The sequence below is a fragment of the Nocardia araoensis NBRC 100135 genome (assembly GCF_000308435.1).
GTDB lineage: Bacteria > Actinomycetota > Actinomycetes > Mycobacteriales > Mycobacteriaceae > Nocardia > Nocardia araoensis.
In genome coordinates, this window is record NZ_BAFR01000011.1 from 1 (window position 1) to 48,392 (window position 48,392).

49 protein-coding genes and 1 pseudogene are annotated in these 48,392 nt (G+C 69.0%); 26 read left to right on the forward strand and 24 right to left on the reverse strand.

Annotated features, from left to right (window positions below; all coding sequences use genetic code 11):
• From ON21_RS02110 to kstR, 4 genes are all read right to left on the reverse strand, one after another.
• On the reverse strand, positions 1-279 hold a 279-nt coding region (locus ON21_RS02110), incomplete at its 3' end, for an ATP-binding cassette domain-containing protein (protein WP_039794743.1).
• Positions 280-283: 4 nt separating this feature from the next.
• Positions 284-1,165: a metal ABC transporter solute-binding protein, Zn/Mn family gene (locus ON21_RS02115; RefSeq protein WP_039794744.1), complete on the reverse strand. Its 882-nt coding sequence runs from the start codon at positions 1,163-1,165 to the stop codon at positions 284-286.
• A 160-nt stretch (positions 1,166-1,325) separates the two neighbouring features.
• Complete coding sequence (otsB, locus tag ON21_RS02120; RefSeq protein WP_039794745.1) at positions 1,326-3,899, reverse strand: trehalose-phosphatase; 2,574 nt, start codon at positions 3,897-3,899, stop codon at positions 1,326-1,328.
• A gap of 227 nt (positions 3,900-4,126) precedes the next feature.
• Positions 4,127-4,777: a cholesterol catabolism transcriptional regulator KstR gene (kstR, locus tag ON21_RS02125; RefSeq protein ID WP_039794748.1), complete on the reverse strand. Its 651-nt coding sequence runs from the start codon at positions 4,775-4,777 to the stop codon at positions 4,127-4,129.
• Positions 4,778-4,922: 145 nt separating this feature from the next.
• Here kstR and ON21_RS02130 point away from each other — a divergent pair, with 145 nt between their 5' ends.
• From ON21_RS02130 to ON21_RS02160, 7 genes are all read left to right on the forward strand, one after another.
• A complete protein-coding gene (locus ON21_RS02130; RefSeq protein ID WP_039794749.1) occupies positions 4,923-7,076 on the forward strand; it encodes an acyl-CoA dehydrogenase family protein in 2,154 nt (717 codons plus the stop codon).
• Between the two features lie 25 nt (positions 7,077-7,101).
• A complete protein-coding gene (locus ON21_RS02135) occupies positions 7,102-8,166 on the forward strand; it encodes an acyl-CoA dehydrogenase family protein (protein ID WP_039794750.1) in 1,065 nt (354 codons plus the stop codon).
• Positions 8,151-9,311 (forward strand): acyl-CoA dehydrogenase family protein, encoded by a 1,161-nt coding sequence (locus ON21_RS02140; RefSeq protein ID WP_039794752.1) that lies wholly within the window; start codon positions 8,151-8,153, stop codon positions 9,309-9,311. The genes ON21_RS02135 and ON21_RS02140 overlap by 16 nt, the downstream gene beginning before the upstream one ends.
• A gap of 18 nt (positions 9,312-9,329) precedes the next feature.
• Positions 9,330-10,265, forward strand: a complete 936-nt coding sequence (locus tag ON21_RS02145; protein WP_039794753.1) for a bifunctional MaoC family dehydratase N-terminal/OB-fold nucleic acid binding domain-containing protein — start codon at positions 9,330-9,332, stop codon at positions 10,263-10,265.
• Positions 10,262-10,681, forward strand: a complete 420-nt coding sequence (locus ON21_RS02150) for a MaoC family dehydratase (RefSeq protein ID WP_051020202.1) — start codon at positions 10,262-10,264, stop codon at positions 10,679-10,681. Before ON21_RS02145 ends, ON21_RS02150 begins: the two co-directional genes overlap by 4 nt.
• Complete coding sequence (locus ON21_RS02155; protein ID WP_039794754.1) at positions 10,674-11,852, forward strand: lipid-transfer protein; 1,179 nt, start codon at positions 10,674-10,676, stop codon at positions 11,850-11,852. The genes ON21_RS02150 and ON21_RS02155 overlap by 8 nt, the downstream gene beginning before the upstream one ends.
• A gap of 86 nt (positions 11,853-11,938) precedes the next feature.
• Positions 11,939-12,397 carry an NUDIX hydrolase gene (locus tag ON21_RS02160; RefSeq protein ID WP_245562428.1) on the forward strand — a complete coding sequence of 153 codons (459 nt, stop codon included), beginning with the start codon at positions 11,939-11,941 and terminating at the stop codon, positions 12,395-12,397.
• On the opposite strand, the gene ON21_RS02165 is transcribed toward ON21_RS02160, so the two are convergent.
• Entirely contained in the window at positions 12,398-12,967 is a 570-nt protein-coding gene (locus ON21_RS02165) for a TetR/AcrR family transcriptional regulator (protein WP_039794810.1), read from the reverse strand. It abuts the gene before it with no gap.
• A 63-nt stretch (positions 12,968-13,030) separates the two neighbouring features.
• Between ON21_RS02165 and zapE the strand changes: the two genes are divergently transcribed.
• The 9 genes from zapE to ON21_RS38060 all read left to right on the forward strand — a co-directional run bounded on the left by zapE (position 13,031) and on the right by ON21_RS38060 (position 21,366).
• On the forward strand, positions 13,031-14,041 hold the full coding sequence (gene zapE / locus ON21_RS02170) for a cell division protein ZapE (RefSeq protein ID WP_039794758.1): 1,011 nt from the start codon (positions 13,031-13,033) through the stop codon (positions 14,039-14,041).
• Positions 14,042-14,220: 179 nt separating this feature from the next.
• Positions 14,221-15,138: a DUF4129 domain-containing protein gene (locus ON21_RS02175; RefSeq protein ID WP_039794759.1), complete on the forward strand. Its 918-nt coding sequence runs from the start codon at positions 14,221-14,223 to the stop codon at positions 15,136-15,138.
• A gap of 34 nt (positions 15,139-15,172) precedes the next feature.
• Complete coding sequence (locus ON21_RS02180; protein ID WP_039794761.1) at positions 15,173-15,661, forward strand: hypothetical protein; 489 nt, start codon at positions 15,173-15,175, stop codon at positions 15,659-15,661.
• Positions 15,662-15,690: 29 nt separating this feature from the next.
• The gene (locus ON21_RS02185) at positions 15,691-16,653 is read left to right on the forward strand and encodes an AAA family ATPase (RefSeq protein WP_039794762.1); all 963 of its coding nucleotides are present in this window, start codon (positions 15,691-15,693) and stop codon (positions 16,651-16,653) included.
• Positions 16,650-17,924: a DUF58 domain-containing protein gene (locus ON21_RS02190; RefSeq protein WP_039794763.1), complete on the forward strand. Its 1,275-nt coding sequence runs from the start codon at positions 16,650-16,652 to the stop codon at positions 17,922-17,924. The genes ON21_RS02185 and ON21_RS02190 overlap by 4 nt, the downstream gene beginning before the upstream one ends.
• A complete protein-coding gene (locus ON21_RS02195) occupies positions 17,921-18,382 on the forward strand; it encodes a hypothetical protein (RefSeq protein ID WP_039794764.1) in 462 nt (153 codons plus the stop codon). The genes ON21_RS02190 and ON21_RS02195 overlap by 4 nt, the downstream gene beginning before the upstream one ends.
• 287 nt (positions 18,383-18,669) lie before the next feature.
• Positions 18,670-20,193 (forward strand): PucR family transcriptional regulator, encoded by a 1,524-nt coding sequence (locus ON21_RS02200; RefSeq protein ID WP_039794765.1) that lies wholly within the window; start codon positions 18,670-18,672, stop codon positions 20,191-20,193.
• A 122-nt stretch (positions 20,194-20,315) separates the two neighbouring features.
• Entirely contained in the window at positions 20,316-20,885 is a 570-nt protein-coding gene (locus ON21_RS02205; protein WP_039794767.1) for a CBS domain-containing protein, read from the forward strand.
• A 25-nt stretch (positions 20,886-20,910) separates the two neighbouring features.
• A complete protein-coding gene (locus ON21_RS38060; protein WP_157170686.1) occupies positions 20,911-21,366 on the forward strand; it encodes a TraR/DksA family transcriptional regulator in 456 nt (151 codons plus the stop codon).
• A gap of 121 nt (positions 21,367-21,487) precedes the next feature.
• On the opposite strand, the gene chsH3 is transcribed toward ON21_RS38060, so the two are convergent.
• Together chsH3 and kstD are read right to left on the reverse strand one after the other, a co-directional pair.
• A complete protein-coding gene (gene chsH3, locus ON21_RS02215) occupies positions 21,488-22,354 on the reverse strand; it encodes an enoyl-CoA hydratase ChsH3 (protein ID WP_039794769.1) in 867 nt (288 codons plus the stop codon).
• 272 nt (positions 22,355-22,626) lie between these two features.
• Positions 22,627-24,336 (reverse strand): 3-oxosteroid 1-dehydrogenase, encoded by a 1,710-nt coding sequence (kstD, locus tag ON21_RS02220; protein WP_174372113.1) that lies wholly within the window; start codon positions 24,334-24,336, stop codon positions 22,627-22,629.
• A 105-nt stretch (positions 24,337-24,441) separates the two neighbouring features.
• Between kstD and ON21_RS02225 the strand changes: the two genes are divergently transcribed.
• From ON21_RS02225 to dmpG, 4 genes are read left to right on the forward strand one after another with little or no spacing between them, the layout of a single operon-like run.
• Positions 24,442-26,067, forward strand: a complete 1,626-nt coding sequence (locus tag ON21_RS02225; protein WP_039794770.1) for an FAD-binding protein — start codon at positions 24,442-24,444, stop codon at positions 26,065-26,067.
• A gap of 1 nt (position 26,068) precedes the next feature.
• Positions 26,069-26,854, forward strand: coding sequence for a 2-keto-4-pentenoate hydratase (locus tag ON21_RS02230; protein ID WP_039794771.1), 786 nt, complete (start codon positions 26,069-26,071; stop codon positions 26,852-26,854).
• Between the two features lie 10 nt (positions 26,855-26,864).
• Positions 26,865-27,773 (forward strand): acetaldehyde dehydrogenase (acetylating), encoded by a 909-nt coding sequence (locus ON21_RS02235; protein WP_039794772.1) that lies wholly within the window; start codon positions 26,865-26,867, stop codon positions 27,771-27,773.
• A gap of 12 nt (positions 27,774-27,785) precedes the next feature.
• Positions 27,786-28,823: a 4-hydroxy-2-oxovalerate aldolase gene (dmpG, locus tag ON21_RS02240; RefSeq protein ID WP_039794773.1), complete on the forward strand. Its 1,038-nt coding sequence runs from the start codon at positions 27,786-27,788 to the stop codon at positions 28,821-28,823.
• Positions 28,824-29,053: 230 nt separating this feature from the next.
• Here the strand turns inward: dmpG and ON21_RS02245 are convergent, their stop codons facing one another.
• From ON21_RS02245 to ON21_RS02255, 3 genes are all read right to left on the reverse strand, one after another.
• On the reverse strand, positions 29,054-30,223 hold the full coding sequence (locus ON21_RS02245) for an alpha/beta hydrolase family protein (RefSeq protein WP_051020208.1): 1,170 nt from the start codon (positions 30,221-30,223) through the stop codon (positions 29,054-29,056).
• Between the two features lie 137 nt (positions 30,224-30,360).
• Positions 30,361-31,206 (reverse strand): ATP-grasp domain-containing protein, encoded by an 846-nt coding sequence (locus ON21_RS02250; RefSeq protein ID WP_051020210.1) that lies wholly within the window; start codon positions 31,204-31,206, stop codon positions 30,361-30,363.
• A 90-nt stretch (positions 31,207-31,296) separates the two neighbouring features.
• Positions 31,297-31,869, reverse strand: coding sequence for a YdeI/OmpD-associated family protein (locus tag ON21_RS02255; RefSeq protein ID WP_083880358.1), 573 nt, complete (start codon positions 31,867-31,869; stop codon positions 31,297-31,299).
• A gap of 246 nt (positions 31,870-32,115) precedes the next feature.
• Here ON21_RS02255 and ON21_RS02260 point away from each other — a divergent pair.
• Positions 32,116-32,974: pseudogene (locus ON21_RS02260) on the forward strand (3-hydroxyacyl-CoA dehydrogenase).
• A 35-nt stretch (positions 32,975-33,009) separates the two neighbouring features.
• Here ON21_RS02260 and ON21_RS02265 read toward each other — a convergent pair.
• From ON21_RS02265 to hsaA, 6 genes are all read right to left on the reverse strand, one after another.
• Positions 33,010-33,417 (reverse strand): type II toxin-antitoxin system VapC family toxin, encoded by a 408-nt coding sequence (locus ON21_RS02265; protein ID WP_039794775.1) that lies wholly within the window; start codon positions 33,415-33,417, stop codon positions 33,010-33,012.
• Complete coding sequence (locus tag ON21_RS02270) at positions 33,414-33,689, reverse strand: type II toxin-antitoxin system Phd/YefM family antitoxin (protein WP_039794777.1); 276 nt, start codon at positions 33,687-33,689, stop codon at positions 33,414-33,416. Before ON21_RS02270 ends, ON21_RS02265 begins: the two co-directional genes overlap by 4 nt.
• Before the next feature lie 61 nt (positions 33,690-33,750).
• Positions 33,751-34,323: a 3-hydroxy-9,10-secoandrosta-1,3,5(10)-triene-9,17-dione monooxygenase reductase subunit gene (gene hsaB / locus ON21_RS02275; RefSeq protein WP_039794778.1), complete on the reverse strand. Its 573-nt coding sequence runs from the start codon at positions 34,321-34,323 to the stop codon at positions 33,751-33,753.
• A gap of 20 nt (positions 34,324-34,343) precedes the next feature.
• Positions 34,344-35,249, reverse strand: a complete 906-nt coding sequence (gene hsaC, locus ON21_RS02280; protein WP_039794781.1) for an iron-dependent extradiol dioxygenase HsaC — start codon at positions 35,247-35,249, stop codon at positions 34,344-34,346.
• On the reverse strand, positions 35,249-36,127 hold the full coding sequence (gene hsaD, locus ON21_RS02285; RefSeq protein ID WP_039794783.1) for a 4,5:9,10-diseco-3-hydroxy-5,9,17-trioxoandrosta-1(10),2-diene-4-oate hydrolase: 879 nt from the start codon (positions 36,125-36,127) through the stop codon (positions 35,249-35,251). Before hsaD ends, hsaC begins: the two co-directional genes overlap by 1 nt.
• Before the next feature lie 11 nt (positions 36,128-36,138).
• Positions 36,139-37,302, reverse strand: a complete 1,164-nt coding sequence (hsaA, locus tag ON21_RS02290; RefSeq protein ID WP_039794786.1) for a 3-hydroxy-9,10-secoandrosta-1,3,5(10)-triene-9,17-dione monooxygenase oxygenase subunit — start codon at positions 37,300-37,302, stop codon at positions 36,139-36,141.
• Between the two features lie 198 nt (positions 37,303-37,500).
• Here hsaA and ON21_RS02295 point away from each other — a divergent pair, with 198 nt between their 5' ends.
• From ON21_RS02295 to ON21_RS02305, 3 genes are all read left to right on the forward strand, one after another.
• Positions 37,501-38,700, forward strand: coding sequence for a 3-ketosteroid-9-alpha-monooxygenase, oxygenase component (locus ON21_RS02295; RefSeq protein WP_039794788.1), 1,200 nt, complete (start codon positions 37,501-37,503; stop codon positions 38,698-38,700).
• Entirely contained in the window at positions 38,700-39,032 is a 333-nt protein-coding gene (locus tag ON21_RS02300; RefSeq protein ID WP_051020212.1) for a hypothetical protein, read from the forward strand. The genes ON21_RS02295 and ON21_RS02300 overlap by 1 nt, the downstream gene beginning before the upstream one ends.
• 119 nt (positions 39,033-39,151) lie before the next feature.
• Complete coding sequence (locus ON21_RS02305; RefSeq protein WP_245562430.1) at positions 39,152-40,021, forward strand: MBL fold metallo-hydrolase; 870 nt, start codon at positions 39,152-39,154, stop codon at positions 40,019-40,021.
• A gap of 6 nt (positions 40,022-40,027) precedes the next feature.
• On the opposite strand, the gene ON21_RS02310 is transcribed toward ON21_RS02305, so the two are convergent.
• A complete protein-coding gene (locus tag ON21_RS02310) occupies positions 40,028-40,438 on the reverse strand; it encodes a cupin domain-containing protein (protein WP_039794793.1) in 411 nt (136 codons plus the stop codon).
• Positions 40,439-40,469: 31 nt separating this feature from the next.
• A complete protein-coding gene (locus ON21_RS02315) occupies positions 40,470-41,519 on the reverse strand; it encodes a saccharopine dehydrogenase NADP-binding domain-containing protein (RefSeq protein ID WP_039794794.1) in 1,050 nt (349 codons plus the stop codon).
• A 96-nt stretch (positions 41,520-41,615) separates the two neighbouring features.
• Between ON21_RS02315 and ON21_RS02320 the strand changes: the two genes are divergently transcribed.
• Positions 41,616-42,533, forward strand: a complete 918-nt coding sequence (locus tag ON21_RS02320; protein WP_039794796.1) for an AraC family transcriptional regulator — start codon at positions 41,616-41,618, stop codon at positions 42,531-42,533.
• Positions 42,534-42,676: 143 nt separating this feature from the next.
• Here the strand turns inward: ON21_RS02320 and ON21_RS02325 are convergent, their stop codons facing one another.
• The 4 genes from ON21_RS02325 to ON21_RS02340 all read right to left on the reverse strand — a co-directional run bounded on the left by ON21_RS02325 (position 42,677) and on the right by ON21_RS02340 (position 45,833).
• Positions 42,677-43,429: a DUF427 domain-containing protein gene (locus ON21_RS02325; protein WP_039794799.1), complete on the reverse strand. Its 753-nt coding sequence runs from the start codon at positions 43,427-43,429 to the stop codon at positions 42,677-42,679.
• Positions 43,430-43,520: 91 nt separating this feature from the next.
• On the reverse strand, positions 43,521-44,762 hold the full coding sequence (locus ON21_RS02330) for an MFS transporter (protein WP_039794800.1): 1,242 nt from the start codon (positions 44,760-44,762) through the stop codon (positions 43,521-43,523).
• The gene (locus ON21_RS02335; protein ID WP_039794801.1) at positions 44,762-45,217 is read right to left on the reverse strand and encodes a MarR family winged helix-turn-helix transcriptional regulator; all 456 of its coding nucleotides are present in this window, start codon (positions 45,215-45,217) and stop codon (positions 44,762-44,764) included. Before ON21_RS02335 ends, ON21_RS02330 begins: the two co-directional genes overlap by 1 nt.
• Positions 45,218-45,344: 127 nt before the next feature.
• Entirely contained in the window at positions 45,345-45,833 is a 489-nt protein-coding gene (locus tag ON21_RS02340; protein ID WP_039794802.1) for a cupin domain-containing protein, read from the reverse strand.
• Between the two features lie 77 nt (positions 45,834-45,910).
• Here ON21_RS02340 and ON21_RS02345 point away from each other — a divergent pair, with 77 nt between their 5' ends.
• Positions 45,911-46,504 (forward strand): TetR/AcrR family transcriptional regulator, encoded by a 594-nt coding sequence (locus ON21_RS02345; RefSeq protein WP_218004030.1) that lies wholly within the window; start codon positions 45,911-45,913, stop codon positions 46,502-46,504.
• A 10-nt stretch (positions 46,505-46,514) separates the two neighbouring features.
• Here ON21_RS02345 and ON21_RS02350 read toward each other — a convergent pair whose 3' ends face one another.
• Both ON21_RS02350 and ON21_RS02355 read right to left on the reverse strand, forming a co-directional pair.
• Positions 46,515-47,912, reverse strand: a complete 1,398-nt coding sequence (locus ON21_RS02350) for an FAD-binding oxidoreductase (RefSeq protein WP_039794805.1) — start codon at positions 47,910-47,912, stop codon at positions 46,515-46,517.
• A gap of 218 nt (positions 47,913-48,130) precedes the next feature.
• The coding region (locus tag ON21_RS02355; RefSeq protein ID WP_169332661.1) for an acyl-CoA dehydrogenase family protein at positions 48,131-48,392 on the reverse strand (262 nt) is incomplete at its 5' end.

Below are 48,392 nucleotides of genomic sequence, written 5' to 3' on the forward strand. Positions count from 1 at the left end.
GCCCGCGCGCGCGGGCGAGCCCGCGATCCGAGCCGTGCCCGAACTCAAGCCGACCTGGCCGAGCAGCACCTTCAGCAGCGAGGTCTTGCCCGAACCGTTCGGCCCCAGGACCGCGACGAATTCACCCGGCGCGACGGTGAGGTCCAGCCCTGCCCAGAGGGTTCGCTCCCCGTACGACAAGCGGGCGGCTTCGAGTCGCACCGCGGCCGAGTCGTCGCCGATGTTCGATCGCCGTTCCACCCCGTCGGCGTGCTCGGTCAGCGCGGCTCCCTTGTTCATCTGCTCAGCCCAGCGCGGCGGCCAGCGCCTGCGCGTTCTTCGTCTGCCACTGAATGTAATCCACGCCGTCGGGCAGGGTCTCGGTCACCTCGACGACGGTGACGCCCGCGCTCTGCGCGGTGCCGCGCAGGTCCTTGGTGATCTTGTCCTCGGTCTGCACGTTGTAGATCAGGGCGCGGACCCGCTTGCCGTTGAGGAGGTCCTGGGTCGCCGCCACGGCCGCGGGGGCCGGGTCGGTCTCCTGTTCGATGGCTTCCTGGAACTCGTGCGGAGTCAGGTCATCGGCTCCGGCGGCGGCCACGAGGTAGTGCGCCAGGGGTTCGGTTTGCAGCACCGGCGTCTTCGGGTGCTCGGCGGCGAGCTTGCCGGTGATGGCGGTGACCGCGGCGAGACGGTTCTTGAACGTCGCGGCGCGCCCGGCGTAGGCGGCGGCCTTGTCCGGGTCCAATTCGCCGAGCTGGGCGGCGATCCGGTCGGCGACCACGTCGACGGTGCGCACGTCGTACCAGACGTGCTCGTTGTCGTCGCTCTGGTCGGCCCGCAGGGCGAACGCGTCCACGGTGCGTTTGTTGGTGCCCGCCACCGCCTTCTCGGCGAACTCGTCGTAGCCGCCGCCGTTGTAGACCACCAGGTCGGCGTCGCTGAGCGCGGCCGATTCGACGGCGGAGGTCTCGTGCGAGTGCGGGTCGGCGGACGGATCGGTGATCAGCGCACGGACGGCCGCGTCGGGCCCCGCGACGGCGGCGGCGATATCGCCCCAGACGTCGGTGGAGGCGACGACCGATGGCCGACCGTCGTCGTCGGAGCTGCCGCAGGCGGTCAGCGTCAGGGCGGAGGCGACCCCCACGGCGATGCCTGCGCAACTGATGGCGAATCGAGTTCTCACGTGGGGGTACTCCTGGCCGTGCTCTAGATCATAATGGAAATCGTTCCCGTTAACTGTAGCAGGGGCCGTCAAACGATCGGGTGCGATGCCGGCGCAAAAGCCGAATGCGAAGGGCCCGTGAACGATTCCTCGTTCGCGGGCCCTCAGCTCGTACGCGCGGTCAGACCAGCGCGGCCTCCACCGGCTGTCCGAGCAGCTGCGCGCAGCGCAACAGGCCCAGATGGCTGTAGGCCTGCGGATGGTTGCCGAGCGAACGTTCGGCCACCGGGTCGTACTCCTCGCTGAGCAGCCCGGTCGGGCCCGCCACGTCGACCAGCTGGGCGAACAGCGCCTCGGCGTCGGAGCGCTTGCCGATCAGCAGGTACGCCTCGACCAGCCAGGCCGCGCACAGGTGGAATCCGCCCTCGCCGCCGGGCAGGCCGTCGTCGTGGTGGTAGCGGTACACCGTCGAGCCGCTGCGCAGCTCGGCCTCGGTCGCCACGACCGTCGCCGCGAAGCGCGGGTCGGACGGGTCGATCAGGCCGCTCAACCCGATGTGCAGCGTCGCCGCGTCCAGGTCGGTGCCGTCGTAGGCCGCGGTGTAGGACTGCACCTCGTCGTTCCAGCCCTTGGCCTTCACCTCGTCGGCGATGGTGTCGCGCAGCAGCGGCCAGGCCGGATCGGCCTCGCGATCGAACTTCTGCGCCAGCGTCAGCGCCCGGTCGACGGTCAGCCAGCCCATCACCTTCGAGTACACGTGGTGGCGGGGGTTGCCGCGGATCTCCCAGATGCCGTGGTCGGGCTCTTGCCAGCGTCGCTGCACCGCCGAGACCATGGCGCAGACCAGCTCCCAGTCGGCGTCGGGCAGCACGTCGGCCGGATCGGTGACGCCGCGCAGTTCCCTGGCGTGCGCCAGGGTGGCGATGAGGTCCACGATCGGACCGAAGACGTCCAGCTGCACCTGCATGTTGGCCGCGTTGCCGACGCGCACCGGGCGGGAGCCTGCGTAGCCGGGTAGCTGGTCGATCGAGGCCTCCGGCGGCAGTGTCTCGCCGTACAGCGTGTACAGCGGGTGCAGCCGCTCGGGGCCGGGCAGCGTCTCCAGCACACGGTGCACCCAGCCGAGGTAGTTCTCGGCCTCGTCGAGCGAGCCGAGCGAGACCAGCGACTGCGCGGTCAGCGCCGCGTCGCGCAGCCAGCAGTAGCGGTAGTCCCAGTTGCGCACGCCGCCGATGTCCTCGGGCAGCGAGGTCGTGGCGGCCGCCAGGATCGAGCCGGACGGCGCGTGCACCAGTCCGCGCAGGGTGAGCGCGGAGCGTTTCATCAGGTCGGGCTTGAGCGGCGGCAGCGTGAGCGTCCCGGCCCAGTCCGACCAGTACCGCTCCGCCTCCCGTCGCCGCTCCGTCTCGCTGGTCGGGGAGGGGTCGAGATCGGTGGTGCCGCAGCGCAATTCGAGCACGATCGGACCCTTGGACGGGTCCACCACGGCCCGTGCCGACTCGTGGGTGCCGTCGGAGACGATCTCCCACCGCACGCCGGGGGAGCGCAGCACGATCGGGTCGTTGGTGCCGTACACCCGAAGCCCGCCCTCCTGCGCCTCGAGGTTCACCGGCACCTGGCCGAACTCCGGACGGGGCGCGAAGGTGACCACGGCCTTCGCGTCGCCGGTGATCACCCGGGTGAGGTCGGTGCGGGTCGGGGCCACGTCGTGCGGCAGATAGTCGGTGACTTGCAGCTTGGCCCAACGAGTTTCGACGGTCATCGTGCCGTCGACGTAGCGCTGCGAGAGCGGCAGCCCGGGCCGCTCGGGCTCGATGGTGAAGTGGCCGCCCTGCGGGCCGCCGAGCAGGTGCGCGAACACCGCGGCCGAGTCGGGCTCCGGGTGGCAGAACCAGGTCACCGTGGCGTCCGGAGTGAGCAGGGCGACCGAGCGCGGGCTGGCCAGCATGGTCAGCCGCTCGATGCGCGGCGCGCTCGCGCCCGCCAGCCAGGTCCGGCGCTCCTCCAGCAGGTAGGCCAGCGCGCAGGCCACGGCCTCGGTGCTGTCCACCCGGAACTTGGCCAGGCTCTCGCCTTCGCCGACCTTGATGCCGACGTCCGGGCCCGACAGCACGCGGAACGCCTTCTCGTCGGTGACGTCGTCACCGAAGAACACCGCGGCCGAGGCCCCCGCCTGATGCCGAACGGTGTCCAGTGCGGTGCCCTTGTCGGTCTGCACCACGGCCAGCTCGATGACGGCCTTGCCCTCGGTGACCTGCACGCCGAACCAGCACGCCGGACCGAGCCGGACCTGCGACAGCGCGCGATGGCCGATCTCCGGGCTGGCGTTGCGCACGTGCAACGCGACACTGGCCGGTTTGATCTCGACGGTGACGCCGGGGTTGTCCGCGGCGATCTGGTTCAGCGCGGTCTGCACCTCTCGGAGCAGATGCTTGGCGTCGTTGTCGATCGCGTGCACGAAGCCCACGTCGAATTCCGAGCCGTGGCTGCCGATCAGTTGCACCTCGACCGGCAGGCGGGACAGCGCCGCGAGATCTCGCAGCGCGCGGCCGGAGATCACGGCGGCAGTGGTCCCGGTCAGGCCGGCGAGGGCTCGTAACGCGCTCACCGATTCCCGATGGGGAAAGGCTTTGGTCGGGTCGGACACGATGGGCGCGAGTGTCCCGTCGTAGTCCGATGCGACCAGCAGCCGTGGCACGCGCGCGACCGTCGACAGTGCACGGCGAAGTTCCAGTGGCAGATCCTGTGCGCTCACGCATCCAACCTAGTGATCGGAGGAGTTGTTTCAGGGGGCGGGCAAAACAATACTGTGTTGAATTTGCCGCACAGAAGCGCGCCGGTTCGCGTGCGCACGATAACGCACGACCTGAACCGGTGTCCGGTAGATCTGCCCAGCTAACGGCAACGGTATCCGAGCGGGTGAGCTTCGTCGCAGCCCAGCGGGCCTTTCCAGGCCCGGTTGGTGGCCGGGCGCCGAAGAGCTTACTGGTTGCGTTCGCCCAGCAGGAGGTCGACGGTCAATTCCAGGCGTTCGGTGACGTCGGTGGCCGAGGCGCGCCGGGTCAGCCAGGCGACCAGATTCGACAGCCACACGTCGCTGATCACTCGGGCGATGGCCAGCTGACGTTCGGTGGGCTCGCCGTCGTTCATCGCGCGGGCGAACACGCGGTCCATCACCTTGCCGACGCGGTCCACCTCGGCGGCGGCCGAGGCGTCGGCGAACATGAACGCCCTGGTCATGGCCTCGGTGAGCAGCGGGTCGCGCTGCATCATCCGGGTGATCTGGGTGAGCAGCAGGTGCATGCGCTCCTGCGGAGACTGTCCGGCAAGCGGCTTGCGTTTGCCCTCGATCTGCTCGAACTCGCGCGACAACGCCGAGACCAGCAGGTGCACCTTCGACGGGAAGTAGCGGTACAGCGTGCCGACCGCGACATCGGCGCGCTCGGCCACCGCGCGCATCTGCACCGCGTCGTAGCCGCCCTTGGACGCGAGCGCCAAGGTCGCGTCCAGGATCCGCTTGCGCCGCTCGCGCTGCGCCGCCGAGCTCAGCTCGTCCTCGCTGAGCGTGGTGACCGTGGCGGCGGGCCGTCCCGCGCTCGGGTCGGCTGGCTGCGATCGGGACGGACTGGCCATTGATGAAAGTCCTTTCCGGAAACGTCGTTTCGTCGGCTGCGTGCGCGGTGTGGCTGCCGCGGCGATGGTCTCTTGACTTCCGCCCGGCTAGGATATTAGAACATGTTCTAGGTGTGGGAGTCACGCCGGAAAGGCGGTATGGAGTGTGACCATCGCCACCACTGACGAGCATAAAGCCGTTCAGGAGTCGATGCGCGGATGGGCCGCCTCGGTCCGTCCGATTGCAACAATGCGGGCCGGCGCGGCCGACTTCTGGCGCGCCTACTGGCCCGCGCTGGCCGAGATCGGGATCTTCCGCGTCGCGGTGGCCGAGGACGTGGGCGGCGCGGGCGGGTCGGTCTCCGATCTGGCCGTGCTGGTGGAGCAGGCGGCGCACGATCTGGTCGGCGGCCCGGTCCTGGCGACGGCTCTGGCCAATCTGATCACCGCCGGACAGCTCGACGAGGACCTGCCGTGCGGTGTCGCGCTCGACTTCGTCGTCGGTTCGACGGTGAGCGTACCCGCCGCAAGCGACGGTGTGTTGCTCACGGGTACCTGGGATTCCGTCCTCGGCGCCGCTCCCGGCACCGCCGTGCTGCTGCCGATCGACCACCCACAAGGGCAGCGGTGGTGCCTGGTCCCGCCCGACGCCGGCGGTCTGCGGGTGGAAGCGCTCGCGCCGCTGGATCCGAGCACGCCGCTGGCGCGGGTGCACTGCGCCGACCTGCGCGTGCCCAACGAACGCGTGTTCGTCGCGCCGCACGCGGCAGCGGACCTGCTCGTGGCGCTGGTCGCCGCCGAGCTGTCCGGGCTCGCGGGCTGGTGCCTGGAGACCGCGGTCGAATACGCCAAGGTGCGCGAGCAGTTCGGCCGCAAGATCGGTTCGTTCCAAGCGATCAAGCACATCTGCGCGTGGATGCTGTGCCGCACCGAACTCATCCGCGCCGTGGCGGCCGATACCGCGGCGGCCGTGGACGACGGCGGCGCCGAACTGCCGATCGCCGCCGCCATCGCGGCCGCCATCGCCCTGGACGCCGCGGTCGAGACGGCCAAGGACTGCATCCAGGTGCTCGGCGGCATCGGCTTCACCTGGGAGCACGACGCGCATCTGTATCTGCGCCGGGCGACGGCCTTGCGTCAACTGCTCGGCGGTTCGGCGCGCTGGCGGGCTCGGGTCACCGAGCTGACCCGCCGTGGCCTGCGGCGTACCACCGGCGCCGACCGGGTCTTCGCCGAGGAGGGCGTGGCCGCCGTGGACGGCGACAGCGCGCACGAACTGGCCGCCGAGGTCGCCCGGATCGCGGCGCTGCCCGCCGAGCGGCAGCGCGCCGCGCTGGTCGACGCGGGCCTGGTCATGCCGCATTGGCCGCGGCCGTACGGGCGCGCAGCGGACCCGATGACCGGCCTGGTGATCTCCGAGGAGCTGCGCCGCGCCGGCCTCACCGCGCCGGACCTGGCCATCGGCGGCTGGGCGATCCCCACCCTGTTGCAGCACGGCACGCCGGAACAGATCGAACGTTTCGCCTGGCCGACCCTGCGCGGCGAGGTGGTCTGGTGCCAGCTGTTCAGCGAACCCGAGGCGGGTTCCGACCTGGCGGCGTTGCGCACCACCGCGAAAAAGACCGACGGCGGCTGGGTGCTGCGCGGTCAAAAGGTGTGGACTTCACTGGGCGACAAGGCGAATTGGGCGATCTGCCTGGCGCGCACCGACCCGGATGCGCCCAAACATCGCGGCATCACGTACTTCTTGGTCGACATGCACAGCGCCGGGCTCGAGGTGCGCCCTTTGGTGCAGATCACCGGTGAGGCGCGCTTCAGCGAGGTCTTCCTCGACGATGTGTTCGTGCCGGACGACTGCGTGGTCGGCGCGCTGAACAACGGATGGAAGATCGCCCGCTCCACCCTGTCGACGGAGCGAGTCGCCATGGGCGGCAACGGCATCGGTCCGGTGCTCGAGGAGCTGATCGCGAAATCACCCGCCACCGGCCCCGGCGCGGAGTTGGTGAACGACCGGCTCGGCGGATTCGTCGCGGAGGCGATCGCGGGTCTGCTGCTCGAACAGCGCGCCGCGGTGAAGATGCTGGCGGGCGGGGATCCGGGTGCGCAGAGCAGTGTGCGCAAGCTGGTCGGCGTGCGCCACCGCCAGGCGGTCGCGGAATTCGCCGCGGAGGCGGCGGGCCCGCTCGGCGCGCAGGACTCCGAGGTGACCAAGGAGTTCCTGCTCACGCGCTGCCTGTCGATCGCGGGCGGAACCGAGCAGATCCTGCTCACCGTGGCCGCTGAGCGGATTCTGGGGCTGCCTCGTGACGCGGACAGCTAGCCCTACAGCCAATCGGGAGACAAGCGTGGACTTCACCAGGGACGAGGGCCAGGACGCGGTGGCCGAGGTCGTCGTGAGCTTGCTGGAGCGCGAACCGGCGCGCGACATGCGATTGTGGCCGAAGCTGGCCGACTCCGGTCTGCTCGTCGTCGCGTTGCCGGAGCGATTCGGCGGCGACGGTATGGGGCTGCTCGAAGTGTCGGCACTGCTCACCGAACTGGCCACCGACGCGGTGGCGGTGCCCGCGCTGCCGACGCTGGGCATGGGCGTGCTGCCGCTGGTGGCCTGTGCGCCGGAGAACGTGCAGTCGCTGGTGCTGCCCGGGGTCGCCGAGGGCGCGGTGCTCACCGCGGCGCTGAGCGAACCGGCGGCGCCGTTCACGATCAAACCGGAGACCAACGCCGTGCTCAGCGGCGACACGGTGCGCATCACCGGGCACAAGGTCGCGGTGCCGTACGCGGAGGAGGCGAGCTGGCTGTTGGTGCCGACCGATGCTGGCATCGCCGTCGTCGACACGCACGCCGCGGGCCTGACCCGCACGCCGACGCCGGTCTCCGGCGGCATTCCCGAGTACACGGTCCGGCTGGACCAGGTGGAGATTCCGGCCGACCAGCTGTGGCCGGTTGGTCTCGCCGACCTGCACCGGCTGGCGCTCGCCTCGATCGGATCGGTAGCTGACGGATTGCTCAAGGGGGCGATCACGCTCACCGCCGAGCATCTGCGCACCCGCCACCAGTTCGGCAGGCCGCTGGCCGAGTTCCAGGCGGTGGCCCAGCAGATCGCGGACCTGTACGTCGTCTCGCGGACCCTGCACGTGGCCGCGGTCTCGGCGAACTGGGCGCTGGCGCAGCACGAGCCGAGCCAGGAGCACCGCGAGCGCACCGACGACGACCTCGAGATCCTCGCCTACACCGTCGCCGCGGAATTGCCCGCGGCCATGCAGAAGTGCCATCACCTGCACGGCGGCCTCGGCGTGGACGTGACCCACCCGATGCACCGCTACTACTCACAAGCCAAGGACATCGCTCGCTGGCTCGGCGGGGCGTCGTTCCGGCTCGACCGATTGGGGGCCAGATGTTCATCGACCTGACCACCGAGCAACGTAGGCTGCGCGACGAATTGCGCGCCTACTTCGCCGATCTCGTGACTCCCGAGGAGGAGGCCGAGATGGCGGTGAACCGGCACGGCGACGCCTACCGCGCCGTGGTGCGCCGGATGGGTCGCGACGGCTGGCTCGGCGTCGGCTGGCCGAAGGAATTCGGCGGGCAGGGCTTCGGGACGGTCGAGCAGCAGATCTTCTTCAACGAGGCGGTCCGGGCCGACGTCCCGCTCCCGCTGGTGACGCTGCTGACCGTCGGCCCCACCTTGCAGCAGTTCGGCACCGAGGAGCAGAAGCAGCGGTTCCTGCCCGGGATCCTCTCCGGCGATATCCATTTCGCCATCGGCTACTCCGAGCCGGACGCGGGCACCGACCTCGCCGCGCTGCGCACCTCGGCGGTGCGCGACGAGTCCGGCGACTGGATCGTCAACGGGCAGAAGATCTTCACCACGGGCGCGCACGAGGCCGACTTCGTCTGGCTGGCCTGCCGCACCGGCTCCACCGAGTCGCGCCACCGCGGCATCACGATCCTGATCGTGGACACCACCGACCCCGGCTACTCGTGGACGCCGATCATCACCTGCGACGGCGCGCACCACACCAACGCGACCTATTTCGACAACGTGCGCGTCGCGGCGAACATGCTGGTCGGCGAGGAGAACCGGGGCTGGAAGCTGATCACGACGCAGCTCAACCACGAGCGGGTGAGCCTGGGTCCGTCCGGCAAGATCGAGCAGCTCTACGACCGGGTGCGCGACTGGGCGCGACCGCGCGGCGTGCTCGCCGAACTCGACGTGCGCCGAGCGCTCGGCCGCATCCACGCCATGGTCCGGTTGAACGAACTGCTGAACTGGCAGGTCGCCGCGACCCATGACGGAGACCAAGCGCAGGTGATCGCCGACGCGTCCGCGACCAAGGTCTACTCCACCGAATCGCTCCAGGAGGCGGGCAGGCTCGCCGAGGAGATCGTCGGCCGCTACGGCGACCCTGCCGACCCGGCCACCGGCGAGCTGCTGACCTGGCTGGACCGCAGGACCAAGCAGAACCTCGTGGTCACCTTCGGCGGTGGCGTCAACGAGGTGATGCGCGAACTGGTCGCCTCGTCCGGTCTGCGGTTGCCGCGAGTACCCCGATAACGAGACAAGGAGCCGCGCGTGCCGGAAACCACCACTCCGGAAGCGATCGTCGCCGCAGCCGAAGCCATCAAGGCGGCGGGTGCGAGCGCGCCCCGTTTCGGGCGCGATCCGGTGAACCAGCCGATGATCAACAACTGGGTCGAGGCGCTCGGCGACGCCAACCCGATCTACGTCGACGAGGAAGCGGCGCGCGCGGCGGGACATCCCGGCATCGTTGCGCCGCCCGCCATGGCTCAGGTATGGACCATGTTCGGCCTCAATGGTTCTCGTCCCGCCGACGATCCGATGGGAGCGGCCACGGAGCTGCTCGACGCCGCCGGATACACCTCCGTGGTCGCCACGGATTGTCAGCAGACCTACCACCGCTACCTCGAAGTCGGTGAACAGGTCTCGGTCACCAGCACGCTGTCGGACATCCGCGGCCCGAAGCGGACCGCGCTGGGCGAGGGCTGGTTCGTCACCTTCCGGACCACTTGGCGGGTCGGCGACGAGGTCGTCGCCGAAATGCTGTTCCGGCTGCTGAAATTCGCTCCCGGCACCGCCGCGCCGAAAGCCGCGGAGGGCACGCGGGTCAAGCCGCTGGTCTCCTGGGACACCGAATTCTTCTGGGAGGGGACCAGAGCGGGCGAGCTGCGGATCCAGCGGCTGCCGGACGGCTCGCTGCGGCACCCGCCCATTCCGGCCATCTGGCAGGACAAATCGAAACCGACCGACTATGTCGTCGCCTCCGGGCGCGGCACCGTGTTCAGTTACGTCGTGCACCACGCGCCGAAGGTGCCGGGGCGGCAGCTGCCGTTCGTGGTGGCGCTGGTCGAATTGGAGGAAGGCGTGCGCATGCTCGGTGAACTGCGCGGCATCGACCCGGCCGAGGTGCGGATCGGCCTGCCGGTCGAGGTGGGCTTCGAGAAGCTCGACGACGAGGCGACGCTGCCGGTCTGGCAGGTGGTCTCATGACCGCCGCCGTCGAACCCGGCGCCGTGCGCGTCGGCACGGTGCTGCCCGAGCTGGTGATCCACGCCGACCCCACGTTCGTGATCAGCACTGCCCTGGCCACCAGGGATTTCCAGGACGTGCACCACGACAGGGACAAGGCCGTCGCCCGCGGCTCGAAGGACATCTTCGTCAACATCCTCACCGACACCGGCTTGGTGCAGCGCTTCGTCACCGACTGGGCGGGTCCGCGCGCGGTCGTCAAGTCGATCGCGCTGCGCTTGGGCGTGCCGCTCTACGCGGGGGACACGCTGACGCTCACCGGCACGGTGACCGCGCTGGAGGGCGAGGACGTGCACATCGACGTGGTCGGCACAGACAGCCTCGGCGACCACATCACGGCCACGGCCGTCATCGCGTTGCGGAGGGCCGATGTCTGAGCAGACGATTTCCGGGCGCGCCGCAGTCGTCGGCATCGGCGCCACCGATTTCTCCAAGGATTCCGGGCGCAGCGAACTGCGTCTGGCCGCCGAAGCGGTCACCGCCGCACTGGCCGACGCCGGTCTGACGCCCGCCGACGTGGACGGCCTGACCACGTTCACCATGGACACCAACACCCAGGCCGCCGTGGCCAGGGCGGTCGGTATTCCGCAGCTGAAGTTCTTCAGCCACATCGGTTACGGCGGCGGCGCGGCCTGCGCCACCATTCAGCAGGCCGCGATGGCGGTGGCCACCGGCGTCGCGGACGTCGTGGTGGCCTATCGCGCGTTCAACGAGCGGTCGGTGTCCCGGTTCGGGCAGTTCTCCACGGCGCTGGCCACCGCGCCCACTTCCTCGGGCATCGACGCGGGGTGGTCCTATCCGCAAGGGCTGGGCACGCCGGCCGCGCAGGTCGCGATGGTCGCCCGGCGCTACATGCACGTCTACGGGGCCACCAGCGCGGACTTCGGCCGCGTGGCCGTCGCCGACCGCAAGCATGCCGCGGTGAACCCGGCCGCCTTCTTCTACGGCAAGCCGATCACGCTGGAGGACCATCAGAATTCCCGCTGGATCGCCGAACCGCTGCACCTGCTGGATTGCTGCCAGGAATCCGACGGAGGCGTCGCGATCGTCGTCACCAGCGTCGAGCGGGCTCGCGACCTGCCGCAGCGGCCCGCCGTCATCGCCGCGGCCGCCCAGGGTTCCGGCGCCGACCAGTACGTGATGACCAGCTACTACCGCGACGCCATGACCGGTCTTCCGGAGATGGGCCTGGTCGGCGCGCAGCTGTGGGCGCAGAGCGGGTTGGGTCCGGAGGACATGCAGGCCGCCATCCTGTACGACCACTTCACCCCGTTCGTCCTCATGCAACTGGAGGAACTCGGGTTCTGCGGCCGGGGCGAGGCGAAGGACTTCATCGCCGACGGCGCCATCGAGGTCGGCGGACGCCTGCCGCTCAACACCCACGGCGGCCAGCTCGGCGAGGCGTACATCCACGGCATGAACGGCATCGCCGAAGCCGTGCGCCAGATCCGCGGCACCTCGGTCAACCCGGTCTCCGACCTGACCAACATCCTGGTCACCGCGGGCACCGGCGTGCCGACCTCCGGGCTCGTGCTCACCGCCGACTGATCGGTCTGCCGCGCGTACTCGCGTCCGTACTTCGCACCTCTCACGGTGCGGAGTACCGGCGTGTGCGAATCCATCACGGTGCGTGGGTGGCGCGTAGCTTGGGGCGAGTGGTGGCCCGACATGTGGTGGATGTGCACGTGCTGCTGCTGCGCGGCGCGGAATTGTTGCTGAGCAGGCGGCGCAGCGCGGACGAGTTCGACGGGTTGTGGCATCTGCCCGCCGGGAAGCTGGAGGCGGGGGAGTCCGTGCTCGCCGCGACGGTCCGCGAAGCCCGGGAGGAGGTCGGCGTCGTGATCGACCCGGCGGATCTGCGGCACGTCCATTCCGCGCATGTCGTCGAGCCGGGGCGAGAGGCCAGGATCGGTCTGTTCTTCGAGACTCGCCGCTGGTCGGGCGAGCCGCTCAACCGCGAGCCCGACAAGTCCTACGAGCTGCGGTGGTTTCCGCTCGCGAATCTTCCGGAGACGCTCATCCCCTATCCGGCCGCGGGTATCCGTGGCTACCTCACCGGGGTGACCTACAGTCAGCGGGGCTGGCCGAGCTGATCACACCCGCAAGTACGCGGCGAGGACGCGGGTGAGTTGCCGGACGCTCTCCGGCGTGTTCGGGCGCAGGGCGGTGCGGTTGCCCGCGAAGCGATCGAAGACGGCTCCCTCGACGACGGCGACGAAGTCCTCCGCTCTGGTGTCCGGATCGGGCGCGCCCATGGCGTGGAACAGCTCGCGGGCGCGGTCGACGGAGAACAGGCTGCGCGCCAGCCGCGGATGCAGGTCGGGATCGTCGAGCAGGTCGATCAGCAGCGCGTGCCGAGCGATCAGGTGGGCGCGCCGCTGCGCCAGCAGCCGGTCCAGCCAGGCGGCGATGGCCTCCGCGACCGATTGCGCGGCGGCGGGCCGCAGTGCGGCGGCGGCGAAATCGTCGCGGGAGCGGGTGGTGATGCGCTCCACGATTGCCTCGATGAGGGCGCGTTTGGTGCGGAAGTAATACGAAGCCGACCCGGCGGGCAGGCCCAGTTCCGCGTCCAGCGCGCGGTGGGTCAGCGCGCGCAGGCCGTGCGCGGCGATCAGTTCGATGGCCGTTTCGACGAGGAGCGCGCGCCGGTCGCCTGTGGACATGATCACCCTTTCTGGCCGCCGCGCGGCTCGTCCTCTACAAATGTAGAGGACTTTGGAGGTGTCATGGACTCCCGGTGGGATGCCGATCAGGAGCGGGCGGCGGCGCGATTGCGTGAGCTGGTGGATCGGCGCGGCAGGCCGGTTCGGCGTCACCGGGGCATCTATCTGCACGGCAGGCCCGGACGCGGCAAGACCATGCTCATGAACCGGTTCTTCGCCGAGGTGGCATCGGGGCGTAAGCGGCGCTACCACTTTCACCAGTTCTTCGCCGGTCTGCATGCCGCGGCGCACGCGTCCGGATCGATCGATGCCGCGGTGGACGCGCTGCTCGGCGACGCCGTGCTGGTCTGCTTCGACGAGTTCCATGTGCACGACATCGGTGACGCGATGCTGATCGCCCGGCTGCTCGACACGCTGTTCGCCCGCCGCGTCGCGCTGGTGGTGACGTCGAATTATCCACCCGACGGGCTGCTGCCGAATCCGTTGTTCCACGACCGGTTCGTGCCGACGATCGAGCGAATTCTCGCCAACATGGATGTGGTGGCCGTCGACGGCGCGACCGACTACCGCACCCTCGGTTCGCCGAGTCCTGGTGCGGGATTCGCGGCCGGACGATACATCGTGGCGCCGCCGAGGCGCACGATCGCGGAGCCGTTGCCGACTTCGGCCGTCCGGAATAACGGTGCGGCGCAGCGGATCGACGAGTCGACCGTCGAAATTCGCGTCGGCGCTCGGAGTTTGCGCGCCATTGCCACGGACCGAAGCGCACTCGTCATCGACTTCGCCGCTTTGTGCGGGGTCCCAACTTCCGCGGCGGATTATGTTTCGCTGGCTCAACGTTTTCCGCGCTGGGAAATCCGAGACGTGCCACGGCTGTGCGAAGTTCCGATCGACTGGGCGACGCGTTTCGTGAACGTCGTCGACGTGCTCTATGACGCCGATCGCGAACTCACCGTCATCGCGTCCGCGGCGCTCGGCGAGCTGGTGCGGGAGGTACGGGAGGTGCCGGATATATCACGTTTGAAGAGTCGGCTTTGTGCTTTGTCCCAATCCTCGCCCGATATCGCCCGGTAGTCACCGTCGCGTCGGCCGACCCGTCGCCTCCCCGCACAGTTGCGGTTCAAGAGGAGGGACTCCGAAGTATTCCATTCCATCCCGAGCGGACCGCTCGGCATGTAACTATGTGGCTGTTTTGTGGAGTACTCAGATTTGGTGGTAACGCAGTGGCCAGGGCGCGAGCGCCGATATCGCGCGTGATCGTGCTGATCACGCTGCTGGCTTTTGCCGCCATAGCGTTGCACGGATACATCCCAGGAATCACCGAGAACGAGTCGCGCAGGCAGGCCCCGTCCGCCTTGTCGGTCGCGCTCATGCCGGTGTTGCTGACCGTGTCGATCGTGATCCTGCTCGCGGGCATCATCGCGAGCCAGCATCGGTTGCCGCTGGCCATGCCGGAGCCGGAACGCGAGGACGAGCGCAGGCAGTGGCGGCTCGGCCGCGCGGGGCTGGCAGTGCTCGGTGCGCTCGCGCTGCTCGGGGTGCTGTTCGCGGCCGTGTCGGCGATCTACTTCATCGGCGCGAGCAGGCCGAGCGAGCCCGCGCGCCCGGCACCGCCCGCCACCACCACGGGCGCCGCGCCGGTAGCGGGGACGCCGCCGCCCGCCGAACGCGAGCCAAGGTCGGCGGAGTTGACCGGGACGGCGCTGGTGCTGGCAGGCATCGCGGCCGCGGGTCTGGTGACGGTGGCGATGAGCGGTTTGGTCGTGGTCGCGGTGTCGTCGCGGCGCAGGCCCGTCCCGCCGCAGGCGCCCGCGGTCGCGGCGACGCCCACCGTGGTCGACTCGCTGGCCCGCGCCGCCGAGATGGGCTTGGCCGCGATGAACGCCCCTGGCCAGGACCCGCGCACCGCGATCATCGCCTGCTACGTCGCGATGGAGCGCGGCCTCGCCTCCGACCGCGCCGCCGCCCCCCTCGCCTCGGACACCCCGATGGAAGTGCTTGCCCGCGCGTTCGAACGCGGCGCGCTGCACGACGCGTCCGCACGCGAGCTGGTCGCCCTGTTCGAGGAGGCCAGGTTCAGCCCGCACGCCATGCTCGAATGGCAGCGCATGCGCGCCGAGCAATTGCTGCGCATCGTGCTCGCCGACCTGCAAGGGGAGGTGCCCGCGTGACCGGCCGGGTGAGAAAGGACGTCGCGTGAATCGGATGGGGGTGGTGATCACCTGCGTGATCGTCATCGCGGTGATCGAGCTGGTCGCCGTCGAACGCGCCCGCGGGCTGCTGCTGCTCGTCGCGGGCATCCCGGTCGCGGTGGCGCTGGGCTGGCTGATCTGGTCGCTGCTCGAGCGCGCCGAGGCGGGGGACGCCGACGAGATCGAGGACATGGAGAACGGCCCGGCCGAGATGTTGCAGCGCTGGCACGCCAGGGCGCAGATGCTCGCCGACCGGGCGGACGGCAGCCGTGCCGATTGGGACCGGCACCTGCGTCCGTTGCTGGCCAAGGAGTTCGAGCTGTCCAGCGGCCAGCGGGTGGCGAAGAACCGCAGAGCGGTCGAGGCGGCGGGTGTCCACCAGTTCGGGCCGGAACTGTGGCGCTGGGTGGACCCGGCCAATTCGGCCCTTCGTGATCAGACCGGCAGGGCACCGGGACGTGCGGCGCTGGACGAGATCCTGAGCCGCCTGCAGAGAATGTGAAATGGGTTGAGGCAAGTGCGGGTACACACATGACCATGCCGATGGACATGACCATCCAGCGCAGCGAGGCCGTGCTCCGGGAGTTGTCCCGGGTCGTGGTCGGCAAGCAGGACGAGTTGCAGTTGATCATGATCGCGGTGCTTTCCGGTGGGCATGTGCTGATCGAGGACTTGCCCGGCCTCGGCAAGACGCTGATCGCGAGATCGTTCGCGTCCGCGCTCGGGTTGCAGTTCACCAGGGTCCAGTTCACTCCGGACCTGCTGCCCGCGGATCTGCTCGGTTCGACGATCTACGACATGTCCTCCGGTCGGTTCACCTTCCGTCGCGGGCCGGTGTTCACCAACGTGCTGCTGGCCGACGAGGTGAACCGCACCCCGCCGAAGACCCAGGCCGCGTTGCTGGAGGCGATGGCGGAGGGCCAGGTCAGCATCGACGGTGAGACGTTCGTGCTGCCGCAGCCGTTCATCGTGCTGGCCACCGACAACCCGATCGAGTACGAGGGCACCTACCCCCTGCCGGAAGCCCAGCTCGACCGCTTCGCCATCCAGCTGCGGCTGGGATACCTGTCCGAGCACGACGAGACGCAGATGATCCGCCGCAGGCTGGAGCGCGGGGCGCAGCAACCGCAGGTCAACCAGGTCGTCGACGCCAACGGCCTGCTGGAGATGCGGCAATCCGTGGAGTACGTGACGGTGCACCCCGACGTGGTGAGCTATGTCGTCGCGCTGGCATCGGCGACCAGGGGGCACCCGCAGGTCGAGGTCGGCGCCAGCCCCCGCGCGGAACTGGACCTGGTGCAGATGTCCCGGGCGCGTGCGCTGCTGCTCGGCCGCGACTATGTGATCCCCGAGGACGTCAAGGCGCTGGCGATCCCGGCCATGGCGCACCGGATCACGTTGCGGCCGGAGATGTGGGTGCGCCGCATCCGCGGCGAGGACGTGATCACCGAACTGCTGCGCCGTCTGCCGGTACCGCGCGCCACCGTGACATGAGGCATCGCGACGCCAGCTCCGCGGTCGACGCCGAATTGCGGTGGCGACCAGCACCGCTGGTCTTCATGCTCGCGGGGTGCGCCGCCGCGGCCCTGGTGCTCGCGGTGGTGCTCGGCCGGTGGCAACTGCTCGTGTTCGCCGCGCCGCTGCTCGGCGTGCTCGCCACCGCGCCGTGGCAGCAGTCATCGACCAGGATCCAGGTCGACGGCGGCGGCACGCTGCGCTGTTTCGAGACCGAGGAAGTGACGCTCACCGTCGCCGCCTTCGTGGAGAAGGGCCACGCGCTGTTGCGCCTGAAGCCGGAGCGCTCCACCGGGCTGGAACTCCAGGTCGAGGAGGCCAGCGATTCCGGAATCGCGCCTGCCGGGTTGCGGCTGGCGCTCTCGGCGGGCAGGTGGGGGCGCTACCCGATCTCGGTGCGGGTCTCGGCGCTGAGCCCCGCCGGGCTCTCCGTCGCCACCGCGGTGCTGCCCGCGGGGCAGCTGTTCGTGTATCCGATCACCGATCCGCAGCGGATGCGCCTGCCGCGCACCGAACTTCCCGAGCGGCTCGGCACGCACCTGACCCGCAGGCACGGTCCCGGCGTCGAGTACGCCGACATCCGCGCCTACGCCCCCGGCGACCAGTTGCGCATCGTGAACTGGCCGGTGAGCGCGCGGCGTGGGCGGCTGTATGTCACCGAGCGGCTGACCAACCGATCCGCGGACGTCGTGGTGCTGGTGGACACCTCGCAGCAGGCGCCGGGACCGGCCACCGATTCGCTGGAGCTGTCGGTGCGCGGCGCGGCGCAGGTGGTGCAGTCGACACTGCAGGCGGGCGACCGGACCGCGGTCGTGTGCCTGGGTCAGGAACCGCGCTGGCTGCGGCCGGACATCGGCCGCCGCCAGTTCTACCGCATCGTGGACACCGTGCTCGACGTCGGCGAGGAGCACATCCCGACCACCGGCACCCTCGCGCCGCACGCGGCCGTGCCGCTCGGCGCGATCGTGGTGGCCTTCTCCACGCTGCTGGACACGCAGTTCGCGCTCGCGATGATCGATCTGCGCAAGCGCGGGCACGTGGTGGTCGTGGTCGACGTGCTGCGCGGCACGCCGTTCCGCGAGGATCTCGACCCCATCCTGGCCAAGATGTGGCAGCTGGAGCGCGCGGCGATGTACCGCGACATGGGCACCGTCGGCGTCGACATCGTGGCGTGGCCGGAAGACGCGCGCCTGGACCAGATCATGCGGGTGCTGCCCGAGCACCGCAGGACCGTGCGGGTGCGCCGATGACCAGATTCCTCGCCGTTCTCTCCGGGGTGTTGCTGGTGGCCTCGGTGGCGCTGCTGGAGCCGTGGATCGGCATTCCCGCCCTGGTCCTCGTCGCGCTCGGCTGGTGGCTGCGGCCGCTGGCGGTCTGCGCGGTGCTGCTCGCGCTCGCCGTGCTGGCGATCGCCGACGCGGGCGTGCTCGCCTGCGCGGCAACGGGATTGGTGGCCACGACCTATCTGCTCAACGCCGCGACGGTGACCGCGCCGCACGGAGTGGTGCCCACCACGATCCCGTCGGTGACCGGTGCGGTCGGCTTCGCGGCGGTCGCCGTCGTCGCCGCGCTCGTCCCGCTGCGCCTGGCCTGGGCGCCACTGGCCGCGCCGGTGCTCGTGCTGCTGCTGTACGCCTTGGTGATCCAGGGCGCGGCCGCCCGGCGCGGGCGCGGCGACCGCGAACTTCCGGCGTCGGGCGAAGTCTGACGCCGTGGCGACAGCCCTCGGCACGAGTCCCTGCCCGAAGCCGTGCCGGTATGAATCGCGAAGGCCCTTCGGCCGTGCGCGTACCGTTCGGTAGTGCGAGGGTCGGCCCGACGGCCGAGGTCGCCCCCCGCTGAGGCTCCGCAGGCGTGATCGAGGACATGGACAACCGCGGGAGGTCTTATGACGTTCGCCGAGTTCGATCGAACGACCGCCACGTCAACGACCTTCTGCGGGTCGCTTCGGTCGCCTGATCGCGCAGCGCCGCAGGCTCGGCTTGGGAGCGGCTCGTGGTGACATTGGACCGGTTGGCGAATGTGCTGAGTGGCTACGGAATCCGCTTGCGGTTGGGTTCGGTGCCCCGGTCCACCCGACTGCGCAGCGTGGTGATCCACGGGGCCGATCAGGACCCTATGGAAGCGGGCGACGTACTGCTGGGGATCGGGGCGCGCTCGGTGCCGGAGGTGGTGGAATGGGCGGTCTCGGCGGGTGCTGTCGTCGCGCTCTTTCGTGGGGGTGTGGAGACCGAGCACGAGCCGGATATCGATGGCGTGGCGGTGCTCGTGGTCGATCCCGCGGTGGCATGGAGCGAGCTGGCCGCGGTGGTCTACGGGCTGGTGCTGGAAGGACGCGAGACCGAGGCCGGTCGCGGTCCGACCGATTTGTTCGCCTTGGCCGACAGCGTGGCCGACGCTGTCGGGGGCGCGGTGACGATCGAGGACCGGCGGTCTCGGGTGCTGGCGTATTCGAAACCGAAGCAGCACCTCGATCCCGCCCGCGTCGAGACGATCCTCGGTAGGGAGATGCCGACGTGGTTGCGGGCACTGTTGGACGCGCGGGGTGTCTTCGCGCATTTGGCCGCCTCGGATGAGCCGTTGTTCGTCGTCCCGGACGCCGAACGCGGTGTGACGGGGCGGATGGTGGTGGCCGTGCGTGTGGGCAGGCAGCTGCTGGGGTCGATATGGGTGTCGTGCCCGGCGCCGTTGCGCGGCGCACGGCGCGCGGCCCTGGCCGACGGTGCGCGCACGGTGGCCTTGCACCTGTTGCGGTCGCGGGCCAGCGCGGACCTGGAGCGTCAGGTGGAAGCCGATCTGGTCATCCGTCTACTGGAGGGCGCGGCGGACGCGGCGACGGTGGCCAGCAGACTTGGGCTGGCGCCGGAGAACCTGCGGGTGATCGCGCTGCGGGATCGAAGCGCGGACGAGCGGCACGCCGCGCTGCTGTTGATCTTCGAGCGAGCGACGACCGGATTCGGCTGGTCCCGTTCGACCCGCAGCGCCTTGGTCGGCGACACCGTCTACACCGTGCTCCCCGCTGATTCCGCTGCGGCAGCACGCCGCTGGGTCGGTGAGTTACAGGACGCGCTGCCCATGGGGATGACATTGGCGGCCGGCATCAGCGGTCTCGCACGGTCCACGGAGTTGGCGTCGGCGCGCCGAGAAGCCGACGAGTGCATGGCGCTGCACGAGGCCCGGCCCGCGGCGGCCCCGTCTCCCGCCTACGACGAGTCGTGGGACGAGATCCTGCTACAGCGATTGCGCACCGCAGGACTCTCCGGACGCACCCCTGCGCGGGGACCGGTGTCGGAATTACGGCGCTACGACCGCGTGCACTCCACCCAGTACGTGGCTACGCTGCGCGCCTGGTTGCAGGCGCAGGGCGACTCCGCCCAGGCAGGCGCGCAGCTCGGTGTGCACGAGAACACCGTCCGCAACCGGTTGCGCAAGATGGCGGAGGTGACCGATCTCGGCTTGGATGATCCCCGCAAACGTCTCGCCATGATGATCGAACTCGCCGTCGCCGACACCGACTGACCCGGCCCGCTGTGCCGTCGCCACAAATCTCCGCTCTCCGATTGTTCGATCAGCGCAACCGATCGCCTCGCCGCCACGCCACCATGGGGTTGAGCCAGGAAGGAGGTATCGGAGTGAGGAACATGCAGGTACGTGAGGTGATGCGGAGACCGGTCACCACCGTCCGGCGCGAGGACACGGCGCGCGAGGCGGCGCTGATGCTCGCCGAACTGCGGTACGCGGCGCTGCCCGTGCTCGACGGAGACGACCGCCTCATCGGAATGCTCACCAGCGGCGACCTCTTGCGGTCCGGAGAACTCGACGACGCGGTCGGCGCGGTGATGACCACGCCAGCGGTGTCCCTGCCCCAGAACGCGGTACTGGCCGAGGTGATGAGCAGGCTGCTGACCCACGGACTACGCAGTCTGCCGGTCGTCGACGCCGAGGACCGCGTGGTCGGCATGGTCAGCCGCGGCGACGCGCTGCGGCTCATGCTCACCCCGGACGACGCGCTCGCGGCCGATGCGCAGCGCCTGCTCGATCAATACCGCGGCGCGCGGCGCTGGCAGGTCACCGTCGACGACGGCGACGCCACCGTCTCCGGCCGGTTCGCCGACGAATCCGAACGACGCATCGCCGTCGCCTTGACCCGCACCGTGCCCGGCATCCGCACCGCGAGCATCGCGCTCACACCCGCCGCGGCCGAGCATTGACCATCAACCAACCCTGGAGTCGACGATGACCCACGCATACCCCGTCCAACGCGCGAGCCTCAGCGAACACCTACCCGTGCTGCGCGCCGCACTCGAGCAGCAACGCCGCTTCCGCCTGCAACAGCTGGCCGAACTCCAAGCCGAGCTCGACCGCGCAGGTGAACCCGCCGACGCGGCTGACGCGGCCAGACACGAGGTCGACGGCAAACTGGCCGCGGCGGCGCGGCAAGCGCCGGCCGACATCGAGGCCGCTCTCCTGCTCATCGCCGCCGGACGTTACGGCCGCTGCCGACGCTGTCACGCCGAGATCCCGATTCGGCTGCTGCGCACCATTCCCACTACACAGTGGTGCTTGCGGTGCCATCGGCATCTCTCGTCCGCCGACGGGTCCCGCGTGATACGGGGGCAGCGGCCTGCGCGCCGCTCCCGATCGCCGCGCCGCGGCCTGCCGACGAAACGAGAGGCGCTCGCATGCCGCTGACCGTCGATGCTCCCGGACGGCACCTGCCGGAGTCGCCCGCACCGGCACCAACGGCCGGTTTCCGGCCGGGTCGGACGCGGCCCGGCCGGGAGCCGCTGGGGTGAAGCTGTGTAGGGATTCCTCAGGCGGGCCGGAACCGCAGTTCGACATCGCCGAGGACCGGCGCGTCGTCGCGTTCGACCACGGTCGCGGCGATGGTGAGCCGGTCCTCCTGGCGCCAGATCCGGACGCGGATCGTCTCGCCCGGGTAGAGCACTCCGGCGAACCGGGCACGGAAACCGGTGACGCGGCTCGCGTCGGAGTTGAGCACGACATCGGTCGCGGTCTTGCAGACGATGCCGTAGGTGCACAACCCGTGCAGGATGGGCGCGGGGAACCCGGCCGCGCGGGCGAATTCGGGGTCGGAGTGCAGCGGGTTGCGGTCGCCGGACATCCGGTAGAGCAACGCCTGCTGCGGCAGCGTCGGCGTGGTGACGTCGAAATCCGGAGCGCGATCGGGCAATTCGGTCTTGGTGCTCGGTCCGCGCTCGCCGCCGAAGCCGCCCTCGCCCTTGGCGAAGATCGAGGAGCGCTCGGTCCACAGCGGCGCGCCGTCGGAGCCGGTGACGGTGTGCTCCTGCACGATGACCGCCGCCGAGCCCTTGTCCCAGATCTCAGCGATCCGGCTGACCTTGGTCGCTTTGCCCGCCGCCGGGATCGGCCGGTGCACCTCGACCTCCTGATGGCCGTGCACCACCTTCGCCAGGTCGATCTCGACGCCGGGGAAGCTCACCTTGGGCGGCTCGGTCTCGTGCACGGTCGCCGCCACGGTGGCGAAGGTGGGCAGCACCTGCGGTTCCCGATCGTCGAGATAGCGCAGCTCGGCCGCGTCGGTCCAGCGTGTACCCGCGCCGAGGCCCAGCTGATAGAGCTGTACGTCCGACGGGGTCCAGGCGAACTCCCGGCTCGGCAGTTGCGCGCCGAGCGCGATCTTCGGGTCGATGGGCATCAGTTCTCCTTGTGCATGAATGTGGATGGATCCGGATCTACCGCGCCGCGTCCGGGGCCGCGCCGGGAATCGATGCGCCTTCGGCTCGATCCTGCTCGGCGCGACCGCGGCTGGCCAGTGCGCCGCCCGGTCGGTGGGATGGGTGAGTGGCTCGCGCTCTGCCGCGCCCCGCACTTCGTTCTGCGTTCCTGTCGCCGTAGCGGCGGGCTTCCTTCGGCGAGATGGGCGCGCGGTGCGGGACGGATCCAGCGCGACCCGCACCGCTTCGAACGTCAGGCCTCTACGGCGGCGACTGCGGACTGGCCGTTCTTGCGCTTGGCGATGTCCAGTACCGCGAGGTAGCCGAAGGTGATCGCGGGGCCGATCGTGGCGCCGGGCCCGGCGTAGGTGTGGCCCATCACCGGTGTGGAGCAGTTGCCGGAGGCGTACAACCCCTCGATGGCGCTGCCGTCCTCGCGCAGCACCCGCCCCGCGGTGTCGGCCACCAGCCCGCCCTTGGTGCCCAGATCGCCCGGCACGATCTTGGCGGCGTAGTACGGGCCCTGCACCAGTGCGGCCAGGCACGGGTTGGGCCGCACGGTCGGATCGCCGTAGTACCGGTCGTAGTGGCTGTCGCCGCGGCCGAAGTCCTCGTCCTTCCCGGTCTCGGCGAAGCCGTTGAACCGGGCGACGGTCGCGGCCAACTCGTCGGCGGGCACGCCGATCCGGCCCGCCAGTTCCTCGATGCTGTCGGCCTTGACGATGAAGTCGTTTTCCATCCACCGGGACGGAAAACGCTGACCGGGCTGTAGCCCGGCGAAGATGTAGCGGTTCCGGTAGCGCTGGTCGAACACCAGCCACGCGGGGATGTTCTCGCCCGGCCCCTCACCCTGCCCGTACTCGCCGCCGTACATGGTGTGCACCGCCTCGACGTAAGGAGCGGACTCATTTCCGAATCTCTTGCCGTCGGCGTTCACCATGATGCTGCCGGGCAGGTTCCGTTCGGCCAGCGCGAACCACGGTTTGCCGCCCTTGAAGATGGTCGGCCCCCACCACGCGTCCTCCATGAAACCGATGGCCGCGCCCGCCGCCATGCCCGCTTGGATGCCGTCGCCGGTATTCGCGGCCGCGCCGGTGGTCCACTCGGTGGTGATGGGCTGGCGCTGGTACTTGGTGCGCATTTCCGCGTTGTGCTCGAAACCGCCGCTGCCGAGGACGACGCCGTAGCGGGCGGTGAAGGTGACCGGCTCGCCGTCGTGCAGCGCCTTGACGCCGGTGACCACGCCGTTCGTCACGACGAGGTCGGTCATCGGGGTGTTCAGCAACAGCGGCACGTTCGCGTCCATGAGCCCCTTGCGCATGCCCGCGATGATGGCCTGCCCCATGCCGACGATGTGTTTGCGGGTGAACTTGGCCCAGTAGGTGCGCGCGCCGACGCGCATCGCCCGGAGCATGCCTTTCGGATGACGTCGAATCAGGTTGAGCCGGACGAAATCGGCCTGCATCACCACCACGTTCAGCGGAGCCTTCGCGTACGGCGGCTCCAGGTTGAACCGCTCTTCGCCGAGGATCTTCGTGTCGAACGGCTTGGGCTCGCACGAGCGCCCCTGGGGTCGCCCGCCCGGCGCCTCCGGGTGGTAGTCGGAGTAGCCGGGCACCCACGTCATCTTCAGCGGCGAATGATCCAGCACGAAATCCATCGCTTCGGCCCCGCGATCGATGAAGGTGTCGATCCGTTCGGCGGGCACGGCGTCGCCGATGATGCTGTGCAGGTAGATACGCGCGTCCTCGCGGTCGTCGGGCCGACCGGACGCGCGCAGCGCCTTGTTGCCCGGGATCCACACGCCGCCGCCGGAGCGCGCGGTCGACCCGCCGTAGTGCGCGGCCTTCTCGATGACCACCACGCTCAGGCCGTTGTGGGCCGCGGTGAGGGCGGCGGTCATGCCGGCGGCGCCGCTGCCGACCACCACCACGTCGTATTCCCGATCAGTCATGTAGAACACGTTATAGAATGGACGCGCCATTGGTCTATGTTGTGTGGCAGAAGACTTGCTCGACGTTCCGTTTGTCGAGGAAACTTGTTTCAGTTTCAGACCGGAGTTAAGAACATGGGCCTCGAATGGGACCTGGCCACCGACGTTGTCGTGGTCGGATACGGCGCCGCGGGGGCGGCGGCCGCGCTGGAAGCGACCGAGGCGGGCGCGCAGGTGCTCGTGCTGGAACGCTTCTCCGGAGGCGGGACGTCGGCGCTGTCCGGCGGCATCATCTACGCGGGCGGCGGCACCTCCGTGCAGCGCGAGGCGGGGGTCGAGGACACCCCCGAGGCGATGTACGCCTACCTCGAGCGCGAGGTCGGCGCCGCGGTCGCCCCCGAGACGCTGCGGCGGTTCGTCGACGAGAGCCCGGAACTGATCGAGTGGCTGAAGGCGCACGGCGTGCCGTTCGAGGCCTCGCTGTGCCCGTACAAGACTTCCTACCCCAACGACCGCTACTACCTGTACTACTCCGGCAGCGAGATCTCCGGCGCGTTCCGCGACATCCCGGCCGCCCAGCGCGGACATCGGGTGAAGGGCAGGGGCACTTCGGGCAAGAAGCTCACCGGTCCGCTCGCCGCCGCCGCGTCCAGGGCGGGCGTGCGCGTGGAAACCCTCACCAGGGTGACCCGATTGATCACCGACGGCGCGGGCGCGGTGATCGGCGTCGAATGCCACACCCTGCGCGACGCGCCGGGCCGGGTCCGCGACCGCTACACCCGCATGGCGAAGGTCGCGGCCAAGCCGGGCATCTACTACCCGCCGCTGCGGCGGGCGCTGGAACAGCGGTTGGACCGGCTGGAACGCCGGTACGGCAGCACGATCCGGGTGCTGGCCCGGCGCGCGGTGGTGCTCAGCGCAGGCGGGTTCATCGCCAATCGCGACCTGGTGCGGCAGTACGCGCCCGCGTTCCACGGCGGTCTCGCCCTCGGCACCACCGGCGACGACGGCAGCGGCATCCTGATGGCACAGCAGGTCGGCGCGGCCGTCGATCACATGGACAACGTCTCCGCGTGGCGATTCCTGCTCCCGCCCAGCGCTTTCACCGCGGCGCTGCTGGTGGACGCCGAAGGCCGCCGGGTGATCGACGAGACGCGCTACGGCGCCGCGGTCGGCAACAAGCTCATCACCGAGCACGACGGCAAGGGGTGGCTGCTGGCCGACGACCCGCTGATGCGCACCGCGATCGGGCAGATCGGCAAGCAGGGCGCCTGGTTCCAGCGCGGGCAGTTCGAGACCATGCGGCGCACCGCGATCCGCGGCGCGACGCTGGAGGAAGCGGCGGCGAAGGCGGGCATCGACCCGGCCGGGCTGCGCGCGACGGTCGACGCGCACAACACCGCGATCGAGACCGGCGCACCCGATCCGGTCGGGAAACCCGCCGAGTTCACCGAACCGGTCCGCACCGGCCCGTTCTGGTTGTTGGATGTGGGCATCAAACCGAGCCTGACCAACCCGTGCCCCATGCTCACCCTCGGCGGCGTCGTCGTGGACGAGCGCACCGGCGCGGTCAAGACGGCCGACGGGGCGGACATCCCGGGGCTCTTCGCGGCCGGACGCACCGCGGTCGGCGTCTGCTCCGAGTCCTATGTCAGCGGGCTGTCGCTCGCCGATTGCGTCTTCTCCGGCCGCAGGGCAGGCCGGTCCGCCGCGGGCGAGCAGGTCTCGGCGCTGGAACAAGCAACTGTGGAAGGGAACTAGCGTGCTGTCGGATGCGGTACGAGCCGAACTGGCCGACGAACTCGAGCGGGCGGAGCGCGACCGGGTGGCGATCGATCCGTTGATCGCCCGTCACCCTGATATCGACGTGGTCGACGCCTACGAGATCCAGTTGATCAACATCCGGCGCAGGCTGGATGCGGGTGCGCGGGTGGTCGGGCACAAGGTGGGCCTGTCCTCGAAGGCCATGCAGCAGATGATGGGCGTCGACGAGCCCGATTACGGGCATCTGCTCGCGGAAATGGAAGTCTACGAGGACGTTCCGGTCGAAGCGGGCCGGTATCTGTTCCCCCGCGTGGAGGTGGAGGTCGGGTTCGTGCTGGGCGCCGATCTGCCCGGTGCGGAATGCACCGAGGAGGACGTGCTCGCCGCCACGGTCGCCTTCGCGCCCGCGATCGAGTTGATCGACTCGCGGATCAAGGACTGGAACATCGGCTTGGCCGACACCATTTCCGACAACGCGTCTTCGGCCGGTTTCGTGCTCGGCGCGCAGCGGGTCGCGCCGAAGGACATCGACATCAAGGCCATCGACGCGGTGCTCACCCGCAACGGCGAGGTGGTCGCCGAGGGCCGCAGCGACGCGGTGCTGGGCGATCCGGTGATCGCGGTGGCCTGGCTGGCGCGCAAGGTCGCGAGCTTCGGCGTGCGGTTGAAGGCCGGTGACATCGTGCTGCCCGGCTCCTGCACCCGCGCCATCGACGCCCGTCCGGGCGATGAGTTCCATGCCGAGTTCGCCGGACTCGGCTCTGTCCGTCTGCAATTCACCTAGGGAGGCTGTCGTGTCCAACGGGACCGTCACCGCCGCGATCGTCGGGTCCGGCAACATCAGCACCGATCTGCTGTACAAACTGCTGCGTTCGCAGAAGATCCAGCCGCGCTGGATGATCGGGATCGACCCGGACAGCGAGGGCCTGAAGCGGGCGCGCGGACTCGGGCTGGAAACTTCGCACGAGGGCGTGGACTGGCTGCTCGCGCAATCCGAACTGCCCGACCTGATCTTCGAGGCGACCTCGGCGTACGTGCATCGCGCCGCCGCCCCGCGCTACGCCGAGGCGGGTATCCGCGCCGTCGACCTCACCCCGGCCGCCGTCGGCCCCGCCGTGGTGCCGCCGGTGAACCTGGGTGCGAACCTCGACGCGCCGAACGTCAACATGATCACCTGCGGTGGTCAGGCGACGATTCCGATCGTCGCCGCGGTCTCGCGGGTCGTCGCGGTGCCGTACGCGGAGATCGTCGCGTCGGTGTCGTCGGTCTCCGCCGGTCCCGGTACCCGGGCGAACATCGATGAGTTCACCAAGACCACCAGCCGTGGCGTGGAGACCATCGGCGGAGCGCAGCGCGGCAAGGCCATCATCATCCTGAATCCGGCCGAGCCGCCGATGATCATGCGCGACACCATCTTCTGCGCCATCCCCGAGGACGCCGACACCGACGCGATCGCCGACTCGATCCACCGGATGGTCGCCGACATCCAGCAGTACGTGCCTGGCTACCGGCTGCTGAACGAGCCGCAGTTCGACGAGCCGTCGGTGGTCTCCGGCGGCATGGCGAAGGTGTCGGTGTTCGTGGAGGTGGAGGGCGCGGGCGACTTCCTGCCCCCGTACGCGGGCAACCTCGACATCATGACCGCCGCCGCGACGCAGGTCGGCGAGGTCATCGCCGAACAGATCGTCACGGCCCGGGTGTAAGGAGCTTTCGACATGGCCTACTCAGCAGAACTCGACATCCGCGTCACCGACACCTCGCTGCGCGACGGATCCCACCACAAGCGCCACCAGTTCACCGCCACCGAGGTCCGCGACATCGTGGCCGCGCTCGACGGCGCCGGTGTGCCGGTGATCGAGGTGACCCACGGCGACGGACTGGGCGGTTCGTCGTTCAACTACGGTTTCTCCAAGACCCCGGAGCAGGAACTGGTCACCATCGCGGCCGAGACGGCGAAGCGGGCGAAGATCGCCGTGCTGATGCTGCCCGGCGTCGGGGTGAAGGAAGACATCAAGATCTCGCAGGACAACGGCGCGTCCATCTGCCGGATCGCCACGCACTGCACCGAGGCCGACGTGTCGATCCAGCACTTCGGTCTGGCGCGGGAACTCGGGCTGGAGACGGTCGGGTTCCTGATGATGTCGCACACCCAGCCGCCGGAGGTGCTGGCCAAGCAGGCGCGCATCATGGCCGACGCGGGCTGCCAGTGCGTCTACATCGTCGACTCGGCCGGGGCGCTGGTGCTCGAGCAGGTCTCCGACCGGGTCGCGGCGCTGGTGGCCGAACTCGGCGACGACGCGCAGGTCGGCTTCCACGGCCACGAGAACCTGGATCTGGCCGTCGCCAACTCGATCTACGCCATCCGTGCCGGCGCGAAGCAGATCGACGGCAGCGCGCGACGTTTCGGCGCGGGCGCGGGCAACACGCCGGTCGAGGCGCTGGTCGGCGTGTGCGACAAGCTGGGCGTGAAGACCGGCATCGATTTCTTCGCCATCGCCGACGCCGCCGAAGACGTCGTCCGCCCGGCGATGCCGCAGGAATGCCTGCTCGATCGCCAAGCCCTGATGATGGGCTACGCGGGCGTCTACTCCAGCTTCCTCAAGCACGCCGAACGGCAAGCCGAGCGTTACGGCGTCTCGGCCGCCGAGATGCTCGTGCGCGCGGGCAAGCGCAAGCTGGTCGGCGGGCAGGAGGATCAGCTCATCGACATCGCGCTGGAATTGCAGCGGGAGAAGGCGACCGTCACCGCCTGACCGGACGGATGAAGCGGGCCGCGAACGAAATCACGTTCGCGGCCCGCTCTGCCCAGAACACCGAGAGCCAGTTCCATCGCGAACTCCTCTACGGTCGCGCTACCCGGTTCGGTGGGTCGAGGGCAGCGGCAGTGCCGGCATCAGGCACAGCAATACCGCAAATCCGAGCGAAGTTTCGATGTCGGAGGCGAGCAGCCTTGCGCCTCGAACGGCGTCATCCATGTCCACGGCTACGCCAGAACCTCGGCGACGAAGTCGAGCACATCCGGCCAGGCGGCTCCGACGATCCCTTCGTGATCGGTGTCGTAGCTGTGGAACTCGTATCTCGTTCCGGCGAGTGTGTATTGGGCGAGCAACAACCGGGTGAGCGCGATGGGAACGACGTTGTCGGCGGTGCCGTGCGCGATGAACACCGGGCCGCGGTAGCCCGAGGTCGGTACCGCCAGGTAGCGGGTGAGGGCGTCGGCCAACGGGCTGACCGCCACCGGTCTCCGGAGCATCGATCCGAGCGGTAAGCCCCGGACCGCCGCCTGCCATTCCCGTTGGCACCGACCGTCGATCCGAGCCAGCGCGTCCGCGCCAACGGGTGTGAGTACGTCCGCCACCGCGTCGGGTGCGACGAGACGCATCCCGTTCAGCATGGCGGTGAACAGGGCGGTGGAGCCTTCGAAGCCGGGGACCTGCGGCACATACGGCCCGGCCACGGCGAGCACTCCCTCGATATTGGACGGCGGCGCGAGCGCCGCGGTGCCCCGGAATTCGAGTTCGGGAGCGTAGCTGTCGGCGATGCCGCCGGTGTTGAGCGCGGCGTGCCCACCCTGTGACACGCCGGCTACCGCCCACCTGCCCGCGAGCGTGGTGTCGACGTGGCGGGCGGCACGGACCAGATCGACGGTCGCCGTGGCTTCGGTGCGCGACTGGAGATAGGGATGCGTGGTGGCCGCGCCCACGCCGAGACCGACGTAATCCGGCGCGACGACCGCATAGCCCCGCTCCAGCAGTTGCTGGACGATGGGCGCGTCGTATCGCGGGTTCGCGCTGATCCCGCACGAAGCGCCGAGTCCGCTGGTCCCGTGCTCCCAGGCGACGATCGGCCAGCCGCCCGCGGGCGGTGTTCCGGCCGGTGTCGCGAGCACGCCGGTCGCCGTCGTCGGCGCGCCGGTCGGGCCCTCGGTGACGTACTCGATGAAACGGGCGGACTCGATACCGCCCCATCCGCCCGGAAACCCGTGCGAGCCGACCACCGAGCCCGGTTCCGCTGTCGGCCACGCGGTCTCGTCGGCGTGCGCGGCCGTTCCCGCCGCGGCAATACCGAGCACGGCGAGCGAGCAGAGCACCAACGCCATCGCGCGCTGCGGCTTCGGTATGGCGGCGGCAGGGTGGAACCAGTTGGCGAACATCGGCTTCCTCCGCAGACCCGACCCGAAGTGCACTGCTGCACTGAATATTCCAGCTTACGGCGAGTACCGGTCACAGTGGGTTCGCGCTCGGCAAATCAACGACCGCCATCGAGTATCTGATACTCGTCTGCCCGTGCTCAACTCGCGCGGAGGAGGGCGATCAGCTCTTCGGCCGGAATGGTTTGCGGGCGGTCGCTGACCTGGCCGTCTCCGAGTTCGACCAGGCGCCAGGTCCGGTCGTCGCGTAGTGCGAAGTCGGCCGTGACGAAGGGGAGGCCGAGGGCGGTGATGGCGTCCTCGACGGTGGCCGGATCGAAAGCGACGGTGGGCATTTCCTCCGGGGTGTCCGGGTGCGGGCCGATCAACCGGCACTTGCCGTCCACCCACCAGGTGCGGACTTCGGCCGACCGGAAATGCTCGAAGCGGCGCAGGACGAATCCACCGGTCAGGTCTTCGCCGCGGAGTTCACGGAATCTGGTCGCCACGCGCCAGGCGGAGTCCTGGTCCGCCACGTCGGGGATGAAGGCCGCTTCGTGCCAGTAGTGCTTCATCGACTTGGTGTAGTCGCGCAGGACGACGGGGCCTGTTCCCAGCTCTCGGCATGCGTGATCGAATGCGGCGCGATCGTTCCCTGTGGTCCATACCGATCGCGGAGTCAGCTCGGCGAGTGCGGAATACCAGCCTGGCAACTCGTGCGCGCGCCGATACTGCTCGGCGTTCGTGCGGAGCGTGACGTCCCGCTGCCGCAAGCTCCGGTCGAATGCGGCGTACTGCTCGCTGCGCAACATCCAGCCGCGATAAACAGCCGCGCCGCCCGTCCGGACACGGTCGACGGCCTCGTCCGCGCCACCAGCACGGGCCAACGCGTCGTGATCGACCACAGCGACTTCTATCCCGGCGGCACGAGCGGCATCCGCCTCCGCGGCGAAATGCGCATCGACGCGTCGGGGGCGAAGCACATCGGCCGGAACAAGCAGCAGCACAACCCATATCCTCGCGTCCGCACACGTGATTCCCAACCGATTTCCGCCGCTTGTCGATGTGTACTCGACTGCCTTTGAAATGGGGCCCCACTACGCGGCCGACTGATTCAACTCATCGAGCATGCGCCGCACCTGTCCGGCCCGCTCGGCGGAACTCCGCGTCTTCATCAGCCGCAGGAAGTACGCGTACCGCGCGGTGCGATCGAGCTGCTCGAATCTCTCCTGTGCGCCGGGATTCGCGCTGAGCGCTTCGAGCAAGTCGGCCGGGCAGGTGGCGGTCCGCTGACCTTCGTAGGCGGACGCCCAGCGCCCATCGGACTGCGCGGCGGCGATGGCCGCGAAACCGGGAGCCCGCATGCGACCCGCGGCGATGAGCGCTTCGGCTTTGGCGACATTGATCCGCGACCACGGGCTCCTCGGACGGCGCGGCGAGTACCGCTGAAGGTAGTGCTCGGCGTCGAGGCCGCGGCGGTGACTGTCGATCCAGCCGAAGCAGAGCGCGCCGTCGAGCGCCTCGCTGTGGCTGATCGTCCTACCAGCCGCCCCTTTCTTGGCGATCTTCAGCCAGACATCGGAGGCTTCGTCGTGATTGGCCGCGAGCCACTCCTCCCACTGCGCGACATCGCCACAAGTAAGGATTCTTGTCCCATCGAACCGACCCACGATGCCCTCCAAAAGATGCGGTGCTGCTGCCTGCACACCTCATCCTCCGCCCCAAAGTGCTCATCAATTGAGCACTTCACGAGTGGCACATGAGCGTGCGGGTATCTCGGGTTTCGCCGCGCTCATGCACCACTCGCGAAGCAGGGCGGGTGTCGCTGCCCCGGTACGTTGAAGCCGTGGCGGCGATGATCGCGAGGCCACTCGGATCGTCGCGGTCTGCTTCGCAACCGTCGAGAGGAGAAACGAATGACCATCGACATTCGCAAGGTGACCGTCCTCGGCACCGGGGTGCTCGGTTCTCAGATCGCATTCCAGACCGCCTTCCGCGGTTTCGAGGTGACGGCATACGACATCGACGACAAGGCGTTGGCCGCGGCCAGGGAGCGACTCGACAAGCTCGCAGCGGTCTACCGCGAGCAGGTACCCGGCGGCGGGGACGGGAAGGCTGAGCAGACGGCGGCAAGTATCGCGCTCGATTCCGACCTGGCTCGAGCGGTGCAGGACGCGGACCTGGTCATCGAGGCCATTCCCGAGGTGCTGAGCATCAAGCAGCAGACCTACGAGCAGCTCGGCCGGGTCGCACCGGAGCGCACGATCTTCGCCACCAACTCCTCCACCCTGCTGCCCAGCGCCATGAAGGACTTCACCGGCCGCCCGGACCGATTCCTCGCGCTGCACTTCGCTAATCAGGTGTGGCACTTCAACACGGCCGAGATCATGGGCACCGCCGACACCGACCCGAACGTGTACCAGGCCGTGGTCGACTTCGCCTCCGAGATCGGCATGGTGCCGATCGAAATCCACAAGGAAAAGGCCGGTTACGTCCTGAACTCGCTGCTGGTGCCGTTGCTCAACGCAGGCATGAGCCTGGCGGCGGGCGGTTACGCCGATCCCGAAGCGGTGGACAAGACCTTGGCAGATCGGCACCGGCGCCCCGGCCGGGCCGTTCCGCATCCTCGACATCATCGGACTGACCACGCCGTACAACATCCTCGTCAACAACGAGGACGAGGACTCCCAACGGCTGGCCCAGTGGTTGAAGGAGAACTACATCGACAAGGGCAAGCTCGGCATCGCCACCGGAGAGGGCTTCTACAAGTACTGATTCGGCGAGGGGGCAACATACGCCGGCATTATGCGCTAGACCGCGACGACCTCGAGCATGCTTTCCAGACCCCGGAAATCCGCGCTGTTGCGGGTGTACAGCGGTAACCCACGTGCGGATGCGATCGCCGCTATGAGCAGATCCATTCGGCGCGGCCGCGGGTCGCGTTTCGCTGCCAGGGTGAGTGCTACCAGGGTGCCGTAGCGTGTCGCGGCGTCTTCGTCGAAGGGCAACGGATCGAAATCCACGATGGCGGCGCCGAGTTGCTCGGATCGGGCGGATCGGGTGGCAGCGTCGTTCGCCATGGCGACGCCTTGGTGCAATTCGGCCAGCGTGATCGCCGTTATCTCGCATATCTCCGGCAAAGACGCAGGATCGAGCGCGTACAGGTCGATGTAGGTGCAGGTGTCCAATACGCCTGATGCGTGCCGCCGCTCGGTCATGAACGCGAACCCCAAGCGTCGTCGTCGCCGACTCGATCCTCTGTTCCGAAGAAATCGTCGGCCTCTCGCCGCATGCGGGCATAGTCGACACGCGGGAGTTTGCGATGCCGTTCGACGAGTTCTTCCGCCGTTCGACGGCGCTTTCGGCCGACCGGTCGCACTTCGGCGACCTCGACCCCATTGCGGGTCACGCGAAAGGTCTCCCCGGCCTCGACGGCATCCATGACTGCCGCTGAGTTGTTGCGGAACTCACGCTGCGTGATCACCTTCATAGCGTGATTGTAGCTCGGTGTAGCGCGTGGAGCTACAGGTGCTGCTTGATGCTGCGAAGCATTACAACCAAGTGTCCAACGTCGTCGTCGTAAGGAAGTGCTCCAGGTCCGCGCGCCACGGGGCCGGGGTGGTCTTCTCCGGTTCGATGGCGGTGTACTGGCCCCGGTAGAACAGCAGCGGACGGCCGGTGGTGGTCGTTTCGGAGAGGGCTTGGACCCGCCCGATCACGATGTAGTGGTCGCCGCCGTCGACGACGTTGTCGACCTTGCACTCGATGGTGGCCAGCGCCTCGTCCAGGACCGGGAGTTCCAGGTCGGAGGTGTGCCAGGTCGCGCCGGCGAACTTGTCGGGTTCGCGGGAACCGAAGCGGGCGCACAGTTCGCGCTGCTGTTCGGCGAGGACGTTCACGCAGAAGCGCCCGGATTTCTCGATCGCCGTCCAGGAGCGGGACGCCTTGGTGGGGCAGAACAGCACCAGGGGCGGTTCGAGGGAGAGGGCGGCGAAGGATTGGCACGCGAAGCCGATCGGCACCCCGTCGTCGTCGAAGGTGGTGATCACGGTGATGCCGGTGCAGAACTGTCCCAGCACATTCCGGAACTGCCGTGGATCGATCTCGGATCCGTCCGCGGTCATCGTTTCGCTCGCCCTCTCGGTCACTGCTGCCGCTGTCCGACGGTGAAGTCGTGGCCCCACAGGCTCACCGCGGTGGATTCCCGCGCGATCCAGTCGTGGTCGTCCACTTCCAGGCCCTCGCAGCCGAATTCGACGTCGAACCCGCCCGGTGTCTTCATGTAGAAGGAGAGCATCTTGTCGTTGACGTGCCGTCCCAGCGTCGCCGACATCTTGACCTTCTTGCGCAGCGCGCGGTCCAGGGTCAGCCCGACGTCGTCGGCGTTCTCCACCTCGAGCATCAGGTGCACGATGCCGCTCGGCGTCGGCATGGGCAGGAACGCCAGCGAGTGGTGACGCGGGTTGCAGCCGAAGAAGCGCAACCAGGCGGGCTCGCCGTCGGCCGGGCGACCGACCATCTGCGGTGGCAGCCGCATCGAGTCGCGCAGCCGGAAGCCGAGCACGTCGCGGTAGAACTCCAGCGCCGCCTTGTCGTCCTTGGTGCTGAGCACCACGTGCCCGAGCCCCTGCTCCTCGGTGACGAATTTGTGCCCGTAGGGACTGACCACCCGGCGATGCTCCAGCGCGGCGCCGTGGAAGGCCTCGAGCGTGTTGCCGGAGGGGTCGTCGAAGGTGATCAGCTCGTACACCCGGCGATCGGCGAGCTCGGCTGCCGTGCCCTCCTTGTAGGGCACGCCCGCCGCGTCCAAGCGGTTGCGGACGTCCTGCAACTCCTCGGCGTTGGCCGTCTCCCAGCCCGAGACCTGCAATCGGTCCTTCTCCCCGGGGACGATCACCAGCCGGGCCGGGAACTCGTCCATGCGCAAGTACAGCGATTCGGGGTCGGTGCCCTTGCCCTCGACCATGCCGAGGACCTTCAGGCCGTACTCCCGCCAGGCGGCCATGTCGGTCGCCTCGATACGCAGATATCCCAGTGAGCGGATGCCCATCACTTCTCCTTGACGCCCGCGAGGAAATCGATCGCGAGCCGGTTGAACTCGTGGAACTTCTCCAGCTGTGCCCAGTGCCCGCAGCCGCCGAAGACGTGCAGTTGCGCGCGCGGGATCACCTTGGTCGCCACCAGCGCGCCGTCGAGCGGGTTGACCCGGTCCTCGCGGCCCCAGATCAGCAGCACCGGCTGACGCAGCTTGTAGGCGTCGCGCCAGAGCATGCCCTTCTCGAAGTCCGCGCTCGCGAACGACTTGCCCATCGCCCTGGTCGCGGCCAGCGCCTCGGGCGTGCTCGCCGAGGCGAACCGCTCCTCGATCAACTCCTCGGTGATCAGCGACTGGTCGAAGACCATGATGCGCAGGAATGCCTCCAGGTTCTCCCTGGTCGGCTCGAAATTGAACTTGGAGAGCAGCTTCACGCCCTCGGTGGGATCGGGCGCGAACAGGTTGGTGCTCAGCCCGCCCGGCCCCATCAGGATCAGCTTCCCGGCCCGGTCCGGATAGTCCAGTGCGAACCGGACCGCCGCGCCGCCGCCGAGCGAGTTGCCCAGCAGGTGCACCCGGGAGGTGATCTCCAGGTGATCGAGCAGGTCCTTCAGCGCCGAGGCGCTGTGCACGAAGTACTGCGGATGCTCGGTGGGCTTGTCCGAGCGGCCGTAGCCCGGCTGGTCGACCGCGATCACGTGGAAGTGCTCGGCCAGCACCGGGATGTTGCGCGCGAAGTTCGACCACGAGGACGCGCCCGGCCCGCCGCCGTGCAGCAGGACGATCGTCGGCCCCGCGCCGACGCCCGCCTCGTGGTAGTGCAGCCGCAGATCGGGCCGCACCTGCGCGTAGCGCGAGGTCGATTCGGCGGTGAGTTCCGCGGTCGATGTCACCCTCACCCCTCCTAGACCATGCCGTCGGTGACGGGCAGGCCGAACTCGTGCGTGCCGTACATCAGGTAGGCGCGCTCGGGATCATTGGCCGCGTGCACCCGGCCCGCGTGCGCGTCGCGCCAGAAGCGTTGCAGCGGCGTGCCGTTGGCCAGCGCGGTGGCTCCGGAGCTCTCGAACAGCTTGTCGATCGCGGCGATCGAGCGGCCGGTGGCGCGCACCTGGTCGCGCCGGGCCCGCACGCGCAGGTCGAACGGGATCTCCTTGCCCGCGGCCAGCAGCGCGTACTCGTCGGCGACGTTGCCCGACAGCTGCCGCCACGCGGCGTCGATGTCGCTGGCGGCCTCGGCGATGCGCACCTTGGCGAACGGGTCCTCCTTGGCCTTCTCGCCCGCGTAGGCCGCGCGCACCCGCTTGCCCTGGTGCTCGACGTGCGCCGCGTAGGCGCCGTAGGCCATGCCGACGATCGGAGTGGAGATGGTGGTGGGATGGATTGTGCCCCAGGGCATCTTGTAGACCGGATCGGTATTCTGCTCCAGACCGGGCGATTTCAGTTCGCTCATGGCACGGAAGCTGAGGAACCGGTGCGAGGGCACGAAGACGTCCTTCACCACGACGGTGTTGGAGCCGGTGCCGCGCAGGCCGACCACGTTCCACACGTCGTCGATGCGGTAGTCGTCGCGCGGAATGAGGAAGCTGCCGAAGTCCACCGGCTTGCCGTCCTTGATCACCGGGCCGCCGAGCACCGCCCAGGTGGCGTGATCGCAGCCGGACGACCAGGCCCACGCGCCGTTGACAAGGTAGCCGCCGTCGACGACCGTGCCAGCGCCCATGGGCGCGTAGGAGGAGGAGATCCGCACTTCGGTGTCCTCGCCCCAGACGTCTTCCTGCGCCTGCTGCGCGAACAGCGCGAGGTGCCAATTGTGCACCCCGACAATGCCCGCCACCCAGCCGGTGGAGCCGCACGCGCTGGCGATCTTGCGCACGGTGTCGTAGAAGACCACCGGATCGGCGGCGTGACCGCCCCACTGCTTGGGCTGGAGCAACCGGAAGAAGCCGGTCTCCTGCAACGCCTTCATGCTTTCGTCGGGGATGCGCCGCAGGTCCTCGGCCTCCTGTGCGCGTTCGCGCAACGTCGGCAACAGCGCTTCGACCCGTTCGGTCACTTCTTGCGTCATCTCGGGACCTGCTCCTGCCTGGTCGGTTGATGTCGGGAATCTCATTTGCCTCTGAGACTAGAACAGGTTCCTATTTCTGTCGAGAACCGGTGTTCACCCCCGCTCGGACATGCGCTCATGCAGGAAGTGAGGTGAATCGCTGGCGTGCAGAGCGTCAGTTTTGTAACGTGTTCTAGTACAGAAGGAGGAGGAATCGCGATGGCAATTACCCCACAGGGGAGCGGTGCGAAGGTCCGGGAGCTCGATGTCGGCGCCGCACCGACCCGCTATGCGCGGGGATGGCATTGCCTGGGTCTGGCCAAGACGTTCCGGGACGGCAAGCCGCACGCGGTGAACATCTTCGGCACCAAACTCGTCGTCTGGGCCGACAGCAGCGGTGAACTGCGGGTGCTGGACGCCTACTGCAGGCACATGGGCGGCGACCTGAGCATGGGCGAGGTCAAGGGCGACGACATCGCCTGTCCGTTCCACGACTGGCGCTGGTCGGGCACCAACGGCAAGTGCACCGCGATTCCGTACGCGCGGCGGGTGCCGCCGCTGGCGCGCACCAGGAAGTGGACCACGCTGGAGCGCAACGGCCAGCTGTTCGTCTGGCACGACCACGAGGGCAGCCAGCCGCCGCCCGAGGTCACGATCCCGCACATCAAGGGCCCCTACACCGACGCCGACGGCAACCCCAGCGAGCAGCTCGACAGCGGGTGGACCGACTGGACCTGGAACTCGATGCTGATCGAGGGCGCCAACTGCCGCGAGATCATCGACAACGTGGTCGACATGGCCCACTTCTTCTACATCCATTTCGCCTTCCCGACGTACTTCAAGAACGTCTTCGAGGGCCACATCGCCACCCAGTTCCTGGAGACCAAGGGCAGGCCGGACATCGGCATGGCCTCCAAGTACGGCGGTGACACGCTGCTGAAGTCCGAGGCGTCGTACTTCGGCCCCTCCTACATGATCAACCCGCTGATCAACATCTACAGCGGTTACGAGGTCAAGAGCGTCCTGATCAACTGCCACTACCCGGTCACCCAGGACTCCTTCGTCCTGCAATGGGGCATCACGCTGGAGAAGCCGAAGGGCGTCGAGGGCGAGATGGCGGTCAAGCTGGCCGAGAAGATGACCGAGGGCATCAGCGTCGGCTTCCTGCAGGACGTCGAGATCTGGAAGCACAAGTCCAAGGTCGAGAACCCGCTGCTGTGCGAGGAGGACGGGCCGGTCTACCAGCTGCGTCGCTGGTACGAGCAGTTCTACGTCGACCTGGCCGACGTCACCGAGAAGATGACCCAGCGCTTCGAGTTCGAGGTGGACACCACCAAGGCGAACGAGGCCTGGGAGGCCGAGGTCGCCGAGAACCTGCGGCGCAAGCGCGAGACCGAGGAAGCCGAGGCAGGCGTCTGATGGCGGCCACCTGGGCGAAGGCACCCGATTTCGCCGATCAGCCCGCTCGGCGAGCCGAAGTGCGCGCCCAGACGGTGGTCGACAAACAGCGGTATCTGGAGGACGGCCTGACACCCCTGCGGTGCCGGGCCTGCCAGAGCCACGTGCTGGTGCGCAAGAGCAGTACGCACCAGACGTCGGTGCAGTGGACCGGCGATCCGGCCGAGCACTGCCCGGTTTTCGCCGAGCTGAGCGCGACCGGTCACGGGCCGGGTCGCCCTGACTCGTGTCCCGATCTCGAGCGCACCATCGCCTGGGCCGTGGACGAGGGCGTGCTCGAAATCCCTGAATAGCAGGGCTGTCCGGTGGCGGTGGGCGGCGATCCGTTCGCCCGCCGTTCGCCGCGGCGGTGACCGCGCTGTCGCGGCCGAGCCGCGCTCCGGCTACGTTGACGGGAACAAAATAGACCTTCGTGCCGAAACGGACCGCGTCCGATTCGGCGCCGCAGGAGGGAGTTTCCGCGATGCTGGTGCGGCATCTGGACTGCGCGACCATGTGCCCGGTCGGCGGGCGCGCGCTGCTGGGCAGCGGTGGGCTGCTGACCGGCGGGCTGGTCGGCCATTGCCTGCTCGTCGAGTCCGATGACGGTCTGGTGCTGGTGGACACGGGCTTCGGCATGGCCGACGTGCTCGATCGGGGCAGGCTGGGTTTCGGTACCTCGCGACTGCTGCGGCCGCGTTTGCGCCCCGAACTCACCGCGCTGCACCAGATCCGCGCGCTGGGCTATCGGCGCGAGGACGTCCGGCACATCGTGCTGACCCATCTCGATCTCGATCACGCCGGCGGGCTGTCCGACTTCCCCGATGCCACCGTGCACGTCTTCGCCGACGAACTCGACGCGGCGACCCAGCGCCCCACCCTCGGAGAGAAGCTGCGCTACCAGCCGCGCCAGTGGGAGCACGGTCCCCGCTGGCTGGCCCACGAGACCGGCGCGGACACCTGGTTCGGCTTCACCGCCGTCCCGGTGCTCGAGGACATCATGCTGATCCCGCTGGTCGGCCACACGCGCGGGCACAGCGGCGTCGCGGTCCGGCAGAGCGACGGATGGTTGCTGCACTGCGGCGACGCCTATTTCCATCACCGGCAGCTGGCGGCGGGGAAGGCGCGTCCCCCGGCCGGCCTCGGCGTGTTCGAGGTGCTCGCGAGCACGCTCGGACGCGAGCGAGTGGAGAACCTGGAACGGCTGCGCACGCTACACGCCGACCACGGCGACCGGGTGCGGATGTTCTGCGCGCACGATCCGCACGAACTCGACCGATTCGCCGCCGTGCCGGTGCGCTGAGCCCGGTCAGTCCAGCCGGAAATCCGCGAAGTCGAATCCCGGTGAGACGATGCAGCTGACCAGGACGTAGTCCGCACCCGCGGGCCGCGCCGACTGGCTGACCCCACCCGGCACCACCGCTTGCAGCGCCTGACCGCGCTCCAGGTCGGGGCCGAGGATCACCTCGTCGCCGCCGATGTCCAGCGCCAGCGGTCCGCCGCGATGCCAGAGCCACAGCTCGTCGGAGCGCACCGTGTGCGGGGCCGACCGCTCGCCCGGTAGCAGCAGGAAATGGATCGCCGTGGCGGCGGCGCGCGGGCCGGGGTAGCCCTCCGGCGTGAATTGCACCGGGCTGCGCCAGGTTTCGCGGTACCAGCCGCCCTCGGGATGCGGCGCGAGATCGAGTGTGACGGCGAGCGGCGGTCGATTGTCGGTCATCGTTCGACTATGCCCGATCCTTCGCCGCCCCTCAGCGCTCCTCGATGCGCCAGGTGATTCCGAAAGGAGCCAGCGCGTCCAGGAAATCGGCGGGATCGAACGCCTCCGCAGGCGCGAGCGCGCCCGATGGCACACCGCCCTCAGCCAAGCGGACCGCGGTCTCCATCGCCATCAATGCCGAATCGCGGTAGGAGTGCACGCCGCTGAGCACGCCGCGAACCCGGCGCCCGTCCACGCCGAACGCGTCGACGACGAGGTCGTAGCGCAGATCCGCGCTGGGCGCGTCGGGCAGCGTGTCGACGAGCTCGGCGGTGAACCCGCTGAGCGTGTCGAGGATCGAGGTGGCGAGCACGCCTTCGACGTAGGAGACGTCCGAGTGCCGGGGGATGGTCAACACCGGGGGCTGCGGGAATTTCGCGACGGCGGTCGGCTCGGTGTCACCGGGGAAGGTCATCTTCTGGTGGCGTGCCGTCGCGCCGGTGCGCAGTTCGCCGTCCGCGTAGTGCCAGCCGCCGTCGCGGAACCAGTCCAGGCTGGCCGACACCGTCTTGGCGCTGCCTTTGGAACCATTGCCGCCGCTTTTGCTCAGGTGGCTCAGCACCACCTCCGCCGGCCCGGCCACCCGGCGCGTAGTGAGGTGAGCCAGCAGGTCGCCGGGGAGGTTGCTGTCGGTGACGCCGGAGACCACGGTGACGCCCGCCGCGACGGCGCGCGGTCCGAACTCGTCGAGGACCCGCCGCAGGAACAGTTGCTCGCCGGACATGTCTGTGTAGTGCGCACCAGCGTCGATCGCCGCGGCGAGCACCGCCGAGCCGTGCTCGACATAGGCGGGCAAGCTGCTGATCACCACGTCGGCGTCGGTGAACGCTCTGACGAGGGCCGCGTGGTCGGACAGGTCGGCTACCCGTATGTCGGCGTCGGGCAGATCCGCCGCACCGGCGGCGGCGCGGATGCGATCGAGGTTGCGGCCCACCAGGATCGGGGTGAGGCCGCGGCGGCGCAGTTCGGCGAGCAGGTGGCCGCCGGTCTGTCCGGTCGCGCCGTAGACGGCGATGGTGGGGGTGGCTTCGGTTGATGTCATGGGAAGAAAGCTATTGCCTTCTCGTGAGTCTTCCAATGCCTACAATGCTCGTCTTTTTGTCTTAAACGCTCATACTAAGAGTGTTATGGTCAATAAGTGGACATTCTGAGCGAGGCCATCGCGGCCATCCGCACCGGCAGCCCCACCTCCGGTCTGTTCATCCGGCACGCCCCGTGGGGTCGGCGGTATCCGGTAGTGCCGGGAGCGGGTTTTCACGTGGTCTTGCAGGGCTCCTGCTGGGTGGTGCCGCCGGATGGCGAACCCATGGCGCTCGGCGCGGGTGATGTGTTGTTCATGCCGCGCGGCGCCGATCACGACCTGCTCGACAGTTTGGACACCCCCGTCACCGAGACCGCGGTGCCCGGCGAGCCGAGGGAGATCGTGGGGCCTGGCGTTCGGACCGCGTTGCTCTGCGGCGCTTACGAACTCGGCCGCAGCCGCACCCATCCGATCCTCGACGAGTTGCCCGAGTTCATCCACCTGCCCGCGCGCCCGGGGCGTCATCCCGCGCTGCGCGGCGCGGTCGACCTGTTGGCCGCGGAGATCGCCGAACCGCGTCCGGGTAGCGACGCGGCCGTGCCCGCGATCCTCGAGACGTTGCTGCTGTTCATCCTGCGCGCCTGGTTCGACGAGCAATCCGACCTGTGCTCCTCCGGCTGGGCGGGCGCCTTCGCCGATCCCGCGGTGGTGGCGGTGCTGCGCGCGGTGCACGAGGAGCCCGCGCGCGCCTGGACCGTCGCCGACCTCGGTGACATCGCGGGCGTCTCCCGCGCGACGCTCGCGCGTCGCTTCCTCGCGACGGTCGGCGAACCGCCCCTGGCCTATGTGACCCGCTGGCGCATGCTGACCGCCGCCCGCCTGCTCCGGGACACCGACAGCAGCCTCGGCGCGGTGGCCCGCCGGGTCGGATACGCCTCGGAGTTCGCCTTCGCGAAGGCCTTCAAACGCGAATACGGCGTGGCGCCGGGCCAATACCGTCGCGCGGCCGACAGTCCGCCTTTGGTCGCGGTCTGACCGGGCCGCGGCATATCGCTCGACCGGACCGGCGGGTGCGCGGTCACGGTGTGCGCGAGGACTGATCCCTGCCCGCGCCGTATGACGTGGTGACCGAGGGGAACGACGCCGAAAGGGGCGAGACTCGCGGGCTGTCGCCGAACTCAGCTGAACGGCGAGCGCGGCCTCTCCTGGAGTTCGCCGTCGACGTAGATGTCGACCTTCTCGTTGTAGAAGCAGACCAGCCCGGCGACCTTCTGGCTCTCCGGCAGCGGCGTGCGGTAGCCCCACGCGTAGTCGGGATACTCGTTTCCGCCGACGCGGACGGTCCAGTAGTCGGCGGTGCCCTTATATGGGCAGCTGGTGTGGGTGGCCGACGGGTACAGCAGATCCATCCGGACATCCGTCATCGGCAGGTAGTACCGCGCGGGCAAGCCCGTTTCGAAAAGGATGCGCGGAGCGCGCGAGTCGGCGACGGTGACGCCGTCGATCTCCACCCGCACATGCCGCGAACTGGCCAGGATGTCGACGCGCGAGTACGGGTTGCGCGGGTGCACGTAGATCGGTTCGTCCTCTTCGAACCACTCGTCCATCGCACCCCACTCCAGCCGGACCAGCTCGCGCAATTCGGTCAGCGGCGACTCGTGATAGCGCAGCGCCGCCCCGCCCGCGGTCGTGCCGTCGACCATGACGTCGTAGACCGTCGCGTCGCCGCGGCTGGTGGAATGCTGGGTCTGCCCGCTCGGTTCGAGCTTCGCGCGCAGATCCGTGACCGGCAGGTAGTAGGTCGGGTAGTGCGGGTTCTCCCACACGAGTACCGGCCGTACGCTGTCGGCGACCAAGTGCCCGCCCAAGTAGACGCGCACACGCTTCTGGCTGGTCTCGACGCTGACGCGCCCCCGCTTCGCTTCCGTCATATCTCTCGACCGTACTCCTCGGGGCGGTGCGCGCCAGACCGAAACGTCGAAGGCAGCCACGCTGGTGGCTGCCTTCGACGCGCTGGTGGGATCAGTCGTCGCCGACCGTGATGGCCTGGGCTTCCTCGACGCTGTGCGGAGCGGGATCGTGCTCGTCGAGATGGGCCAAGGCGGCGCGTCCGGTCAGCAGGACGACGACCGCGCCCGCGGTGCACGCCGCGCCCACCCAGAACGGCAGCGAGATGCTGTGCTCGCCGAGTTTGCCCGCGAGGTAGGGTGCCGCGGCGCCGCCCGCGAAGCGGACGAAGCTGTAGGCCGCCGACGCGGTGGACCGCTCCACCGGCGCGGAGATCATCACGGCCTCGGTGATCAGCGTGTTGTTCACGCCGAGGAACAGGCCCGCCAGCACGGTGCCGACGATCAGCACCGGCTTGTGCTCGGCGAACACGGCCATCATCGCCAGGTCGGCCGCGAACAGGCCGAGCGAGAGTCCCATCATCGGCAGCGAACCGAACCGGCGCTGCAACCGGGGAGCCAGGAACACCGACGCGATCGCCAGCAGCACACCCCAGCCGCAGAAGATGAAGCCGATCGCGTAGGTGCCCATATCCAGCGGGAACGGAGTGTAGGCGAGCAGGGTGAAGAAGCCGAAGTTGTACAGCAGGGCGGTGATGCTGACGATCAGCAGCCCCCGGTAGCGCAACGCGCGGAAGGGCGCGGCGATCGAGGTGTGGTGCGTCGGCTCGGGGCCGTCCGGCAGCAGGACGACGATGCTGACCAGCGCGATGGCCATCAGCACCGACACGCCGAAGAACGGTCCGCGCCAGCTGATGCCGCCCAGCACGCCGCCGACCAGCGGACCGGTCGCGATGCCGATGCCGAGCGCGGCTTCGTAGAGGATGATCGCGCGGGCGACGCCGCCGCTGGCCGCGCCGACGATGGTGGCAAGCGCCGTGGCGATGAACAGCGCGTTACCCAGGCCCCAGCCCGCGCGGAAGCCGACGATCTGCGCCACCGTGTTCGACATACCGGCCAGCGCGGCGAACACGATGATGATCGCCAACCCGGCCAGCAGCGTCTTCTTCGCGCCGAAGCGGCTGGACACCACACCGGTGACCAGCATGGCCACGCCCGTCACCAGCATGTAGCTGGTGAACAGCAGCGACACCTGGGAAGGCGACGCGTTCAGTTGCTCGCCGATCGGTTTGAGAATGGGATCGACCAAGCCGATGCCCATGAACGCGATCACGCTCGCGAACGCGACCGCCCAGACGGCTTTCGGTTGCTTGGTGTTGTCCGCGACCGGGGCGCGGGTGGGAGCCAAAGTGCTCATCAGTGTTCCCTCGAGATCGGATCGTGCTGTCGCGTAGCCGTTTTCAGGGCCTCCAGCAGGTCGTGCAGTTCGGTGTCCAGCCGTGCCAGTCGATCGGTGTCGAAGCCGGGCAGGTGTCCGCCGATCGCGGTGGCGAATGCGCGGCGGAACTCGGCCAGCCGGGTTCGCCCGGCCGGGGTGAGTTCGACGATCACGGCCCGGAAATCCTCCGGGTCCTTGCGCCGGGTCGCGAAGCCTTCCGCGACCAGCTTGCCGATCAGCGCCGTTGCCGCCGGCTGTGAACATCGGTCGATCCTGGCGAATTCGCTGACCCGCAGCGCGCCATGTTCGTCGAGCACCGCCAGCGCCCGCAACATGGCCCGCGGCAGGTCGTCGCCGCTGATCACCCCGGCCAGCCGAGTGAGCCTGCCCGCGGTGACGAGAAGGTCGACGACGATGTCATCCGCTACGTTCACCTGAGCCTGCCGCACAGGAATATTATTACATAGGCTAACTATCTATTGTGGTGAAGCCGGCCACACGAGGTGAACCCCCGGCGGAACGGTGTGCTCCGCCGGGTCGCCGGAGTCTGCGTCGTCCGAATCAATCCGCTTGATCGGCAAGGGAACTCGCCGGTTCTTCGTAGTGGATGTCGTAGGCCGCCGCGATGGGATTGATCTTCACCGGATCCAGCGCCCCGTCGGTCAGCACCGATGCTCCGGCTTCGAAGAGGTCCTCCAAGTAGCACTCCCAGCCGCCGGGCGAGGAGATCTGCAGTACCCGGGGCGGCGGCTGCGATCCGCAGCGCAGGGCGTGTGGCACGCCGTGTGGCAGTAGCACGAACATGCCTTCCGTCGCGGAGAGCGTTCGATCGTCGAACTCGACGTCGAGCGTGCCTTCGAGCACGTAGATGCATTCGTCCGCGACATGGTGGGTGTGCCGGGGGATATCGCGCGCGAGGGTTACCTCCAGCAGGGAGAACCTGCCCTCGGTGTCGGCGGTGGTGGCCTTGACCGCGAACGCGGGCGGCAACGGCACCCGGCCGGGCCGTGTCTCGCCGGGAGTCAGAAGACGAAAACGATTGTGCGACATGAAGTGCTACCCTTCGAAGCGATGAAACGGAATCGGAATCCGTTTCCGATTGAAGGGTAAACATGGAGGGATCACCAGTGTCAAGGCCGTCGGCGCCCCGCAGGCAGCGCGCCGACGCCACACTCAACCGTGCCCGCATCGTGGCCGTGGCCCGCACGCTGTTCGCCGAGCGCGGCGTCGCCGTGCAGCTGCCCGAGATCGCCCGCGCCGCCGGCGTCGGCGTGGGTACCGTCTACCGACATTTCCCCACCCATGCCGACCTCATCGAGGCCGCGGCCGAGCAGCGCTTCGCCGAGATCGAGGATTTCGCCCGCACCGAATGCCTGCGTGGGGAGCCCGGACGTGGGCTCGCCCGCTACTTGCGTCATGTCGGCGAGGTGCTGGCGGCCGACCGGGGCCTGTCGGCGGCGATCGAGGCCGCTCGGCAGTCGGCGGGCAGCGAGCCGAGAGGCGAATCCCGTAGCAGGCTCGAGGACGTGATCGGCGAACTCGTCGAGCGGGATCGGGCGGCCGGAACGCTGCGCGACGACTGCACGGTGGCGGACGTCTACATGATCGTCGGCGCGTTGTCCGCCACCATCGCCGGCGGCAGCGGTGATTGGCGCCGGCTCGTGCGGATCGTTCTGGATGGCCTGCGTCCCGATGTGGCCCGTGGACGCTCGAACGAGTGATGCCGCGAGGTCAGCCGGGGGCTATGTTGGCGTTGCGGTGGAAGACGTTGCCCGGGTCGTAGTCGGCCTTGATGTGCGCCAGCTTCGCGTATTTCGTGCGTCCGTACGATTCGCGAACCCGGTCGTGGTCCGGGTCGGCCATGAAATTGACATACCCGCCGCGGTTGGAGGCCAACGGACGCAGCGCTTCCCACGTCGTGCGCACCCATTCCCGATCCATGGCGAGCGTCTCGGTGTCGGGGGTGATCGCGGTGATGTTGCACTCGTAATGCGAGTGGCGCGTGCCGCCGAACGCCGTGTCGTCCTCGCCGACAGTGCTGAACGTGCCGCTGAGCGGGAAGATCGGCATGAACGACAGCGGCGCGGTCTTCTCTGCGGCGTGCTCGGCCAGTACCGCGATGACGTCGTTGGAGAAATCGTGGAGGTCGAGCGCCTTCTCGTAGCCGTGCAGACCCCACGGCGCCGCCGCGTCGAGCATCCGTTGCAATTCGGCATACCGGATCGGGGTGAAGAATTCGAACAGCGGCGGCAGTGCGTTCCGGATCGGCGCCATCGCGGCGGCGTGTTCCTCGGCCGTGCCGAAACCGGCGACGATCAGGGCGTGGCCCGCGTGGCCGTGGTATCGCTCGGCGACGAAAGGCGCGGGCGGGGCCGACATCGCCAGGGCGATCAACGCTCCCGACCTGCGCGGCAGCGTGGGAATGAATTCGCGGATCAGGCGGAGCGCGTCGGTGCCGTCCGGCATGTCCCAGAACAGCAGGCCGAGGTGGATCTGCGGCCCGACGTGATGCAGGCGGTACTCGAATTCGGTGACCACGCCGAAGTTTCCGCCGCCGCCGCGCAATGCCCAGAACAGTTCCGCGTTCTCCGTATCGGACGCTCGCACCACCTGGCCGTCGGCGAGCACCACCTGCGCCGAGACGAGATTGTCGATGGCGAGTCCGGCCATGCGGGTCAGCCAGCCCATGCCGCCGCCGAGGGTGAGGCCGCCGACGCCGGTGTCGCTGATCACCCCGCCGGTCACCGCCAGCCCGTACGCCTGGGTGGCGGCGTCCATGTCCGCCATCGTCGCGCCGCCGCCGACCCGGGCGCGCTCGGTCTCCGGATTCACAGCTACGCCCTTGAGGGCGCTCAGGTTGATCATCAGGCCGCCTTCGCCGACCGCGGTCCCGCTGTAGGAGTGGCCGCCGCCGCGCACCGATATCTCCAGTCCGCGCTCGCGGCCGAAGGCCAGCGCCGCGGCCACGTCACGCGGCGACAGGCACTGGGCGATCACCGCGGGGTGCCGGTCGATGTCGCCGTTCCAGATGGCGCGGGCACGGTCGTATCCGGTGTCTGCTGGGCCGTACACCGGCCCGTCCATGGTGGACCGCAATGCTTCGAGATCGGAATTCACTGTTTGCGTCATGGCATCCTCCCGGCTGGTGGGCCCCGACGACTTGTGGGAGGCGAGTCGGCAGCTCGACTCGCTACGGCACCGATTCCGACCTGCGGTGCCACTCGAAAACGCATCCCCCGGCATGCGCGTGTGGCGCCTGTCACATCTTAGTGCATCGCGTCCGCGCCGCACAGCCTGTCGAGGCAGCGGCGCGCCGATGATCGAGTCGGTGCCGCCGCTGCCCCGGCTCACGCGGGCTGCGTCGTCGGCCGGTGCGCGGCGCCGAACAGTTGTGCGTCCCCGTGAGCGCGCTTGAAGAACAGATGCGCGTCGTGCTCCCAGGTGATCGCGATGCCGCCGTGCAACTGAACGGTCTCGGCCGCGATGGCGGTGAACGCGTCCGAGCAGTGCACGCGGGCGACCCAGACGTCCTCGGCGGCCGACGGGCTGTTCGCCGCCACCGCGGCGGTCGCCGCGACGGACGCGGACCGGGCCGATTCCAGCAGCACG

Bases quoted from the DNA above. Each gene is read 5' to 3' on its own strand.
- kstR (WP_039794748.1), bottom strand. From the start codon at position 4,777: ATGGCCAGTCCGTCCCGATCGCAGCCAGCCGACCCGAGCGCGGGACGG.
- ON21_RS02140 (WP_039794752.1), top strand. From the start codon at position 8,151: ATGTTCATCGACCTGACCACCGAGCAACGTAGGCTGCGCGACGAATTG.
- ON21_RS02150 (WP_051020202.1), top strand. From the start codon at position 10,262: ATGACCGCCGCCGTCGAACCCGGCGCCGTGCGCGTCGGCACGGTGCTG.
- ON21_RS02155 (WP_039794754.1), top strand. From the start codon at position 10,674: ATGTCTGAGCAGACGATTTCCGGGCGCGCCGCAGTCGTCGGCATCGGC.
- ON21_RS02165 (WP_039794810.1), bottom strand. From the start codon at position 12,967: ATGTCCACAGGCGACCGGCGCGCGCTCCTCGTCGAAACGGCCATCGAA.
- zapE (WP_039794758.1), top strand. From the start codon at position 13,031: ATGGACTCCCGGTGGGATGCCGATCAGGAGCGGGCGGCGGCGCGATTG.
- ON21_RS02180 (WP_039794761.1), top strand. From the start codon at position 15,173: ATGGGGGTGGTGATCACCTGCGTGATCGTCATCGCGGTGATCGAGCTG.
- ON21_RS02185 (WP_039794762.1), top strand. From the start codon at position 15,691: ATGACCATGCCGATGGACATGACCATCCAGCGCAGCGAGGCCGTGCTC.
- ON21_RS02190 (WP_039794763.1), top strand. From the start codon at position 16,650: ATGAGGCATCGCGACGCCAGCTCCGCGGTCGACGCCGAATTGCGGTGG.
- ON21_RS02195 (WP_039794764.1), top strand. From the start codon at position 17,921: ATGACCAGATTCCTCGCCGTTCTCTCCGGGGTGTTGCTGGTGGCCTCG.
- ON21_RS02205 (WP_039794767.1), top strand. From the start codon at position 20,316: ATGCAGGTACGTGAGGTGATGCGGAGACCGGTCACCACCGTCCGGCGC.
- ON21_RS38060 (WP_157170686.1), top strand. From the start codon at position 20,911: ATGACCCACGCATACCCCGTCCAACGCGCGAGCCTCAGCGAACACCTA.
- chsH3 (WP_039794769.1), bottom strand. From the start codon at position 22,354: ATGCCCATCGACCCGAAGATCGCGCTCGGCGCGCAACTGCCGAGCCGG.
- ON21_RS02225 (WP_039794770.1), top strand. From the start codon at position 24,442: ATGGGCCTCGAATGGGACCTGGCCACCGACGTTGTCGTGGTCGGATAC.
- dmpG (WP_039794773.1), top strand. From the start codon at position 27,786: ATGGCCTACTCAGCAGAACTCGACATCCGCGTCACCGACACCTCGCTG.
- ON21_RS02245 (WP_051020208.1), bottom strand. From the start codon at position 30,223: ATGTTCGCCAACTGGTTCCACCCTGCCGCCGCCATACCGAAGCCGCAG.
- ON21_RS02265 (WP_039794775.1), bottom strand. From the start codon at position 33,417: ATGACCGAGCGGCGGCACGCATCAGGCGTATTGGACACCTGCACCTAC.
- ON21_RS02270 (WP_039794777.1), bottom strand. From the start codon at position 33,689: ATGAAGGTGATCACGCAGCGTGAGTTCCGCAACAACTCAGCGGCAGTC.
- hsaB (WP_039794778.1), bottom strand. From the start codon at position 34,323: ATGACCGCGGACGGATCCGAGATCGATCCACGGCAGTTCCGGAATGTG.
- hsaC (WP_039794781.1), bottom strand. From the start codon at position 35,249: ATGGGCATCCGCTCACTGGGATATCTGCGTATCGAGGCGACCGACATG.
- hsaA (WP_039794786.1), bottom strand. From the start codon at position 37,302: ATGACGCAAGAAGTGACCGAACGGGTCGAAGCGCTGTTGCCGACGTTG.
- ON21_RS02295 (WP_039794788.1), top strand. From the start codon at position 37,501: ATGGCAATTACCCCACAGGGGAGCGGTGCGAAGGTCCGGGAGCTCGAT.
- ON21_RS02300 (WP_051020212.1), top strand. From the start codon at position 38,700: ATGGCGGCCACCTGGGCGAAGGCACCCGATTTCGCCGATCAGCCCGCT.
- ON21_RS02310 (WP_039794793.1), bottom strand. From the start codon at position 40,438: ATGACCGACAATCGACCGCCGCTCGCCGTCACACTCGATCTCGCGCCG.
- ON21_RS02315 (WP_039794794.1), bottom strand. From the start codon at position 41,519: ATGACATCAACCGAAGCCACCCCCACCATCGCCGTCTACGGCGCGACC.
- ON21_RS02325 (WP_039794799.1), bottom strand. From the start codon at position 43,429: ATGACGGAAGCGAAGCGGGGGCGCGTCAGCGTCGAGACCAGCCAGAAG.
- ON21_RS02330 (WP_039794800.1), bottom strand. From the start codon at position 44,762: ATGAGCACTTTGGCTCCCACCCGCGCCCCGGTCGCGGACAACACCAAG.
- ON21_RS02340 (WP_039794802.1), bottom strand. From the start codon at position 45,833: ATGTCGCACAATCGTTTTCGTCTTCTGACTCCCGGCGAGACACGGCCC.
- ON21_RS02350 (WP_039794805.1), bottom strand. From the start codon at position 47,912: ATGACGCAAACAGTGAATTCCGATCTCGAAGCATTGCGGTCCACCATG.